At 68.5% G+C, this 55,346-nt stretch carries 57 protein-coding genes and 1 other RNA gene (2 of these 58 cut by a window edge); 36 read left to right on the plus strand and 22 right to left on the minus strand.

What is annotated here, in order from left to right; translation table 11 throughout:
* Together ACFXIV_RS33940 and ACFXIV_RS33945 are read left to right on the plus strand one after the other, a co-directional pair.
* Positions 1 to 263 carry the final stretch of a saccharopine dehydrogenase family protein gene (locus tag ACFXIV_RS33940; protein ID WP_379399905.1) on the plus strand. 832 nt of this gene lie to the left of the window's left edge, so the window shows 263 of its 1,095 coding nt (coding positions 833-1,095); its start codon lies off the left edge, out of view; its stop codon occupies positions 261 to 263.
* A 32-nt stretch (positions 264 to 295) separates the two neighbouring features.
* Entirely contained in the window at positions 296 to 559 is a 264-nt protein-coding gene (locus tag ACFXIV_RS33945) for a hypothetical protein (protein ID WP_379399904.1), read from the plus strand.
* Between the two features lie 117 nt (positions 560 to 676).
* Here the strand turns inward: ACFXIV_RS33945 and ACFXIV_RS33950 are convergent, their stop codons facing one another.
* Complete coding sequence (locus ACFXIV_RS33950) at positions 677 to 1,453, minus strand: GTP-binding protein (protein WP_379399903.1); 777 nt, start codon at positions 1,451 to 1,453, stop codon at positions 677 to 679.
* Between the two features lie 156 nt (positions 1,454 to 1,609).
* Between ACFXIV_RS33950 and ACFXIV_RS33955 the strand changes: the two genes are divergently transcribed.
* The 3 genes from ACFXIV_RS33955 to ACFXIV_RS33965 all read left to right on the plus strand — a co-directional run bounded on the left by ACFXIV_RS33955 (position 1,610) and on the right by ACFXIV_RS33965 (position 3,873).
* Positions 1,610 to 2,032 carry a Zn-ribbon domain-containing OB-fold protein gene (locus tag ACFXIV_RS33955; protein ID WP_379399902.1) on the plus strand — a complete coding sequence of 141 codons (423 nt, stop codon included), beginning with the start codon at positions 1,610 to 1,612 and terminating at the stop codon, positions 2,030 to 2,032.
* Positions 2,025 to 3,227 (plus strand): lipid-transfer protein, encoded by a 1,203-nt coding sequence (locus tag ACFXIV_RS33960; protein WP_364615718.1) that lies wholly within the window; start codon positions 2,025 to 2,027, stop codon positions 3,225 to 3,227. The genes ACFXIV_RS33955 and ACFXIV_RS33960 overlap by 8 nt, the downstream gene beginning before the upstream one ends.
* Before the next feature lie 193 nt (positions 3,228 to 3,420).
* Positions 3,421 to 3,873 carry a nuclear transport factor 2 family protein gene (locus ACFXIV_RS33965; protein ID WP_379399901.1) on the plus strand — a complete coding sequence of 151 codons (453 nt, stop codon included), beginning with the start codon at positions 3,421 to 3,423 and terminating at the stop codon, positions 3,871 to 3,873.
* Between the two features lie 115 nt (positions 3,874 to 3,988).
* On the opposite strand, the gene ACFXIV_RS33970 is transcribed toward ACFXIV_RS33965, so the two are convergent.
* Together ACFXIV_RS33970 and ACFXIV_RS33975 are read right to left on the minus strand one after the other, a co-directional pair.
* A complete protein-coding gene (locus ACFXIV_RS33970) occupies positions 3,989 to 4,243 on the minus strand; it encodes a GNAT family N-acetyltransferase (protein WP_379399900.1) in 255 nt (84 codons plus the stop codon).
* A 237-nt stretch (positions 4,244 to 4,480) separates the two neighbouring features.
* Positions 4,481 to 5,437: a hypothetical protein gene (locus tag ACFXIV_RS33975; protein WP_379399899.1), complete on the minus strand. Its 957-nt coding sequence runs from the start codon at positions 5,435 to 5,437 to the stop codon at positions 4,481 to 4,483.
* 336 nt (positions 5,438 to 5,773) lie between these two features.
* On the opposite strand from ACFXIV_RS33975, the gene ACFXIV_RS33980 reads away from it, so the two are divergent.
* The 3 genes from ACFXIV_RS33980 (at position 5,774) to ACFXIV_RS33990 (ending at position 8,304) form a co-directional block, all read left to right on the plus strand.
* The gene (locus ACFXIV_RS33980) at positions 5,774 to 7,369 is read left to right on the plus strand and encodes a DUF222 domain-containing protein (protein ID WP_379399898.1); all 1,596 of its coding nucleotides are present in this window, start codon (positions 5,774 to 5,776) and stop codon (positions 7,367 to 7,369) included.
* Positions 7,370 to 7,413: 44 nt separating this feature from the next.
* Positions 7,414 to 7,737: a hypothetical protein gene (locus ACFXIV_RS33985; RefSeq protein WP_379399897.1), complete on the plus strand. Its 324-nt coding sequence runs from the start codon at positions 7,414 to 7,416 to the stop codon at positions 7,735 to 7,737.
* Positions 7,738 to 7,836: 99 nt separating this feature from the next.
* Entirely contained in the window at positions 7,837 to 8,304 is a 468-nt protein-coding gene (locus ACFXIV_RS33990) for a hypothetical protein (protein WP_379399896.1), read from the plus strand.
* Between the two features lie 172 nt (positions 8,305 to 8,476).
* Here ACFXIV_RS33990 and ACFXIV_RS33995 read toward each other — a convergent pair whose 3' ends face one another.
* Positions 8,477 to 9,064 carry a TetR/AcrR family transcriptional regulator gene (locus tag ACFXIV_RS33995; protein ID WP_379399895.1) on the minus strand — a complete coding sequence of 196 codons (588 nt, stop codon included), beginning with the start codon at positions 9,062 to 9,064 and terminating at the stop codon, positions 8,477 to 8,479.
* A 113-nt stretch (positions 9,065 to 9,177) separates the two neighbouring features.
* Between ACFXIV_RS33995 and ACFXIV_RS34000 the strand changes: the two genes are divergently transcribed.
* Complete coding sequence (locus tag ACFXIV_RS34000) at positions 9,178 to 10,257, plus strand: Gfo/Idh/MocA family protein (protein ID WP_379399894.1); 1,080 nt, start codon at positions 9,178 to 9,180, stop codon at positions 10,255 to 10,257.
* A 75-nt stretch (positions 10,258 to 10,332) separates the two neighbouring features.
* Entirely contained in the window at positions 10,333 to 10,749 is a 417-nt protein-coding gene (locus tag ACFXIV_RS34005) for a VOC family protein (RefSeq protein ID WP_379399893.1), read from the plus strand.
* Between the two features lie 275 nt (positions 10,750 to 11,024).
* Here ACFXIV_RS34005 and ACFXIV_RS34010 read toward each other — a convergent pair whose 3' ends face one another.
* Entirely contained in the window at positions 11,025 to 11,636 is a 612-nt protein-coding gene (locus tag ACFXIV_RS34010) for a hypothetical protein (protein ID WP_379399892.1), read from the minus strand.
* Positions 11,637 to 12,002: 366 nt separating this feature from the next.
* On the opposite strand from ACFXIV_RS34010, the gene ACFXIV_RS34015 reads away from it, so the two are divergent.
* Together ACFXIV_RS34015 and ACFXIV_RS34020 are read left to right on the plus strand one after the other, a co-directional pair.
* The gene (locus ACFXIV_RS34015) at positions 12,003 to 12,245 is read left to right on the plus strand and encodes a hypothetical protein (RefSeq protein WP_379399891.1); all 243 of its coding nucleotides are present in this window, start codon (positions 12,003 to 12,005) and stop codon (positions 12,243 to 12,245) included.
* A 390-nt stretch (positions 12,246 to 12,635) separates the two neighbouring features.
* Positions 12,636 to 14,117 carry a glyceraldehyde-3-phosphate dehydrogenase gene (locus tag ACFXIV_RS34020; RefSeq protein WP_379399890.1) on the plus strand — a complete coding sequence of 494 codons (1,482 nt, stop codon included), beginning with the start codon at positions 12,636 to 12,638 and terminating at the stop codon, positions 14,115 to 14,117.
* Positions 14,118 to 14,182: 65 nt separating this feature from the next.
* Here the strand turns inward: ACFXIV_RS34020 and ACFXIV_RS34025 are convergent, their stop codons facing one another.
* Together ACFXIV_RS34025 and ACFXIV_RS34030 are read right to left on the minus strand one after the other, a co-directional pair.
* Positions 14,183 to 14,893 (minus strand): hypothetical protein, encoded by a 711-nt coding sequence (locus tag ACFXIV_RS34025; protein ID WP_379399889.1) that lies wholly within the window; start codon positions 14,891 to 14,893, stop codon positions 14,183 to 14,185.
* A gap of 200 nt (positions 14,894 to 15,093) precedes the next feature.
* Positions 15,094 to 16,032, minus strand: a complete 939-nt coding sequence (locus tag ACFXIV_RS34030) for a cutinase family protein (protein ID WP_379399888.1) — start codon at positions 16,030 to 16,032, stop codon at positions 15,094 to 15,096.
* A 451-nt stretch (positions 16,033 to 16,483) separates the two neighbouring features.
* Here ACFXIV_RS34030 and ACFXIV_RS34035 point away from each other — a divergent pair, with 451 nt between their 5' ends.
* Positions 16,484 to 17,266: a helix-turn-helix domain-containing protein gene (locus ACFXIV_RS34035; protein ID WP_379399887.1), complete on the plus strand. Its 783-nt coding sequence runs from the start codon at positions 16,484 to 16,486 to the stop codon at positions 17,264 to 17,266.
* 13 nt (positions 17,267 to 17,279) lie between these two features.
* Here ACFXIV_RS34035 and ACFXIV_RS34040 read toward each other — a convergent pair whose 3' ends face one another.
* Complete coding sequence (locus ACFXIV_RS34040) at positions 17,280 to 17,765, minus strand: nitroreductase family deazaflavin-dependent oxidoreductase (protein ID WP_379399886.1); 486 nt, start codon at positions 17,763 to 17,765, stop codon at positions 17,280 to 17,282.
* A 537-nt stretch (positions 17,766 to 18,302) separates the two neighbouring features.
* Between ACFXIV_RS34040 and ACFXIV_RS34045 the strand changes: the two genes are divergently transcribed.
* Together ACFXIV_RS34045 and ACFXIV_RS34050 are read left to right on the plus strand one after the other, a co-directional pair.
* Positions 18,303 to 18,860 carry a TetR/AcrR family transcriptional regulator gene (locus ACFXIV_RS34045; protein WP_379399884.1) on the plus strand — a complete coding sequence of 186 codons (558 nt, stop codon included), beginning with the start codon at positions 18,303 to 18,305 and terminating at the stop codon, positions 18,858 to 18,860.
* A 71-nt stretch (positions 18,861 to 18,931) separates the two neighbouring features.
* Positions 18,932 to 20,617 (plus strand): alpha/beta fold hydrolase, encoded by a 1,686-nt coding sequence (locus tag ACFXIV_RS34050; protein ID WP_379399883.1) that lies wholly within the window; start codon positions 18,932 to 18,934, stop codon positions 20,615 to 20,617.
* A gap of 24 nt (positions 20,618 to 20,641) precedes the next feature.
* On the opposite strand, the gene ACFXIV_RS34055 is transcribed toward ACFXIV_RS34050, so the two are convergent.
* Positions 20,642 to 21,373, minus strand: coding sequence for a hypothetical protein (locus ACFXIV_RS34055; RefSeq protein WP_379399882.1), 732 nt, complete (start codon positions 21,371 to 21,373; stop codon positions 20,642 to 20,644).
* Between the two features lie 106 nt (positions 21,374 to 21,479).
* Positions 21,480 to 22,256 carry a C1 family peptidase gene (locus ACFXIV_RS34060; RefSeq protein ID WP_379399881.1) on the minus strand — a complete coding sequence of 259 codons (777 nt, stop codon included), beginning with the start codon at positions 22,254 to 22,256 and terminating at the stop codon, positions 21,480 to 21,482.
* A gap of 269 nt (positions 22,257 to 22,525) precedes the next feature.
* Here ACFXIV_RS34060 and ACFXIV_RS34065 point away from each other — a divergent pair, with 269 nt between their 5' ends.
* Positions 22,526 to 23,470 carry a LysR substrate-binding domain-containing protein gene (locus ACFXIV_RS34065; RefSeq protein ID WP_379399880.1) on the plus strand — a complete coding sequence of 315 codons (945 nt, stop codon included), beginning with the start codon at positions 22,526 to 22,528 and terminating at the stop codon, positions 23,468 to 23,470.
* A 143-nt stretch (positions 23,471 to 23,613) separates the two neighbouring features.
* Positions 23,614 to 25,056 carry an NADP-dependent phosphogluconate dehydrogenase gene (gndA, locus tag ACFXIV_RS34070; RefSeq protein ID WP_379399879.1) on the plus strand — a complete coding sequence of 481 codons (1,443 nt, stop codon included), beginning with the start codon at positions 23,614 to 23,616 and terminating at the stop codon, positions 25,054 to 25,056.
* A gap of 83 nt (positions 25,057 to 25,139) precedes the next feature.
* On the opposite strand, the gene ACFXIV_RS34075 is transcribed toward gndA, so the two are convergent.
* The 6 genes from ACFXIV_RS34075 to ACFXIV_RS34100 form a co-directional block, all read right to left on the minus strand.
* Entirely contained in the window at positions 25,140 to 25,382 is a 243-nt protein-coding gene (locus ACFXIV_RS34075) for a hypothetical protein (protein WP_379399878.1), read from the minus strand.
* Between the two features lie 40 nt (positions 25,383 to 25,422).
* Positions 25,423 to 27,057, minus strand: a complete 1,635-nt coding sequence (locus ACFXIV_RS34080; RefSeq protein ID WP_379399877.1) for a CocE/NonD family hydrolase — start codon at positions 27,055 to 27,057, stop codon at positions 25,423 to 25,425.
* Positions 27,058 to 27,743: 686 nt separating this feature from the next.
* Complete coding sequence (locus tag ACFXIV_RS34085; RefSeq protein ID WP_379399876.1) at positions 27,744 to 28,376, minus strand: TetR/AcrR family transcriptional regulator; 633 nt, start codon at positions 28,374 to 28,376, stop codon at positions 27,744 to 27,746.
* Between the two features lie 143 nt (positions 28,377 to 28,519).
* A complete protein-coding gene (locus ACFXIV_RS34090; RefSeq protein ID WP_354838293.1) occupies positions 28,520 to 28,693 on the minus strand; it encodes a hypothetical protein in 174 nt (57 codons plus the stop codon).
* A gap of 141 nt (positions 28,694 to 28,834) precedes the next feature.
* Positions 28,835 to 29,350 carry a gamma carbonic anhydrase family protein gene (locus ACFXIV_RS34095; RefSeq protein ID WP_379399875.1) on the minus strand — a complete coding sequence of 172 codons (516 nt, stop codon included), beginning with the start codon at positions 29,348 to 29,350 and terminating at the stop codon, positions 28,835 to 28,837.
* A gap of 68 nt (positions 29,351 to 29,418) precedes the next feature.
* Positions 29,419 to 30,408 (minus strand): GlxA family transcriptional regulator, encoded by a 990-nt coding sequence (locus tag ACFXIV_RS34100; RefSeq protein WP_379399874.1) that lies wholly within the window; start codon positions 30,406 to 30,408, stop codon positions 29,419 to 29,421.
* Between the two features lie 71 nt (positions 30,409 to 30,479).
* On the opposite strand from ACFXIV_RS34100, the gene ACFXIV_RS34105 reads away from it, so the two are divergent.
* The gene (locus ACFXIV_RS34105) at positions 30,480 to 31,274 is read left to right on the plus strand and encodes an MBL fold metallo-hydrolase (protein ID WP_379399873.1); all 795 of its coding nucleotides are present in this window, start codon (positions 30,480 to 30,482) and stop codon (positions 31,272 to 31,274) included.
* Positions 31,275 to 31,328: 54 nt separating this feature from the next.
* Positions 31,329 to 32,438 carry an alanine dehydrogenase gene (ald, locus tag ACFXIV_RS34110; RefSeq protein WP_379399872.1) on the plus strand — a complete coding sequence of 370 codons (1,110 nt, stop codon included), beginning with the start codon at positions 31,329 to 31,331 and terminating at the stop codon, positions 32,436 to 32,438.
* A 59-nt stretch (positions 32,439 to 32,497) separates the two neighbouring features.
* Here ald and sigJ read toward each other — a convergent pair whose 3' ends face one another.
* From sigJ to ACFXIV_RS34130, 4 genes are all read right to left on the minus strand, one after another.
* Complete coding sequence (gene sigJ, locus ACFXIV_RS34115) at positions 32,498 to 33,463, minus strand: RNA polymerase sigma factor SigJ (RefSeq protein WP_379399871.1); 966 nt, start codon at positions 33,461 to 33,463, stop codon at positions 32,498 to 32,500.
* A gap of 141 nt (positions 33,464 to 33,604) precedes the next feature.
* Positions 33,605 to 34,546 (minus strand): cobalamin biosynthesis protein, encoded by a 942-nt coding sequence (locus ACFXIV_RS34120; RefSeq protein ID WP_379399870.1) that lies wholly within the window; start codon positions 34,544 to 34,546, stop codon positions 33,605 to 33,607.
* 60 nt (positions 34,547 to 34,606) lie between these two features.
* Positions 34,607 to 35,566 (minus strand): SURF1 family cytochrome oxidase biogenesis protein, encoded by a 960-nt coding sequence (locus ACFXIV_RS34125; protein ID WP_379400044.1) that lies wholly within the window; start codon positions 35,564 to 35,566, stop codon positions 34,607 to 34,609.
* Positions 35,567 to 35,583: 17 nt separating this feature from the next.
* On the minus strand, positions 35,584 to 36,069 hold the full coding sequence (locus tag ACFXIV_RS34130) for a low molecular weight protein-tyrosine-phosphatase (protein WP_379399869.1): 486 nt from the start codon (positions 36,067 to 36,069) through the stop codon (positions 35,584 to 35,586).
* A 44-nt stretch (positions 36,070 to 36,113) separates the two neighbouring features.
* Here ACFXIV_RS34130 and cobC point away from each other — a divergent pair, with 44 nt between their 5' ends.
* The 4 genes from cobC to ACFXIV_RS34150 all read left to right on the plus strand — a co-directional run bounded on the left by cobC (position 36,114) and on the right by ACFXIV_RS34150 (position 40,762).
* Entirely contained in the window at positions 36,114 to 37,178 is a 1,065-nt protein-coding gene (gene cobC, locus ACFXIV_RS34135; protein WP_379399868.1) for an Rv2231c family pyridoxal phosphate-dependent protein CobC, read from the plus strand.
* Positions 37,179 to 37,241: 63 nt separating this feature from the next.
* Positions 37,242 to 38,372, plus strand: coding sequence for a Nif3-like dinuclear metal center hexameric protein (locus ACFXIV_RS34140; protein ID WP_379400043.1), 1,131 nt, complete (start codon positions 37,242 to 37,244; stop codon positions 38,370 to 38,372).
* 199 nt (positions 38,373 to 38,571) lie between these two features.
* Positions 38,572 to 39,309, plus strand: a complete 738-nt coding sequence (locus tag ACFXIV_RS34145; RefSeq protein ID WP_379399867.1) for a zinc ribbon domain-containing protein — start codon at positions 38,572 to 38,574, stop codon at positions 39,307 to 39,309.
* A gap of 253 nt (positions 39,310 to 39,562) precedes the next feature.
* Entirely contained in the window at positions 39,563 to 40,762 is a 1,200-nt protein-coding gene (locus ACFXIV_RS34150; protein WP_379399866.1) for a bifunctional RNase H/acid phosphatase, read from the plus strand.
* A gap of 21 nt (positions 40,763 to 40,783) precedes the next feature.
* On the opposite strand, the gene ACFXIV_RS34155 is transcribed toward ACFXIV_RS34150, so the two are convergent.
* Positions 40,784 to 41,671, minus strand: coding sequence for an alpha/beta hydrolase (locus ACFXIV_RS34155; protein WP_379399865.1), 888 nt, complete (start codon positions 41,669 to 41,671; stop codon positions 40,784 to 40,786).
* 30 nt (positions 41,672 to 41,701) lie between these two features.
* On the opposite strand from ACFXIV_RS34155, the gene rnpB reads away from it, so the two are divergent.
* From rnpB to ACFXIV_RS34180, 5 genes are all read left to right on the plus strand, one after another.
* Positions 41,702 to 42,132: RNase P RNA component class A (rnpB, locus tag ACFXIV_RS34160), an RNA gene on the plus strand.
* Between the two features lie 238 nt (positions 42,133 to 42,370).
* On the plus strand, positions 42,371 to 43,357 hold the full coding sequence (locus ACFXIV_RS34165) for a slipin family protein (protein ID WP_379399863.1): 987 nt from the start codon (positions 42,371 to 42,373) through the stop codon (positions 43,355 to 43,357).
* Positions 43,358 to 43,789: 432 nt separating this feature from the next.
* Positions 43,790 to 44,116, plus strand: coding sequence for a hypothetical protein (locus tag ACFXIV_RS34170; protein ID WP_354838327.1), 327 nt, complete (start codon positions 43,790 to 43,792; stop codon positions 44,114 to 44,116).
* A gap of 14 nt (positions 44,117 to 44,130) precedes the next feature.
* Complete coding sequence (locus ACFXIV_RS34175) at positions 44,131 to 45,621, plus strand: RNB domain-containing ribonuclease (protein ID WP_379399862.1); 1,491 nt, start codon at positions 44,131 to 44,133, stop codon at positions 45,619 to 45,621.
* Positions 45,618 to 46,196 (plus strand): Uma2 family endonuclease, encoded by a 579-nt coding sequence (locus ACFXIV_RS34180; RefSeq protein ID WP_379399861.1) that lies wholly within the window; start codon positions 45,618 to 45,620, stop codon positions 46,194 to 46,196. The genes ACFXIV_RS34175 and ACFXIV_RS34180 overlap by 4 nt, the downstream gene beginning before the upstream one ends.
* A gap of 53 nt (positions 46,197 to 46,249) precedes the next feature.
* Here the strand turns inward: ACFXIV_RS34180 and ACFXIV_RS34185 are convergent, their stop codons facing one another.
* Positions 46,250 to 47,497: an ROK family protein gene (locus tag ACFXIV_RS34185; RefSeq protein WP_379399860.1), complete on the minus strand. Its 1,248-nt coding sequence runs from the start codon at positions 47,495 to 47,497 to the stop codon at positions 46,250 to 46,252.
* Between the two features lie 155 nt (positions 47,498 to 47,652).
* Between ACFXIV_RS34185 and ACFXIV_RS34190 the strand changes: the two genes are divergently transcribed.
* The 8 genes in view from ACFXIV_RS34190 to dgoD are tightly spaced (at most 17 nt apart) and all read left to right on the plus strand, a layout consistent with a single transcriptional unit that may run on beyond the window.
* Complete coding sequence (locus tag ACFXIV_RS34190; RefSeq protein ID WP_379399859.1) at positions 47,653 to 48,702, plus strand: substrate-binding domain-containing protein; 1,050 nt, start codon at positions 47,653 to 47,655, stop codon at positions 48,700 to 48,702.
* Positions 48,693 to 50,204: a sugar ABC transporter ATP-binding protein gene (locus ACFXIV_RS34195; RefSeq protein ID WP_379399858.1), complete on the plus strand. Its 1,512-nt coding sequence runs from the start codon at positions 48,693 to 48,695 to the stop codon at positions 50,202 to 50,204. The genes ACFXIV_RS34190 and ACFXIV_RS34195 overlap by 10 nt, the downstream gene beginning before the upstream one ends.
* 6 nt (positions 50,205 to 50,210) lie before the next feature.
* On the plus strand, positions 50,211 to 51,278 hold the full coding sequence (locus tag ACFXIV_RS34200; RefSeq protein WP_379378350.1) for an ABC transporter permease: 1,068 nt from the start codon (positions 50,211 to 50,213) through the stop codon (positions 51,276 to 51,278).
* 16 nt (positions 51,279 to 51,294) lie between these two features.
* On the plus strand, positions 51,295 to 52,197 hold the full coding sequence (locus tag ACFXIV_RS34205; RefSeq protein WP_379399857.1) for an SMP-30/gluconolactonase/LRE family protein: 903 nt from the start codon (positions 51,295 to 51,297) through the stop codon (positions 52,195 to 52,197).
* On the plus strand, positions 52,187 to 52,828 hold the full coding sequence (locus tag ACFXIV_RS34210) for a bifunctional 4-hydroxy-2-oxoglutarate aldolase/2-dehydro-3-deoxy-phosphogluconate aldolase (protein WP_379399856.1): 642 nt from the start codon (positions 52,187 to 52,189) through the stop codon (positions 52,826 to 52,828). The genes ACFXIV_RS34205 and ACFXIV_RS34210 overlap by 11 nt, the downstream gene beginning before the upstream one ends.
* Positions 52,825 to 53,811, plus strand: a complete 987-nt coding sequence (locus ACFXIV_RS34215) for a sugar kinase (RefSeq protein ID WP_379399855.1) — start codon at positions 52,825 to 52,827, stop codon at positions 53,809 to 53,811. The genes ACFXIV_RS34210 and ACFXIV_RS34215 overlap by 4 nt, the downstream gene beginning before the upstream one ends.
* A 17-nt stretch (positions 53,812 to 53,828) precedes the next feature.
* Positions 53,829 to 54,584 (plus strand): SDR family NAD(P)-dependent oxidoreductase, encoded by a 756-nt coding sequence (locus ACFXIV_RS34220; RefSeq protein WP_379399854.1) that lies wholly within the window; start codon positions 53,829 to 53,831, stop codon positions 54,582 to 54,584.
* Positions 54,581 to 55,346, plus strand: partial view of a galactonate dehydratase gene (gene dgoD / locus ACFXIV_RS34225; protein WP_379399853.1) — the 5' portion only. It continues 380 nt past the right edge of the window; only the first 766 of its 1,146 coding nucleotides appear in the window; the start codon lies at positions 54,581 to 54,583; its stop codon lies off the right edge, out of view. Before ACFXIV_RS34220 ends, dgoD begins: the two co-directional genes overlap by 4 nt.

The raw sequence follows: 55,346 nt of genomic DNA on the forward strand, positions 1-55,346 counted from the left end.
CGGCCGGTGGCCCCGACACCGCCGAACGCGCCCGCACCCTCACCCACGTGGTCGCCGTCGCCTCCGACGTGACCGGCGCCCTGGCCGAGGTCCACCTCGAGGGCCCCAGCATCTACACCCTCACCGGCGAGCTCATCGCCTGGGGCGCAGCGCAACTCCTCACCGGCCCACGGCTGACCACGGGCGTCGTCGGCCCCATCGAAGCCTTCGGCCGGGAGGCCCTGCTCCAGGGCTGCGCCGAGATCGGCCTCATCGCGATCTGACCACCATCCCACCGAGAGACAATCGCTTCTCCATGAACAGCGACGAACAGCAGCTGATCGACTTCGCCCTCACCTGGCAGCCTTTCGGCGGCCCGCCCAGCGAGGAAGTCCTCACCACCTTCGGCATCAGCCTCCCGATGTTCCGCCACCGCGTCCGTCGCATCCTCATCTCCCAGGGCCCGGTGGGCACCGAACCGTTCCGTCGTCATGCACGGTCCGTCCTGGCCTCCTACCTGACCCTGCGAGAACGAGCCCAACCACGCCCGCCCCGGACGAGGGTCGGCTGGGCCGGTTAGGACAGGCCCGCCTCACTCGGATTTCTGTCCTGAAATTCGTTCTGTGCCAACAGATCAGAGGAATGATCAAGGAGGCGCGCAAAGCGCTGCGCTGATTCGCGGCGAGGGCGGCGTCCGTCAATAGTCGAGGGCGTGTTCTGGTTGGCAGACGTCCAATGGGGACGGGAGGTAGCGGACTATGGCGTCCAGGAGTGGGGTGAGGGCGTCGGAGTTGCAGAGGATGGGGATTGTGTCGCCTATGCGGGTTGCGTGGCGGATTCGGTGATGTAGCTGGTCGCGGGGGAGTTCTGGCTGGGTGATGGGGGTAGCAGAACTGGCGCGTTGGGTTGTCACCGTTGTCGCGAGATTGCGGTGCCAGGGTTCGGCGAGTTTCCAGTGGTTGCCATAGATTTCGGCGGCCAGGGGTTCGAGGGACCAGAGGGCGATCAGGTCGATGAGGCCCTCGAGGTCGGGGCCGGGGGTGATGGGGATCTGGAGCGGGAGGGGGGCTGCGCCGCGGGTGTCGGCGATGGTGCGGACGCAGCGGTCGAAGTCGGCGTCGGGGTGGTCGAGGCCGGTGATGAGGCAGAGGCGGGCGACCTGGTGGTCGTCGGCTACGCGGAGCATGGTTTCGAGGCGGGGGGCGAGGCTTGTGGCGGCGTCGACCACTGCGATCACGCCGTCGGCTACTCGGATGGAGCGCTGCAGGGCTGCGATGGGGGCTTGGGTCGATAGTTCGGCGAGGCGGATGATGTGCTCGACGCCGTCTGTTGCCCAGTGGAGCGTGGTCGCGGGGCTGGAGGTGGGGTTGCCGGAACCGCGGCGCAGGTGGTGGGCCACTCGGGCCGTGTCGGCGGGGTCGCCGAGGAGGGTGACGTTGCGGATCGACTGCGGGTCAATGGCTTTGGTGCCCATCGCGTTGTGGTACTCCAGATCGACTCGAGGGTGCCGGGGCATCCTCCATCTGGAGTCACCGTACCTCCGGGCGCGGATCCGCGGAGTGGAATTCGGCCCCAAAGTAGAACGTGTTCCTATACCGTCGGGGTTGTGCAGAAAGAACAACGCCCCGCTGTGGCTGACTGGTTCACTGCGGACGACGGTGTGGTGCGGCTCAAGGGGAGCCGGTGCAAGGATTGCGGCACACCGTATTTCCCGCGGAACACGCTGGCCTGTCGCAACCCGCGCTGTGCCGGTGCGAAGGACGGCTCCGAGCTGGCCGAATACCTGTTTTCCACGCGTGGCCGGATCTGGTCGTACGCGGACGCCCGGTACAAGCCGCCCGCGCCCTATGTCTCGGCGGATCCGTTCGAGCCGTATGTCGTTGCGGCGGTGGAGCTCGAGGTCGAGCAGATGGTGATTCTCGGACAGGTGGTGCGCGGGTTCACCGTGGACGATCTGGCCGTGGGCATGCCGGTGGAATTGGCCGTGGGCACGCTGTACGAGGACGACGAGGCAGAGCACACGGTGTGGATGTGGAGGCCGGTCAATGACTGACACGAACGATCGGGACATCGCCGTCCTCGGCGCGGGGATGCACCCGTGGGGCAAGTGGGGGCGGAACTTCGTCGAGTACGGGCTGGTCGCGGCGCGGGCGGCGCTGGCCGATGCCGGGGTGGACCACCTCGATGTCGGGTACATCGCCGGCGCGGACACCATCCGCAACGGGTACCCCGGCTTCGTCGCGGGCGCGACTTTCGCTCAGGCATTGGGCTGGTCGGGTGCGCGGATCTCGAGCAGTTACGCCGCCTGCGCCTCGGGTGCGCAGGCCATTGCCAATGCGCGTGCGCAGATCCTGGCCGGACTGACCGATGTGGCGCTGGTGATCGGCGCCGACACCACCCCGAAGGGCTTCTTCCAGCCGGTCGGCGGTGAACGCCGCGATGATCCGGACTGGCTGCGCTTCCACCTGCTCGGCGCGACCAACCCGATCTACTTCGCGCTCTACGCCCGCCGCCGGATGGCGCTGCACGGTGCCACGCTCGAGGATTTCGCCGCCGTCAAGGTGAAGAACGCCCGCCACGGCCTGAACAACCCGTATGCCCGGTATCGCAAGGAGGTGGCGGCCGAGGAGGTCGCGGCCTCGGCGATCGTGTCGGATCCCCTGCGGCTGCTCGACATTTGCGCGACCAGTGACGGCGGCGCCGCGCTGGTGCTGACGTCGATGGACTACGCGCGCCGGCACGGCATCGCCGACCCGGTCCGCATCCGGGCGCTGTCGACGGTCACGCCGACCTTCCCGAAGACCGTCATCGATCTGCCGGATTTCGCCACCGATTCCGCGGTGGCCGTCGAGGCCCCGCCGCACGCGTTCCGCTCCGCCATCGCGCAGGCCGCGTACGAGGAGGCCGGGCTCGGGCCGGACGAACTGTCCTTCGCGGAGGTCTACGACCTGTCCACCGCGCTGGAGCTGGACTGGTACGAGGACATCGGGCTCTGCGAAACGGGCGGCGCCGAGGCGCTGTTGCGTAGTGGCGCAACCACATTGGGCGGCCGGGTCCCGGTGAACCCCAGTGGCGGCCTGGCCTGTTTCGGCGAGGCGATTCCAGCGCAGGCCATCGCCCAGATCTGCGAGCTCACCTGGCAGTTGCGTGGCCAGGCCGACGGTCGCCAGGTCGAGAATGCCCGCGCCGGAATCGCGGTGAACCAGGGTCTCTTCGGTCACGGCTCGGCGATCATCGCCACCCGCTGAGCCTCGGAGGCACCCGAGTCCACTCGTCGCACCCGGCGCTGAACCGGCAGGTACCGTACGGTATCTGCCGGTTCTTTGTTCGAGGGCCGCCGCCTGGGTCCTTATCTGGGCGTCCGTCGCTGGCAACCGATGCCAGCGTTCTGCCAGCGACCGGACGCAGACTGCGGATCCCCTCTTCGAAAGGAATCACGCGGTGACACAGCAGGACCCGAAGATCCAGGCGATCAGCGACTTCTTCGAGGCATATGCGCGCTACGACTTGGACGGCATGAGGGCGGTACTCACCGACGACATCGCATGGACTATTCCCGGGCACCACGCGCTCTCCGGAACCAAACACGGACTCGACGAGGTCCTGGCCTTCTTCGCCCAGCTGGCCAAGGCGGGCATGAAGGCCGAGACATTCTTCCTCGAAGCCAACGCGGAATACGTCGTCGATATCCACCGCGGCTATTCGACCGAAGGCGAAGGCCAGGTCGACACCCTGTGGGCGCTGGTGTGGCACTTCAACTCCGACGGCAAAGTGGACCGCGTCGACAACCTGACCCTGGACCAGCACCAGATGGACACTACATCTGGAAGAACTTCTCCCTCGCTCCACTGCCCACCCGCCTCGCGACCGACTGAGGTGGGGCGTTCTACCTGAAGGCGATCGTGAGCGAGCGGTGGATCAGTCGTCCCAAAGCTCCTGCCACCGCATCGGGAGCAGCTCCCCAAGCGTGACGAGCGCGCCGTCGAGGACCACGACGGTGTGCAGGTTCTCACAACAGCCTCGAACCGATTCCACGGCCCGCAAAGTCCCCGTCCACCGCGATCCCGTCCACCACGATCCCGGTTCCGGAGCCCGGAGACGCGAAACATACGCCGACCACCTGCCCGCGCACCAGTGCCGACACCACCAGGTCCGGACGCCAGGCCCAGCACCGGTCGACCCCCTCGGCACCGAGCAGATACTCGACAGCCAGTCGCCGCGCAGCGGCCAACCCCGCCTCCGCAAGCCGCCCACAGACAATCATGATCACCTCCCTGCGGAGTGTCACCGATCCCGGCCGGGATGCCCTGTTGCCCAGAGATATTCGGCAACAGCATGACGCCACCTCCGAGCATCCGACATCACACGAAAGTCCGCAATACGAATATCCTGGGCCGCAGTCGGTCTCGCCGCCAGATGCGTCGCGCCGGCCACCTCGGACCGCGCGGGTTGCGGCATAGGCGGACGCCTGGCGGCATGCGTGCGAAGGAGTGGGCGGGCGTCAGTTGACGGTGCCCATCCCGGGGTAGTAGATCTCGGCGGCTTCGACGAAGGCGGAGCCGGTCAGTTCGGCCAGGGCCAAGGCTTCGTCGAACTTGCGGAGGGCCTTGCGGACGTAGGGGCGATCGTCCCATTGGTCGCCCACCGCGGCGAGCGCTTCGACATTCTGGGACAGCCAGTTTCGCAAGGGCTGGATGTTCGAGGGTGCGGCGTAGCCGCCGATCGCGTAGTTGGAGGGGATGGTCCAGTTGGATTCCCAATTCAGCGACGGGAATTCGGCCGGGAAGGAACCGAACAACGGGGTGTTGTCGGACAGTGGCGGATAGCCGTTGGTTGTGGCTTGTTCGGCCAGTTCGGTGGGCCATACCCGGCCGCGCTCGATCCAGCCGGGAAGCAGCGCGGCGAGGAATTCGATCAGGACGAATTGAATATTGCCGGTCAGTGCGTCCGCGGCGGAGATCTCGTCGCCATCGCCATTGCGGATGGTCGGGCGGCCGGCGCGGACTGCGGACGTCGCTTCCCGCAGCAGGTCGAGCTTCCAGCGGAAGCCCTTGGCCAGGTTATGGTCGGCGGGCAGGGTGCCTGCCATGTCGGGCTCGACGTGTTTCGACAGGGCCGGATCGAGCAGGTCGATCTGACTGCGGGCCAGGTCGTCGACCTCGTCGAGAGCGGAATTGCAATAGCGCACAACGGTTTCGGCGACGGTCGCGGGATCGTCGGCGGTGACGAAGAACGGCCGACCCCAGAGGTAGAGGCCGCTATCGAAATCCCCGCTGCCGGATGCCTTCAGAACGCCCAGTCCCCACGCGTTCGCACGAAACCGAACCTTCGCCTGTCGCACGGCGTCGGCGATCAGATCGTCCAGATCATCGTCGCTGCCCCGACCGGCCAGAAACGGTATGACCCGTTCCTCGACCAGGCGCATGTCCACTGGATGAAAGCTGATGTCATAACCCATATTTGGCCCCCATGAGCGATTGTGTACCGATCACCGTAACGGCCGGGTCGGACAGGTTTGCGGTTCAGATTTGCGGTTCAGACCTCCCGCTCGGCTGCAAGCGCACGAAAATCGGCAGTATGCGCGTTGCCAACGGCTGGGCTCGCCTCGAGATGGGCTGAGGCCCGGTACTGTCCGGGCTGCCGTGTCGGTGCGTCGAACCGCGCGGGTCGCGACCTGTCGGGACGCTCGATTAGTGCGCACTGGCAACCAAATCTTCTGTTAGCCAACGATTTACCGCGCGTGTTGTGGTGATCTTGCTGTCGTGTCGGGTGATTCGAAACTATGATCGATTACATGGTCGAGTCTGCTGATGACATGCTTGCTGCCGCCGAGGTGGTGGAGCGGCTTCAGGTCGTGCACTCGATGATTGCCACAGCCCAAGCCGAGGAGATCGGCCTGATGACACGGCTGTATCAGTTGCGCCGCGCGCAGCAGCTCGCGCTCGGGGTTGGAGCCCGGTACGCGGGGGAAGATGCGGCCACCGAGATCGGGATCGCCCTGCGGGTGTCACAGCGCTCGGCCGACGGGTTGATCGGAGTGGGGCTGGGGTTGGCACACCGGTATCCGGTGACCCGGGCCGGTTTCGAAGCCGGGCGCCTGGACCTGGCGCGGGTGCGCGCGATCGGTGACGTTCTCACCAACGCCTCCGACGATCTGGTCGCGGCGTTGGAGCCACGTATTGCGGCGTACGCGGAAACCGCTGAGCCGCAGCGGGTGCGGCGCACCCTGCGTCGCTGGCTGCTCGAGGCCGACCCGGCCGGGCAAGCCGCCCGCCGCAAGGCCGCCGAAGCCGACCGATACGTGAAGGTCACCGCCGCCGACGACGGCACCGCACAGGTGGAGGCGGTGCTGCCCGCCGCCGGAGGGCAAGCCCTCTACGAGCGATTGCGAGAGATGGCCGTCACCCAGTGCTGCGGCCGTGATCCGCGCACCACCAGCCAGCGCCGAGCCGATGCCTTGGTGGCCTTGGCCGACGGCAGCGGCCAACTCACCTGTCGGTGCGGGCACTCCGACTGCCCCCGCGCGGCGACCGCCGACCCACTGCGCTTGGCACGTAAAGCGTTGGTGCAGGTGGGTGTTTCGGCTGAAACCCTGGCCGGTCTTCGCGACAACCCGGCACTGTTGGCCGGGTTCGGGGCTATCGACGCGGACCTGGCACGCCAGATCGCCCGCCACGCCCGCTTCACCATCATCACCGACACGGATAACGCCGCCACTGGCGCAAACTCCGCCACCGGCACAGGCTCCGGTGCGGACACCAGCGCCGTCACAGGTGCTGACGCTCCCGTCGACCCGGCCACAATCGTCGAAAACCCCAGCGCCGATAGCGAACTGCGGTACCGCCCTGGTGCGCGTATCGCCGCCCGAGTGCGGGCCCTGGACGGTGGCTGCCGCGCGCCCGGTTGCGCCGTGCCCGCCGCCGCCACCGATCTCGACCACCAAGACCGATTCGACCACGCGAACCCCGAAAACGGCGGCCGCACAGTCGAAGCCAATCTGGGTTGCCGGTGCCGCCGCCACCATCGGCTCAAGACCCTGGCCGACAATGGGGTCAATGGCTGGCAGGTCGTCCATCACCCCGACCGGACTGTCGAATGGCGCACGCCCACAGGCGGATCGGTGACCACCACGCCCGAGGGTGCGAACTTCCTCTTCCCGCGCCTGCCGGTGCCACCGCTCAGCACCGCCGGCGTCCCCGACGCCGAACCCGTACAGCCGTTGATCGATCCGGGCCCGGTGGCCAACGCGATGACCGAACTGGTGCACGTCTATTGCACACCTACCCAGCGACGGAAAGCGCGAGCTCGCATCCGCGCCCGGCGCACAGCCACCGTCATCTCCTCGCTCACCCTCGGGGCTACCGCGCTCGATGACGATCCGCCCTTCTGACCCGCATGGGCTGTAGCTGGAGCTGCTAGGTCACCGCGATCGCGGTGATCACATGGACAACGCACGCAAACAAAGGTCCGGCAACCATTTGCACTTCTCTACGCCCTGCGCCGATCACCGCATCTCCCGCCTGGGCGAGCGCCGCGGCAGCGCTCGTCACGGATCATGTGATGCCCGAACGTATCGTGGCCGCCGCGGGCATCAGCGTTCCCACCGATGAAGACCACCGTTTGGCCCGTCTGCTCGAGCAGTGCGTCTACGGCATCCTCACCTGGACCATCGCCGGCCGCCTCGCCACCGACGAGGCCCTTGCCGACGTCCAGCGCGCCTGCGAACTCCTCCTGGCCCCGTGGCGGTCGACCCCCTGAAAGTCGGGGCACACCCAAATACTGAAATCGTCACGTTTCACTCATTCCGAACGGTAGCGTTCGGCGACCCCGGACCTCGGGACCCGAACCAGCAGAACGATGACCACGCATACCCATCTCGGCCGCCGAATCGGCTGGGGCATAACCGGGCTGGCCGCGACGGTGGCCGTCATCACGACCGGCGCGCCCGCCGCATCCGCCGATATGATCGGTTTCCATATCGATTCCGCTGATCAAACCTATTACGTCGGAACCAATTACGGCATCAGCGTAACGATCATCAATTCCACCGTGACGAATTTCGTGAGCTTCTACGACAACAGCCAGTGCATCGGGGGCAGTCGCGCGTACGGCAATCCGGAGATCCCGCTCGCCCCGGTCGCGAGTGTGAACTGGATCCCGTCGACGGCCGGCCGCCACGTCATCACAGCCAATGACGGCAAGACCACGCAGACGCTCACGCTGGACATCCAGCCCGCCCCTGCCGGATCCACACCGGCCAAACCGGTACCCCCGCCCGCGGGCTGCAGCCAGTTGGATCGGCTGCTCAACGCCGGCAGCTCCTAGGCCACTAGTTGCGTTTCGCAACGCTCGGCTATCACGCGCGTGCCGGGCTCTCGGGCCGGCGCCTAGCCTTCAGCGTGTGCGATTCCCTCGGCAAAGCCGGATCCAGTCGAGCTCGACAACACATCGCAGGTTGCTTCGCTGAATCATTGTGGAGCGCCGAACTTTTGGCGGTCTAGGTGGCTTCGTCCAGCAGTGCGCGCAATGCCGAGTCGCCGATCTGTCGCAGCTCGTCGTGGCCGCGCCCCGCCGCGGCCTGGACGGCGATGCCGTCGGAGATCGTGTGGACGAGTGCGGCCAGGGTGGCCGGTTCATGGCTCGACGGCAGGTCGGTGGCCTGCTCGAGCCGCCTGCGCAGCGCGGCCTCGGCGGCTTTTCGTACGGTGGTGGCCTCCTGGCGTACGGCGTGTGCGTCGGGTCCTGAGGCTTGAACGGTCTTGACGCACAGGCAACCATGGGGCGTGTTCTCGCCTGCGGTCAGGTCGACGGCCCCGTGGATCAGCCGCTCGATCACCTCGCGGCCGGTGGGCGCGTCCAGCGCGTCGGCGGCGTAGGCGCCGGGGCCGTCGAGGTAGCGGGCGAGAACCTTGCCGAACAGTTCTTCCTTGTTGCCGAAGGTGGCATAGAGGCTGGGCTTGTTGATGCCCATCGCGGCGGTCAGGTCGGCCAGCGAGGTGCCCTCGTAACCGTTCCGCCAGAACACTTCCAGCGCGCGGTCGAGTGCGGTGTCTGCGTCGAATGCGCGTGGGCGTCCGCCGGGCATGCCGTCCTCCGTGCTCTCTCCCGTGTTTTTTACCTATCGGTACATTACCGCTTGCGCGTGCGCGCCGTGCCACTTAGTTTCTTACCGAAAGGTACATAACTAAGGAGTGGGACATGATCCGAGTCGGAGTTGTCGGGGCCGGCGGGTGGGCGGACAGCTCACACCTACCCGCGCTCGCAGCGCTCGAGGAGTTCGACGTGACCGCGGTCGCGACCACCAACCAGGCCAGCGCGGACCGGGCGGCTGCCGCCCACGGCGCACGGCTCGCCTTCGCCGACGCACGTGAACTCGCCGCGCACCCCGAGGTCGACCTGGTCGTCGTCTCGGTGAAGGCCTCCGGCCATGCCGCCGTGATCAGGGCGGCACTCGACGCGGGCAAACACGTTGTGTCCGAGTGGCCATTGGGCGTCGACGCCGACGAAGCGCGCGAGTTGACCGAGGCCGCCACGACAGCCGGCGTCGTTCACGCGGTTGTCCTGCAGGGCCACCATTCCCCGAGCGCCCGCTTCGCCGCAGACCTGTTGGCAGACGGCCGGATCGGCACACTCGAATCGGTCGCGCTGCTGGCGGAAGGGGCTCCCTTCGGCGGCAGTCGAATATGGCCGAATCTGGTGTTCGGCCTGGATCCTTCGACGGGAACCAACATCCTGACCATCATGGCCGGTCATTTCCTGGCCGCACTCGAACGGGTCGCGGGCCCGCTGACCGAGGTCACGGCTCGACTCCCTCGCACGCACGACCGCGTTCTCATCGCGGGGACGGATCGAACCGTACCCAACGCCACGCCCAGCCACGTCCTGCTACACGGACTGCTGGCCGGCGGCGCCACCGCCTCCGTCGCCGTGCACGGCGGGAATGGGCCCGCCCGAGAAGGCTTCCACCTCGGGCTCGTCGGCAGCGACGGCACGTTGACCGCCACCCCAGCCCAGCCCGGGACATTCATCCACTGGGGCGACTGGAACATCCGGATCGACGACGAAGTGTTGCCCGTGCCCGACACCTATCGCACTGTCCCCGCCAGCGTCCGGTCCGGCCCACCGGCCAACATCGCAGCCCTCTACCAGGAAGTCGCCCGAGCCATAGCCGAAGCCCGCCAACCACATCCCAGCTTCGAGTCAGCCCTGCGCCACCACCGGCTCCTCGCCGCCATCGAACAGTCCGCAGCCGATGGAATCGTCCGGCACATCTCGTAGCCGACACGCCGTCCGAGTACTTCCGCTGACGCATTTCACCCGAACGCCCGCCTGGGGACGCCCTAGGCTCACGGAGTGCATCTGGAACTGATCACGATCATCGTCGAGGAGTACGACTCCGCCATCGAGTTCTTCGTCGAGACACTTGGTTTCGATCTGATCGAGGACTCCCCGTCGCTCACCAATGATGGACGTCCCAAACGGTGGGTCGTTGTTCGCCCACCCGCCGCGACTACCGGAATCCTGCTTGCGCAAGCGGACGGGGACAGGCAGCGCGGCGCTGTCGGAGATCAGGTCGCTGGGCGAGTCGGGTTCTTTCTCCGGGTCGTCGACTTCGCGGGGACGTATCGCCGGATGGTCGGTGCCGGTGTGAAGTTCGTGACCGAGCCGCGCACCGAACCCTACGGTCAGGTTGCCGTCTTCCTCGACATCTCCGGAAACCGATGGGACCTGCTCGGGCCACCCGAACCCGACCGCGCGGATCGCGGCTGAGCAGGCGAAAGGATCGCGGCGCTCAACCCTCGAACAGTTCTTCCACCGCGGCGGCGATGGTATTCGGTTCCAGCGCATCGACTATCGCGTCCGGTGAGTGCTCGGGGCGTCGCCGATGTCCACCACGCGGGCGGGATCGAGCGCCTCGCCGTATGCATTCGGACGTCCCAGACGATCAGTCCCGTGCGCTCCACGCTCATGCGATGGAGCGGTGACAGTGGTGGAGGCGGACTATCCGGTGGTCGGGGCCGGTGCCGCAGGGATGGCGGACCGGGTCAGGGGAGGACGTTCGGGATCAGTTGCGGGGCCTGCTCGGCCACCCAGGATCCGATGAAAGAGCCTGCGTAGTAGCCGATGTAGGTGCCCGCCACGCCGCCGATGATGCCGCCGCCGATCGCGCCGATGGGCAGGGCCACGCCGGCGGTGAGGGCGGTGGCGAGGGCGCTGCCCGCGGTGCCGCCGAGGATCGCGCCGGAGATGCCACCGAGGATCTGGCCCGCTGTCTGGCCGATGTAGGTGCCGTTCTCGATGGGGCTCGCGATCGGAGCCGCCGTGGCGATCGGGGCGGCGGACGGAATGGGCTGGGGTGCAACGGGTTCGAGGGCATCGACGACCGGGGCGGAGGTGGCGGCGTCGGGGACGAAGGCCACCGGCGCGGACGGCTGGGTGGCCGCGGCGAGCGCGATCGGCTCGGCGGCCGGGCTGTCGGTTGCCACGTCCGCGGCGGTGTTCACCATCGCGGTGGGCTCGATGACCCGAGGGGCGGCGGGCTCGGCCGCGGCCGTCCCGATCCCGGCGACGCCGACCGCGGCGGGGACGACCACGGCTACCGGAAGTCCGCGCAGCACTCTGCTGGGCTTGCTCACCGCACGATGCCGACCTGCCATGTCTATCCGCCTTTCCAATCGTCCGCTGTCACACCCCCATCGTCGGCAGCTGGCAGGGCACAACACGAATGTGACCGGCTTCCCAAAATGCGCTGGCGGCTATGGGTATTCGTCGAGGGCAACGACTCCGCGTCAGGGGCGTGCCGCCGGAACCACGGTCTTCACGGCTCGGAATCGCAGGGCACGCGCCTCGGCGATCTATTCGCAAATCAGTGTTATCCACGCGGGCCGATCGAGCGTCGGGCGAGGTCGGCATACCAAACGGTCCAAAACGCTCATCTGAATTGCCAATATTTCATATGCTCTGGCGCGCGGAGCAGGGGAAGACTGCACCTGCTTCGCGACGTGGATAAGAGGAACAGCTTCATGAAACGAACCATTCTTGTGAGTGCGGTGGCCTGCGCTCTGTTCGGAGCGGGCATCGGGACGGCCGCGGCGGACGGGCTTCCGCTGACGGATGTCGACATCACGCCGGGCTCGGCAGCCGATCTGGGCAATGCCGTCGGCGCCGGGTCGGTCGATGTCGGTAGTGCGGCGGCGGCGCTCGGCAGCGCCTTCGGCGGCGGCTACGCGGGCGGGGTGCTCAGCAGCCTCTCCGCACAGCGCTGAGGCGCCCAGCGCAACGGCGAATCGGGCAGCGGGCGGTCGTCGTCGTGGCGACCGCCTCCCGTTCGGAACCCGGCCGCAGTGGATTGTCGGTCCGGGCCGATTGGATCCGGGGGTGCTGAATTCGATTGGTGTAGCCGCAGAATGATGAAGAGGCGCTTGCCGTTTCGCTCGGGGGTTCCTGTACTGCTCGGATCAGGTGCATCAGGGCGTGGGGACGCTGGACGAACTGAAGCCGCACGCGGCCGCGCCACTGTGGTGGTTCTGGTGGGACTGACCTCGCGGGCTCCCGGCGCGACCTGGATCTCACATGCGGGTAGCCGCGGTTTGTGATACCGCGGGGCTGGCTAGCATCGGTGCACGTACGCATCGAGGCAACCCCGAGGATTTGTGTTGACTACCGACCATCTTGACCGCTGGAACGCTCACGAGGCTGCCGCGGAGGCGATGATTCCGATTATCGGCAGGCTGTATCGCGACAAGGGGGTGACGATCCTCCTGCACAGTCGGTCGCTGGTGAACAAATCGGTGATCAGCATCCTGCGGACGCACCGGTTCGCGCGGCAGATCGAGGGCGAGGAACTGTCGATCGACGAGACGCTGCCCTTCCTCGAGGTGCTCAGCGAGCTGGATCTGGGACCGAGCAAGATCGACCTCGGCCGCCTGGTCCACGCCTACCGCGGCGACGACCGCGGGCTGTCGATTCCCGAGTTCACCGCGACGGTGCTGGCGGAGGTGCTCGACGGGAACAAGGCCGAGGCGCCGGGGCCGCGGGACGTGGTGCTGTACGGCTTCGGCCGGATCGGCCGCCTGGTGGCCCGGTTGCTCATCGAGAAGGCCGGCTCCGGAAACGGGCTGAACCTGCGGGCCGTGGTAGTGCGTAAGGGTGGCGAGGAAGACCTGGTCAAGCGCGCGTCGCTGCTGCGCCGGGACTCGGTGCACGGGCAGTTCAACGGCACCATCAAGGTCGATGCCGAGAACAACACGATCATCGCCAACGGCAACGTGATCCGGTTCATCTACAGCGACTCCCCGGCGCAGATCGACTACACCGAGTACGGGATCAACGACGCGATCCTGATCGACAACACCGGCAAGTGGCGCGACCGCGCGGGCCTCGAGCAGCACCTGCGTCCCGGTATCGCGAAGGTCGTGCTGACCGCGCCCGGCAAGGGCGACGTGCCGAACATCGTGCACGGCGTCAACCACCGCGACCAGGACGTGTCGCAGCAGATCTTCTCCTGTGCCTCCTGCACCACGAACGCGATCGTGCCGCCGCTGAAGGCGATGGACGACGAGTTCGGCATCGTGCGCGGGCACGTGGAGACGGTGCACTCGTTCACCAATGACCAGAACCTGCTGGACAACTTCCACAAGTCGGATCGCCGTGGCCGGTCCGCGCCGTTCAACCTGGTGCTGACCGAGACCGGCGCGCAGTCGGCGGTGAAGAAGGCCATGCCCGACTTCCAGGCCAAGATCACCGGCAGCTCGATTCGCGTTCCCACGCCGGATGTTTCGGTCGCGATCCTGAACCTGCAGCTGAAGCGGGAGACCACGAAGACCGAGGTGCTCGAGTACCTGCGGCAGGTGTCGCTGTCGGGTCCGCTGAGCCGCAATCTCGATTTCACCGCGGCCACCGATGTGGTGTCGAGTGACTTCATCGGGTCGCGGGCGGCGTCGATCGTGGATGCCAATGCCGCCATCGTGGATGGTGACACCGCGATCCTCTACCTCTGGTACGACAACGAATTCGGCTATTCGTGCCAGGTCGTGCGGACGGTGCAGTACATCTCGGGCATCGAGTACCCGACGTACCCGCGGCTGGGCGAGCAGGACCTCACCGAGGGTGTGCCCGTTGTGGCCGCGGCGGTGTAATTCCCGGTTGACGATGTGAACGGGGCCGGGCAGTCACACTGCCCGGCCCCGTTCACTTTACGGGTCTAGCTCGATTTGACCGGCTGCCAGCACACCACGCGAGCGGGTTGCGGCGTGACGGTCGCCCCGGCGGGGATGGCGCACTGGTTGGGGTCGGTGGTGCCGTCGAAGCGGCCGCCGATCTGGACCGTGACGCCGGGCCCGGCCTTGCTGGCGCAGTCGACCGGGGTGATCTGGTTGACGTCGGCCTGCATCGAATAGCAGTCGCCCACCTTGACATTGGGGGCGAAGCACAGCGAGTGGTTGCCGTCGGTCAGCACGAAGTAGCCCGCGTCCCGGAGTTTGCCGTCCGGGCAGGTGGCGCCGTTGGTGACCGAGGCGGCCAGCTCGTAGACGGCGGTGTGATCGTCACACGGGGTGGCGTGGATCTTGCCGATCTGGGCGCCGCGGTAGTCGCTGGCGGTCACGCAGTTGCCCACGGCGAGTTCGGGATCGTGGGTGGCGGTCGTGCCGGCGCCCTTGGTGACGGTGGCGAGGATGCCGAGCGCCAGGATCAGCACGCCCGCGACGGCGACGACGGTGCCGGTGTGTTTGGGTAGCCCGGCCGAGGCGGCCGCGTCGGCCGCGGGCCGCTTCGACCGATTGCGCAGGACGAGGCCCACCACCAGCAGGACCACGCCGGCCGCCGGGATCAGCAGGGTGCCGGCGGAGACGCCGGAGGAGTCGGCCGAGTCGGCCGCAAGGATCGCGGTCGACCCGATTTGACCAATGAACACTGTCTTTCAATTCCTTCCGGTCCGCTGACGGACACGGGCAGGAAGGTACCCCGAGGCGAGGACCGGTCGGGCTGTTTTGAAATGAACTCGTTCCGGAAATTTGTGTAGGCCCCCGCCAGACGAACCCGATGGGGGTGTGACGACACGGGCCGCGTCACCCGGTAGGTCGGGGTGACGCGGCCCGTGTGGGTTTCGTGTCGTCAGGGCTTCTGGTCGGCGGTGTCGGCGAGCCAGTTGTGGAGCCAGGCGGTGGCCGTGGTGCCGTCGGTGTCGACGACGTAGTGCGGGTAGGACTGGTGGACGCCGGAGGCCAGGAAATCCTGGACCTGGCGGAGCCATTGCTCGCTCGCGGGGTCGTCGGCCGGGGCGGACAGGATGGCGGCGCCGCCCTGCCAGAGGGCCTCGTTCAGAATGGATTGCAGGGTCATCGCGTAACTCGGGATCTGGACCGGATCCTGCGATGTCAGCTGGGTGAGCAGGCCGGCCGAGCGCCCGGCCAGATCGTCGTTGGGGACCGAGCAGTAGAGATCGCCCGCGGCGCAGAAGGTGCGGACCTTCGGGCTGAGCCAGCCGAAGCCGCCGGCGCGCGCTCCGCCCGCGCCGGTGCCGGGGACCTGCGGGCCGATCAGCGCATCGGTGGGGGAGCGGCGCGGGTCGGAGATCAGCCCGACCGCGGCCACCCGATCGGGCGGGACCACTCCCAGTCCGGTGCCGATCTCCGCGGCCAGGTCGCCCGCGGCGTCGGCGCCCTGGCTGTAGCCGATGAGCGCGAAACGCGTTGCGGCGCAGCGTGCCGCGGTCCCGGCGACCAGCGCCCGTGCGGCATTCACGGCGTCCCGTTTGGAGCTGCCGTAGACCTCGCCGTCCCAGGGGAAGGCGGTGGCGGGATAACTGACGTAGTCGGAGTGCACGGTGCTGGGCAGCCCGCGGGTGACCTGCGAGAGCATGCCCTGCTTCGGATCCTCGATGGAGGTCTCCCAGGTGCCGGGGACGGCTATGACGGAGAGGCTCGGGCAGTCGGCGGGCGCGGCCTGCCCGCTGGGCGCGCCGGTGACCGTCAGGATTCCGGTCGCGGCCGCCACGACGGCCGCGAGGGCGCCGCCGGCCACCCGGAATGTTCGCAGTGCTCGAAAGGACAAGGCCCACACCCTTTGTTCGAATCGTTCGGACGACTTTTCCACCGCAGGGTCGTGCTCGGTGCAACATACCAAAGGAACTCGTTGGTCCAGCCGCTGATCGCGCGGGAAACGCCGGTAACCGGACGGATCGGATATCTCGGACTTACCTTCGGGGAACCCCGGTTCGGCGTTGTTGCGCTCGAATTCGATTGCGCCGTATCAAGTTCGATGACGGCAATTCCTGGAATTGTGGAGACCGGCAGCACTGATATCGAAACCTGCCGGTGTGACACGTCGATCTCGAAATGCCATGGTTTTGCCGATTCGGGCCTTGCCCTCAGCGGATTGCCGGTGTTGTTGCGGGACACGGCGGTGGAAATTGTGGCAGCATTCCGTGCTGGGCGTTGCCCCGGCCGCAATCTCGGAGTGTTGTCCGACGATACGGCGGGGGCGGGAAGGAAGCCGGGCGGCTATGACGGGCCGTGTAGGAAGTATCGACGAGAGGCAGGCGCTCGCGCTTCCCTCGTTCGGTGAACTGCTGCGCCGGTTGCGCGACGATCGGGGCGTTTCCCGGGAACGCCTGGCATTCGCGGCCGGAGTGAGCGCGAGCTATATCACGCAGCTGGAGAAGGGTGGGAAAGCCAAGCCGACCCGGGCGGTGGTGGACGCGCTGGTGCGGTGCCTGGAGTCGTGGAATCCATTGTCGGCCACGGAGCTTCGCTATCTCCACGATCTGGCGGGACTGGAGATCGGCGGTCATCCGACGGTCGCGGAGTTGCGGAAGTCGATCGACGCCGACGCCCTGCGCGTGCTCGCGATGCATCGGCCGAACCTGGCCGCGCTGTACGACACCCGCGGGAATGTGCTGGCCGGGAACGAAGATTGGGCGCAGGCGTTTCCCGGATTGCGCGAGGTCGGGAATCTCTACCGGTGGATGTTCGCCGATCCCATGGCCCGGGAGGTGATGGTCGATTGGGAATCCGATGTCCGGCAGTCGGTCGGCTGGCTGCGGGGGACCGTGGGGTCGGCCGCGGATCCCGGCGGATTCGCCGGGATTATGCGGGAGCTCGGCGCCTTTCCGGATTTCCGGCGATTCTGGGCCGCGGGCGACGTAGGATTCGCGCCGCCCGTGCACACCATGCGGCTGCGCGATCGGAGCACGGGCGCGGTGCGGAGCTTCCGGGTGCAGGTCGGCGTGCTGAACACCGAGCTCTATCCGGGCCACATCGTCGCGACGGTCGGGCTGGCCGTCTGAGGCGGCGCGGCGACTAGCCGGCCGGCCGGAGAATAACGACCGGAATCTCCCGTTCGGTCCAGGCCTGATAGGTGTCGAAATCGGCGTACGCCTCGACGAGCCGGGGCCACAGCCGGGCGCGCTGTTGCGGATCGGCGGTGACGGCGTGCACCGGGAACCGGTCGGCGCGGATCTGGATGTGGGTGTCCGGATCGGCGCACAGATTGCGGTACCACTGCGGGTGTTTGGGGAGCCCGCCCTGCGAGGCCACCACGATGGTGTCGGGCCCGTCGGTGATGTAGAGCAACGGGACGGTGTAGACGGCGCCCGTCTTGCGCCCGCGGTGTTCGAGCAGCAGGGTCGGCACCGGTTTGCGGAAACCGGCTCCGATGCGCCACTTTCCGCCGATGCGGCCGCCGGTGCGCCGGTAGATCCAGACCTGGGCCCGGCCGACACGCTTGAAGATCTTGGGCAGGACAGGGGAGTCGAGCTGCGGGGGCCGGGGCGGGGTGGTGGTCATGGGCTTCCTTTCGCGTCCACTGACCGTACAACCGCGGCGGTTCCACGCGAATACACCTCTACGAGGGGTAGCGGGATGGGAAACCCCGGGGCCTAGCCTGCCCCGGGGTTTCGGTGTCCGCCCATTTGCGGCACGCCGACACGTTTAAGAACGGGTTGAGTCTGAAGTTAACGTGACGCTCTGCGATTGAGCTACGGCCCATTGGTGGCTGAGCCGGCGGGAGTTGAACCCGCAACCTTCACGCTGACAATCCGTTCCCTCGATTCGGCGTTCGGCGGCGAATGCTGAAACTGGAGCGAGAGTGTGAGTTTGAGGGCGCGGTGCCTCTGCCAATTGGGCTATCCCGCCGTGGATGGCGGGAGGAGGACTCGAACCTCCACTGGGCCGCTGTGCCCGTCACAGGGAACTTCGGTTTCAGCTTGCGCTCCTTGCGCACTGCCGACTGTAGACGGCGCCGCGGCGGTCGGCCAAGCGATTATCCGCTCGCCGAGCGGGCCGGGGTTGACAGAAATATGTAGACCGGTCTAGTTTTTCTGCATGGGACAGAAGGGCGCCGAGACGCGAGACCGGCTGCTGGACGCTACGCAGGAGCTGGTCGAGGCCGGAGGGTACTTCGGCGCGGGGCTCAACCAGGTGATCGCGCTCAGTGGTGCGCCGCGCGGTTCGCTGTACTTCCACTTCCCCGGCGGTAAGGACCAGCTGGTGGGGGAGTCCGTGCGGCGGGCCGGCGGGGTGATCGGCGATTCCCTTGGGGCGCTTGCCGATTCCGAGTTGCCGGTGGCCGAATTCGTCGACCTGGTATTACAGCAACTGGGGGACAGGCTGGAAACGTCGGAGTGGCGGAAGGGGTGTCCGGTCGCCACCGTGGCGCTCGAGACGGCCGCCGCCAATGACTCTATGCAGCAGGCGTGCTCGGCGGTCTACTCCTCGTGGGAAGAGACCCTGCGTGCGCGGCTGGCCGGGCAGCCCGGTGCTGATGACCTGGCAACCGCGATTCTCGCCCTGATCGAGGGTGCGCTGCTGCTGGCCAGGGCGCATCGCAGCAGGGAGCCGCTGAATCGGGTCGGCAGGCAGATCGCCGTCTGGCTGCGGTGAATGCGGGCCGGCGTGATCGCCGGCTCTCTTTTTGGCTCGAGAATATATAGACCGGTCTATTAAGAGTGGACATGGACGCAATCGTCTTCGGCGCAACCGGATTCATCGGCCGTTCGCTGGTCGCCGAGTTGCTCGGCAGGGGGCAACAGGTGGCGGCGGCGGTGCGGAACGACACCCTCACCCCGTGGCTCGTCGCCGAGGGTGTCGACATCGGTGGGCTGACGGTCGTCACCGCCGACATCACCGCACCGCTCACGGGGTTGCCCGAGGTGCGCGACGTGTACAACGCCGCGGCGCGGTACGCGTTCGGGCTCGACGTGCGAGAGGCGCGGGCTACCAATGTGATCGGGGCGATCAATGTGCTCGACTGGGCCGCGACCCTGCCCGGGCTGCGGCGGCTGGTGCATGTGAGCGGGTACCGGGTGAGCGCGCCGGACGGTGTGCCCGACTACGCCGGGCTGGGGGCGTACGAGGCATCGAAATTCGAGGGCGATCTCGCGGTCCGGAACCGGGCACGCGAGCGCGGCGTGCCGCTGACCATTGCCAACCCGAGCACCGTGATCGGGCCGGGGCAACATCTCGGGCTGGCCGGTCTGGTCCGGGATCTGTGGGAGGGGCGGCTGCCCGCGGTCCCGGGTGGTCCGGAGGTTTTCGTGCCGATCGTCACGATCGACTACTTCGTTCGGTTCTTGGCGTGTGTTCCTGAATCGCCTGCGGGCGAACACTATTGGGTGCTCGACGACGCCACGCCGCGACTGCCCGAACTGGTGAGTACGGTCGCCGACCAGATGGGGGTGCGGGCGCCGCGGCGCAGCGTTCCCGTCGGTCTGCTCCGGCGCCTGCCACGCAGGCTCACCGGAGCAGATCCCGAGACCCTGTCCTTCCTCTCGACCGACCGATATCCGACCGCTTCCGCCCGATCCTTCGCCGCCGCAACGGGTCTGGAGATGCCCTTCGCGGACGATGCGCTGCGGACGTGGGCCGACGACCTGGTCGCCGAACGCTTCGGCGCCACATCACCCTGGTTGCGCCCCTGTGGTTTCCATGCCGTAGCGGGCAGCCGGACCTGGATCGCCGGAGACAGGCACACCCCCGATCACGTGCTGCTGCACGGGTTTCCGATGAATGCCGATCTGTGGGTTCCGCTCGCCGCTCGGCTGCACGGTTCGGTCCTCGCGCCTGATCTGCCGGGTCTGGGCCGCTCGGCCGCCTCCGGCCGGCCGGTGGAGGTGTGGCTGGGGGAGGTGCTGAGCCAGGTCCGGACCCGGCCGGTGCTCGTCGCGCACTCGCTGGCGTGTGGGCCCGCACTGCGCTATGCCGTCGAGCATCCGGACCGCATCAGCAGGCTCGTTCTGATCTCACCGCCGTTCCTGCAGGCTCCCGGCCCGAAGTCGGCCCGCTCACCGCTGGCGGCGTCGGTCCTGCGGCGCATGTCCACCGACCGGCTCGCCGAGATGCTGGGGCTTCCCCCGGGTCCCGAGATCGACAGTGCCGCAGCGGATTTGCGCCGTCCCGGAGTCGCGCGGCGGGTAGTCGGGGCAATGCGGACCGTGCACGCCGAGCGGGCGCGGTCCCGGGAGCTGCTGGATCGGGTGAGTGTCCCGGTCGAGATCATCGTCGGGTCGGCCGATCCGCTGGTCGTGCCCGTCGACCATCCGGTGACCGAACTGCCCGGCGCCGGACACTATCCGCAGCTCACCCACCCGGCCCAGCTTGCCGGCCATCTCGAACCGGTCCCCGGCCCACTCCGCCGGTGACTCCGGCCGTGGACGGTGCGGGGATCAGCCGAACAGATATCCGAAGATCTCAGCGCCCGGCTTGCGCTGGGTGATCTCGGCATTGTTGGCCTCCTCGCGCGCGAACTTGACTGCGTGCTGGAGCTTTTCGACGCGCTCGGTGAGTTCGTTGACGCGCTTGGCGGGCAGCGCGCCGGAGAACCTGATGGTGCGCCAGTAGCCGATCACCACATCCTCGTGATACACCTCGACCTGCGCCGGATGCTTCTCCGTCGCTTCGGCTTTCACGTGGTTGCGCGGAATCTTCTTGGTGCGCACCGTCTGTACCGGCTCGGTGGCGTAGCAGTCCGCGGCGGCATCGTATTCCCACGACTCCGCGGCATCCAGCACCGGCAGTTTGCGCACGAAGGTGTGCAGGTCCACCAGCTGCTTCTCCAGGAACAGCAGGTAGGTGATGGGCGCGCCCTGCACCAGGGTGCGGCCGTCCACCACCACATCGGCGGTGGCGGTGCAGTTCGCCCAGTCCTTGGTGGCCACCACGTCGAACAGTTTGGTCAGGATCTCCGCCGTGGTCTGCAGGACCTCCTCGGATCTCACCTGGACGCGCGTCGACTCGGGCGGCAGCTGCTCGCCCTCCTCGTCCTTGGGGCGGTAGGTGCGCGAAATACCGCTCAGCAGCGGGTTCTTGGCCAATTTGTGATGGGCCTCGGTGAGGTCGGAGAAGGTCCGGGACTTGATCCCTTTCTCGACGGCGACAATCTGATTCAAACGTGTCATTCCGGCACTGTATCGGTGCGCACGCGGCAGCGACCACCGGTTTTCGGCGGTCGCTGCCGTGGGTATCCGGCTTGGCGGACAAGCGGTTTCGGCTTGTCCGTGGCGGCTAGCCGGTGACAGTGCGGATGGTCCAGAGGTCGGACGCGTTGACCGAGAGCATGTACGCGTAGGGCAGGGTGCCGTATCCGTTCCGGCCCCAGGCGGTACCCCAGGAATTGCGGATCCGGAATACCGACCGGGAGTCGTCGTATCCGACCGCGACCACGCAATGTCCGCCCACCACCTGCTCATTGGCGGCGGGCAGGGGGATGTCGCCGGTCTTCTCGACTTCCGGGCTGAAGATGCTCTCGTAGACGGTGAAGCCGAAGACGAACGGATATCCGTCGGCCAGGCACCCCTGCATCTGGGAGAGCGTGCGCGCCACCCGGGAATACTGGATGGCCCGATGCTCGGCCGCATCGGTGAAGCACTTTTTCGGCGGTTCGGTCGCGAATTCCGAAATATCGTAGGGCCATTCGGATTCCGGGCAGGCGCCCACGGTGGCCACGCTCTTGATGCCGTCGCGGATCATCGCGCCCGCGTCCTGACCGACCGTGCCCTCCATGACGCGTTCGTTGTAGTAGATGAACAGCCGGGACGGCACGGATTCGTCGGCCAGTTGCTCTTTCATGGCGTCGAACTGCAGTGCCCCTGCAATGCCGTTGCCGGTGCAGGAGCCGAGCTTGCCCTGGTCGTAGACGGCGGCGAACTTCGAGGTCAGGTCCACGGACGGCGGCAGCTGGGCGATCGTCGCGGCCGGCGCGGCATAGAGGTGATCGCGCTGGTCGGGCAGGTCCGGAATCCAGCCGAGCCCTTTGTTCTGCTTGATGCTGATTGTTTTCATGACGGGCGGTCCTTCGAGGGAAACGGTGAATCCGCCCGGCGGGGCGAGTTCTGATGCCCTCCAGTGCAGCCCGGGCCGCCGCGATCGGAAACCAGCGAAGTCCGAAAACATCTTCACTCGAACCGATCGGGGTATGCCCCCGAAAATCGGGTAGCCCACCACTCGTTACCCGGACGGCCGCGCGCGCGATATTCGATGGGCACGCGAAGGAGAAACTGCCGACGGCAACCGGTCATCGACCGGTGCCGAACGGCGCGAGGGGGTCGGTCGTGGAGCTGCGGCAACTGCGTTACTTCGTGACGTTGTCGGAGGAACTGCACTTCGGGCGCGCCGCGGCGCGCGAGCACATCGTCCAGTCGGCGCTGAGTCAGCAGATTCAGCGGCTGGAACGCGAACTACGGGTCCTGCTGGTGGAGCGCAGCACCCACCACGTGCGCCTCACCGCGGCGGGCACGCTGCTGCTGGGCGAGGCCCGGCTGATCCTCAGCCACGTCGACCGGGCCGCGGCCGCGGCGCGCACCATGACCGGGACCGATGCCGTCCTGCGGGTTGCGCAGGGGGACGCCAGTTTCGACACCATGCCGGTGGTGCTGGCCGCGGTCCGGCTTCATCATCCGGAACTGGTCGAGGTGCATCAGGTCGAGGCCGGGGTGCCCGAGCAGTGCCGGTTGCTCGCCCAGGGGCGGCTCGATGTCGGCATCGGGCGCGCGACACAGCTGCCGGACGGGGTGGCGTCGGAGGTCATCCGGTGGGATCGACTCGGTGTGCTGGTCGCCGCGGAGCATCCCTGGGCGCACCGGCACGCGGTGCCGCTCGCCGAACTGGCCGGGGAGACGCTGGTGTTCGCCGACGAATCACGTGCGCCGGAATTCAACGAGTACATCCGGGAGCTGTGCCGCACAGCGGGATTCGCGGCCAAGCCCTACCCGGGCACGGTGCACAGCGTGCTGGGCGCGGGCCGGCTGGTCCGCGACGGTCACGCGCTGGTGTGCGTGCCCCGGTCCTGCGCGCCGCTGCCCGGTCTGCGCTGGATCGCGATCGCTGAGCCCGCCTACTACCCGTGGTCGCTGCTGTGGCGCGCGAGCGGCGAAACCGAGGCCGTGCGCTCCATCCGCTGCTGTGCACGGGTACTGGGCGAGCGGCTCGGCTGGACGTTCCGCCGCGAACCCGAGGCGGCCGCGATCCCGCCCGTCACCGGCCGCCTGGCGGGCTGAGCCCGGCCGCCTGGCCGGGGTCCCTCGGTGCGGCGCAGGCCGGACCGGGTAGAAAAGGTATGGCGTCGTGGAGCGCATCCGTCGATGCCGCCGCCGAGGAGACTTCGTGCGGTCATCACATCTTCGAACGGAGAGGCTGTTTCATGGCGACCTCGGAAGCGCGCGCTCAGATCGGCGTGACCGGCCTGGCGGTCATGGGTAGCAACATCGCCCGCAACTTCGCACGGCACGGGTACACCGTGGCCTTGCACAACCGCAGCATCGGCAAGACCGACGCGCTGCTCGAGGCGCACGGCAGCGAGGGTGATTTCGTGCGCACCGAGACCGTCGAGGAGTTCGTGGCCGCGCTGGAGAAGCCGCGCCGCGTGCTCATCATGGTCAAGGCCGGTGACGCCACCGACGCCGTGATCGAGGAGCTGGCCGCGGCCATGGAGCCCGGCGACATCATCATCGACGGCGGCAACGCCCTCTACACCGACACCATCCGCCGCGAGGCGGCCATGAAGGCGCGTGGCCTGAACTTCGTCGGCGCGGGCATCTCCGGCGGTGAGGAGGGCGCGCTGAACGGGCCCGCCATCATGCCGGGCGGCCCGAAGGAGTCCTACGAGTCGCTGGGTCCGCTGCTGGAATCCATTGCGGCGCAGGTCGACGGCACCCCCTGCTGCACCCACATCGGCCCCGACGGGTCCGGCCACTTCGTGAAGATGGTGCACAACGGCATCGAGTACGCCGACATGCAGCTCATCGGCGAGGCCTACAACCTGTTCCGGGACGCGCTGGGCTTCGACGCCAAGCAGATCGCGGACGTGTTCACCCAGTGGAACTCCGGTGAGCTGGAGAGCTACCTGGTGGAGATCACCGCCGAGGTGCTCGAGCAGGTCGATGCCAAGACCGGCAAGCCGCTCGTCGACGTGATCGTCGACGCCGCCGAGCAGAAGGGCACCGGCCGCTGGACCGTCAAGTCCGCCCTCGATCTGGGCATCCCGGTGACGGGAATCGCCGAGGCCGTCTTCGCCCGCGCCCTGTCCGGCTCCCGCACCCAGCGCGCCGCCGCCAAGGGCCTCGCCTCCGGCGCCCTCGGCGAAAAGCCCACGGATGTCGCCCAATTCACCGAGGACATCCGCCAGGCCCTCTATGCCTCCAAGATCGTCGCCTACGCCCAGGGCTTCGACCAGATCGCCGCCGGCTCCGCCGAATACAACTGGGATCTGCACCCAGGCGACCTGGCCACCATCTGGCGCGGCGGCTGCATCATCCGCGCCCGCTTCCTCAACCGCATCAAGGAGGCGTACGAAGCGGACCCGGCCCTGCCGAGCCTGATCCTCGCCCCGTACTTCCGCGAGGCCATCGAGAACGCCGTCGACAGCTGGCGTCGTGTCGTCGTGGCCGCCACCCAGCTCGGCATCCCGGTCCCGGCCTTCGCCTCCTCGCTCTCCTACTACGACGCCCTGCGCGCCGAGCGTCTCCCGGCCGCGTTGACCCAGGGCCAGCGCGACTTCTTCGGCGCCCACACCTACGAGCGCATCGACGCCGAAGGCAAGTACCACACGCTGTGGAGCGGCGACCGCAGCGAAGTCCCCGCGTAATTTCCGGTAGGACAAGAAGTTCTACGAGCGGAGTTCGTGCCGAATCGGCACGAACTCCGCTGCTGTTTCAGGACCGGATCGAATCACAGTGGCAGGCACAGCAACAGGGTTATTCGGTCGGGGTACGTTTCGTTGTGGACCGGGCCGGCTTGGACGCTGTATTCGCGGATTTCGCCGGAGCCGGGGTCGCGGAGGCGTTGGGTGCGCACGGGTGGGGTGAAGTCGACGCCGCCCTCGGACCAGAAGCGGTGGAAGTCGGGGAAGCGGGCCAGGTCGGCGACGAAGGTGGTGAAGACGGGGTCGTCGGGGGCGCGGCCGACCGTCATGCGCAGCCATTGGACGACGGCCGCCCGCGAGTCGGTCCGGTCAGGGCACCATCGGAAGATCGATGTAGCAGGGCCCGTGATCGCTGGACAGGGTGATGACGCTCCCGGGTTCGGTCTCGTCACCGTAGAAGTGGTCGTTCGTGTCGACGATCAGCACGACCCGATGGCCGCCGGGGACCCGATAGTCGGTGGCCTGCAGGGGAACTCGTATGGTCGTGGTCTGCTCCGGGCCGCGGTTGGAGATGGTCGCCGCGGCATGGGTGATGATCCGCAGCGCCCCGGTCACCGGGTTGTGGTCGAACAGATACGTGATCAGCGTGGCCGTCGTGCTGGACGGGGTGACGGTCAGCGCGATCTCGGGGATGCCCGCGATGTGGCGGGGCCGGAGGAAGACCCGCGTGTGCCAGACCGCCGCCCGGGTGCGGTCCACCTCGGCCAGCGGCTGGCGGTTGGGCATCAGCAGGCGTTCGCGGAAGCCGTCCATCACCAGTTCGGTGGCCGCCCGGACCTGTTCGGTGCCGGCCTGGAAGCTCTGGCTCATGTTCGCCGGCTGATCCGTGACCAGGGTGCCGTCGGGGGACGCGCCGGACGGCGCGGCGAGGTGGTAGCGGCGCACGGGATTCGACCACGCGGACAGGTCGTTCGACGAGGTCATCGTGAAGCTGTACATGGTCTCGGTGTGCACGACCCCGTCGCTGTCGATGCCGTTGTCGACGCCCAGCAGATAGTGGTCGAACCAGTCGTAGGCCGCCTCGGTGGTGCGGGTGTAGACGCCCAGCAACAAGCCGGGAATCTCCACCGCGCCATGGTCGCCGATCGCCAGATCCAGTCGCTTCGGCCCGGGGAAGCGGTCGAAGTAATCGATCAGCTGATTCTGCGGGAAGATGGTCTCGTGCCAGAAGCTGGTGAAGAACGTTGGCACCGGGCGGATCTGGTCGGCCTCGGCGGGGGAGCGGGGTCGGGCGTAGTCGAGCACCTTGTCGATATCCGAATTGGCCCGGAAGGACTCGAGCACTTTCTGCAAGTCCTCGCTGGGACGGTCGCTGATGCCGGCGAGGGCTTCGGCGGCCATGATGTGCCGGGTTCCGTTGTCGTAGAGGGCCTTACCCAGATCCGCCCAGGTGCTCAGCGCGACGACGGCCTTGACCGCCGGGTGGGCATTGGCGACCAGCTGGCTGATGCCCGAGCCGTAGGAGATGCCCGCCATCCCGATCTTCTCCCGATCGGCGTGCAGCTCATCATGGTTCAACGCCCACTCGATCACCGCGCATCCGTCGGCCACGTCCTCGGGACCGGCGACCGTCAGCTCGCCCCCGGATCCGGGCAGCCCGCGCTCGGTGTAGGCGACCACGGCGTAACCGCGCAAGAGCAGTCGGACGACCGCGCCGGAGTACATCTTCCAGCCGGTCTTGTCGAGGCCCGCCGGCAGGACGATGAGCGGGTGCGGGCCCTCCGCATGCGGCCAGGCGATGAGCGCGTCGAGCTCGACGCCGCCCGCGCCGGGAATCTGCACCTGGCGGATGCCGGACCGGCTGCGCACGGCCGCGATGTCCTCGGCGAGGTATTCGGGCACTCCGGTGGCATTGCCGGTGAGCAGGTCGTCGACGACCGCGAGAACATCGGATTCCTGGTTCGGGGCCAAAAGGCGCAGTTGACCCGGGTGAGCTTGCGACATGACAAATCCCTTCGATCCTCGGTATTCCGAACAACTTTCGAGGGCAGCGTGCGATAGACCTCCCGGAGTGGAAATTCGGCCGACGCGAGTCGTCGCCGTGCAACGGTCCAGGGAATTCGCGAATCATTCAGGGCTGGAAGGCCTTTGCCAATCCCGAATACCGTCGATGCTACGCCGGTCGCAGAGTCGCTGTGAACGGTTTGGAAGTCGTGAGTTCCATTGTGTACCAGGCGATTTGGAATAACGACTCGTCGGTATCGGGTGGTCGGTCGCCGTGCCGCGGGTTCGCGCCCGGCATATCACACCGCAACCGGATAGTGAACTGTGAGGGTGCTGGGTGTCGCCATGGAGTCCGCCCAGAGTTCGGGTTCGGCTCTCGTCCAGGGGTATTGAGCGGCAGTAACTTTCCATGCGTCTTCGAAGTACACAGTCGAAAGGTCATGAAATGGTTGCTCTGATCCTTGCCGCCGTCGGTCTCATGTCGGGCAGCGCGGTCGCCGCGGGCGCGGCGGGTAGTGCGGGCGCGTTCGCCGGAAATATCTAGGCCCGCGAGGATAGTCGGGCACAGAGAAGCGGGCGGCCGACCGGATACGACCGCCGGAACCCCCTGACCCGGGTGCGGGGCAGGGGGTTCGCCGTATCCGGGCTACCGGGCCATGGTGCGCGGAGTGCGTTTCCGGGGCGGGTCAGGCCGGCTGCACGCCGATCATGGGCAGCACGGTGCGGCGGGCGAACTCCCGTGCGGCCGTCTCGTCGGTCAGCGGGATCAGGCCCTCCGGGGTCAGCACCAGCGACTGACCCAGGCGGGCAAGCACTTCCGCGACCAGGTCGGCATCGAAGGCGGGCACGTCGGCGGAAGCCTGCAGCACGCGCAGCTTCTCGGCCAGGTAGGTGCGCCCGAGTGCGAGAATGGGCCCGGCCTCGGTGGTCAGGCGCGGCAGGATGGTGTCGGGCTCGGTGCGCAGCAGCCGTTGCAGCAGTTTGTTGCTCGCCAGCTGGGTGATGAACGCGACGAAGACCTCGACCAGTTGATCGTCCCCGGATTCGCCGGTGGCCGTGGCCTCCTGCACCCGCTTGTCGATCTCGGCGATGAACAGCTGCGCCTCGCGCACGCCCACCGCTTCGACCAGATCGTTCTTGGATTCGAAGCGCCGGTACAGGGTGGCCGGGCTGATGCCGGCGCGACGCGCGATCTCCCCCATGCTGGTTCGCTTGATCCCGAAGTCGAGGAATGCCGACAGCGCGCTCTCCAGCAGCTGTTCGCCTTCGGCCCGCGGCTTCTCCAGGATGCGTTGCAGGATGGTGGGCACGGACGGCATCGAGTCTCCAGTCGATCGGTTGGCGACCGCGACATTGCGGTGAACGGCCATGGCGCGCAGTGGCGCACAGGTCGAGCCGCATTATCGCATCGCCGGAGGGTTGCGGTCGCAACCCCCGTCCGATCAGCGAACGCCGCGCCCGATCAGCGGACGTCGAGCGCGGCCATTTCGCTCTCTATCGCATTGGCGGCGAAATCGATCCCATTGGAACGTAGTTCGTGCACCCGGCGCTGGAGCGCCTCGATTCCCCCTGGCTGCGCGGCGATATCGGCCACGCTGATGCGCTGTCGGTGCATACCGTCGTGCTCGTACGACACCGTTGAAACCTCCTGCTAGCCCCGAGCGCGCAACCGGCTGGCGACGGCACAGCCCGGGCCGCCGGGAACGCTTCGCACGATGCTAACAGCGGCATTTATGGTCACTTGTTCAGTGTGGGGATTCTCACATGCCCCCTTCAGTCACGCCTCTTGACCCTGGCGGTGCACCACCGTGTTGTGCAGGTAGGCGGTCGCATTCAGGCGAATGTGATCACGCTCGGCCTCGCTCAGCTCCCGGCGCACCTTGCCCGGAACTCCCGCCACCAGCGAGCCCGGCGGAATCTGGGCACCCTCCGGAACCAGCGCGTTGGCCGCGATCAGGCTGCCCGCCCCGATGACAGCGCCGTTCAGCACCGTCGCGCCCATGCCGATCAGCACATCGTCGCCGACCGTGCAGCCGTGCAGAATCGCATTGTGCCCCACCGAGACTCCCTCGCCCACCGTGCACGGGAAGCCCGGATCGGCGTGCAGCACACAGCCGTCCTGAATATTGCTGCGCGCACCGACGGTGATCTGATCCATGTCACCGCGCAGCACCGCCGAATACCAGACGCTCACTTCGGCTTCCAGCCGCACCCGCCCGGCCACGGTGGCGTTCGGCGCGACCCACGCGCTCTCGTCGATCTGCGGCACGTGCTCACCCAGCTGAATCCTCATAGCCCCGAACTTAGCCCCCGCCGGGTACCGGGCCGCCGTGGGGAGCCGAGCCGGCGGACTCGACTCGGTCAAACCCGGCGGAAGAGGGCTCGATGGGCGGCGGGAGTGGTGCCGAGCAGTCGGTGGAAGTGATGGCGGAGATTGACGCCGGTGCCCAGCCCGGAATCGGCGGCAATGCGGTCCATGGTGTCGTCGGTGGATTCCAGCAGCAGCCGGGCATGGTCCACGCGCTGCTGCAGCAGCCACTGCTGCGGACTGGTGCCGGTGCGATCACGGAAGCGGCGGGTGAACGTGCGCCGCGACATGAGAGCGGTCCGGGCCCAGCCATCCAGATCCACCGGCTGGTCGAGATGTGTTCTGGCCCAGACCATTGCATGCTCGATCGGGTCCTGGTCGGCCGCCTCGGGCACGGCGACCGGGATGTACTGGGCCTGTGAGCCGCTGCGGTGCGGGGCCAGCACCAGCCGGCGGGCCAGCTCGGCGGCGACCCGGCTGCCGTGGTCGGTGCGCACCAGGTGCAGACAGCAGTCGAGGGCCGCGGCGGTGCCGGCGGAGGTGATGAGGTCGCCGTCGTCGGACCACAGGGTGTCCGCGCGCACCCGGACCGCCGGATACGCGCGAGCCAGCTCGACCGCTGCCGACCAGTGCGTGGTGATCTCCCGTCCGTCGGCCAGGCCGCTCGCCGCCACCGCCCACGCGCCCAGGCACAGGCCGACAATGCGGGCGCCGCGGGCGTGGGCCCGGTGCAGGGCGTCCCGGATGGGTTCGGGCAGTGGGAGACCGCGCTCCCAGCTGGGGATGACCAGGGTGTCGGCGGTCTCGGTCGCCTCCAGGCCGTGGGCGACGACGATATCGAAACCCGCTGGGGTGGCGATGGTTCCGGGGCGTTCGGCGCACACCACCACGCGGTAGGGGCTGCCGGCGGGACCGCCCGCGCCGATGCGGCCGAACACCAGGGTCGGCACCGCCAGATGGAACGGGCTGATCCCGTCGTACACCACGATGGCCACCGTGTGCAGGGGCTCAGCGGCGTCGGCTTCGCGGGATCCAGCAGTCATGGCCCGATTTTATCGAGGCGCGGCCTTCGGGCCACTGTCGCGACCCACGGTCCGCGACGAGACTCGATGCCATGACGAACACGATCGACACCGCAGCGGCCACCTCCACCCTCGAGCTCCTCCACATCGGCGGCCCCACAGTGCGATTCGGCTACGGCGACCTGGTCTGGCTGACCGACCCCACCTTCGACGAGCCGGGTGAGTACCCGGGTGGTGTCACCCTCTACAAGCTGAGCGGGCCGGCTGTGCCCGCCGCCGAGATCGGGCGGGTCGATGTGGTGCTGCTCTCGCACGATCAGCACGCGGACAATCTCGACCGGTCCGGGCGGGAATTCGTGGCGGGGGTCGAAACGGTGCTGTCCACGCCGGACGCCGCCGGGCGCATGGAAGGTGTTCGCGGACTGGCAGAGTGGGAGTCGGTGCAGATTGGAGCGGTGACCGTCACCGCGGTGCCCGCACTGCACGGACCCGAGGGTTGCGAGCCGTTCACCGGAGTGGTCACCGGATTCGTGCTGCAGGCCGACGGGCTGCCGACCGTCTACGTCTCCGGGGACAACGCCTCGGTCGACTACGTCCGGCGGATCGCAGAACGCTTCGGGCGCATCGATATCGCCGTCCTCAATGTGGGCGCGGCCAATACCGACCGCTTCGGCGATCACGACCTGACCCTCAACGGCCGCACCGCGGTCCACGCCTCGGAGGCGCTGGGTGACGCGGTGATCGTGCCGGTCCACGCAGAGGGCTGGGCGCACTTCTCCGAACACCTCGACTACCTGACCCACCGCTTCACCGTCGCCGGCCGCGCGGACCGGCTGCGCATTCCGACCCCCGGCGAGGTCTTGGCCGTCGCCGCGATCGCCTCCTGAAATCGGGCCGTGGCGCTCATGGCGGCGCGGCCCCAGCGGGTGAACGATGGCGGTATGAGAATCGGGGTACCGCGGGAGGTCAAGGAACAGGAGTATCGCGTCGCCCTCACCCCGGCCGGCGCCGGGGAACTGGTGCGGCACGGGCACGAGGCGCTGGTCGAGGCCGGGGCGGGGGTGGGGTCCGGGTTCGCCGACGCCGACTACATCGCGGCGGGCGCGCGGGTGCTGCCGGGCCCGGACGAGGTCTGGGGCGGGGCGGAACTGGTGCTCAAGGTGAAAGAGCCCATCGCCGAGGAATATTCGCGCATGCGGGAGGGACAGGTGCTGTTCACCTTCCTGCACCTCGCCGCTTCGCGCGACTGCACGGACGCGATCCTGCACTCCGGCATCACCGCCATCGCCTACGAGACCGTCCGGGCCGCCGACGGGTCGCTGCCGCTGCTCGCGCCCATGAGCGAGGTGGCGGGCAAGCTGGCCAGCCAGGTCGGGGCCTATCACCTGATGTCGCCGCAGGGCGGGGCGGGCCTGCTGCTCGGCGGAGTGCCGGGGGTGCCTCCGGCGGACGTGACAGTCCTCGGGGGCGGGGTGGCCGGTGGCAATGCGGCGGTCGTCGCGGTCGGCATGGGGGCGCGAGTCACCGTGCTGGACACCAATATCGCGCGACTGCGGGAACTCGACGCCCGGTTCGGCGGGCGCGTCACCACGATCGGCTCCAATGCGGCCGAGGTCGAGAAGGCGGTGCTGGCGGCGGACCTGGTGATCGGCTCGGTCCTGGTGCCGGGCGCGCGGGCTCCGAAACTGGTGCCCGACAGTCTGGTCGCCCACATGCGCCCGGGCTCGGTGCTGGTCGATATCGCCATCGATCAGGGCGGGTGCTTCCAGAGCTCGCATCCCACCACGCACGCGAAACCGACGTTCCAGGTGGCGGATTCGCTGTTCTACTGCGTGACCAATATGCCGGGCGCGGTTCCGCACACCTCCACCGTGGCGCTCACCAATGTCACCCTGCCGTATGTCGGAGCCATCGCGAATCTCGGCTGGTCCGGCGCCTGCGCCACCGATCCCGGCCTGGCCCAGGGGCTCACGGCCGACGCCGGCCGGCTCTACTCGCCTGAGGTGGCCGCCGCGCACGGGCTCGGGCCGGTGACACGGGTCGCGTCCTGACGGACCACGACGGGCCCGCCGCCGGATGAATCCGGTTGCGGGCCCGTGGTTTCCGCGGTTCAGTCGTCGCTGTCTGCGCCGGTGTCGCCGAGCGGCCAGTCGGGCTCCGCGCCCTCGGCCGGGATGCCGTGCAGCTTGTCCGGGTTGCGGACCACGTCGATCTTGGTGATCCGGCCGTCGTCGATGGTGAACGCGAAGACGCCGGTGTACTTGCCGTCGAAGACGACCAGGCCCGGGCGGCCGTTGACCAGCACCGAACGGCCCCACGCGCCACCGACCTTCGATGCGAAGTCCAGGAAGCCGAGCAGCGTCTTGGCGACCTTCTCCGCGCCGTGCATGGGATGCAGGAACGCCTGCACCTTGCCGCCGCCGTCGGAGGTGAAGGTGACATTGGAATCCAGCACGCCGAGCAGGGCGCTCAGATCACCGGAACGCCAGGCCACCGCGAACGCCGAGACCACCTTCTCGTGCTCGTCCGCACTGGCGGGGAAGCGGGGCGTGCCGTCCTCCACGTGTTTACGGGCGCGCGAGGCCAATTGGCGCACGGCGGCGGGGGTGCGGCCGACCACCTCGGCGACCTCGGGGCCGGACATGCCGAAGACGTCCTGCAGGACGAAGGCGGTGCGCTCGGCGGGTGAGAGGGATTCCAGCACCACCAGCAGGGCGGTGGTGACGCGCTCGTCCTGCGAGATGCGGTCGGCCGGATCGTCCCAGGTGGTGATCTCCGGCTCCGGAAGCCATTCGCCCACATACTGTTCGCGCCGGGACCGCGCCGAACCCAGGTGATCGAGGGCCAGGCGGCCGGTGACGGTGGTCAGCCAGGCGCGCAGGTTTTCGATATCCGCGCCCTCGGGGCTGGTCTCGTAATAGCGCACCAGCCGCAGCCACGCCTCCTGCACCACATCGTCGGCGTCGCTGAGACTGCCGAGCGTGCTGTACGCGACCCGCCGCAGATAGCCCCGATGCTCCTCGAACCGTCGCGCCAGCTCGACCTGATCGGGCCCGTCCGGCCGTCCGTCACTCATCGCACCCTCGCCCTTCACTCACGTCCGCCCCGGTGGGGCGAACCGTCCACAGCATCGACGAAACAGGTCGGCGGACTGTGACATTCCTTCCGGAAAATCTAGCGAAGACGACCGAACGGTTCGTGAATTCGCGCGGCCGGATCAGCGTCGCCGCAGGTAGGCGGCCGTCGCGGCGGCGACCACGGTGGCCACCTGCACCGCTTCCGAGAGCCGCACCGCCCGGCGCAGATCACGCACCCGGGGGATCGGACCGTCGCCGAGCGTCGGCCGCAGCTCGGTGCCGTGCCGATATTCGGTGCGGCCGCCGAGGGTTACGCCCAGCGCGCCCGCCATGGACGCCTCCGCCACACCGGCATTCGGGCTCGGATGCTTGGCCGCATCGCGCCGCCATGCCCGCCACGCATCGGCCGGGCGACCGCCGACGACCGGAGCCAGCGCGGTGGTGATGAGACCGCTGACGCGGGCGGGTGCGAGATTCGCGACATCGTCCGTGCGGGCCGCCGCCCAGCCGAAGTTGCGGTAGCGGTCATTGCGGTAGCCGACCATGGCGTCGAGAGTGTTGATCGCCCGATACGCCAGCAAGCCGGGAACACCCGCCACCGCACCCCAGAACAGCGGCGCCACAGTCGCATCGGAGGTGTTCTCCGCAATGGATTCGAGTGCCGCCCGCGCCAGCCCGTCCGCGTCGAGCACCTCGGGATCCCGCCCGCACAGCGACGGCAGCAGTGCTCGCGCCCCGCCGATATCGCCGGATTCGAGCCGATCCGCCATCTCCCGCCCGGTCCGTGCCAAGCTCGTCCCGCCCAGCACCGTCCAGGTCGCGGCAGCCGTGAGCACCGCCTCACCGAGCGCCCGTCCGATCACGGCTCGCCGCAATCCGATCCCCAGCCCCGAAACCGCACCGACCAGCACGATCTCGTGCACAACCCCCGCCACGCGGTTGTCCCGATAGGTGAGCCGTTCCACCTTCATTGCGGCCGAACCGAATCCGGCCACCGGATGCCCGCGCCGCGGATCCCCCAGCGCCCGGTCCAACCCGAACCCGAGCAGCAGTCCCGCCGCAGTGGCAATTCCCGTTCGCACCCGGCGAGGTTAGCGGAGGCGACGGGCCCGGCAGACTTCAGCCGCGGCGTGTAACCGGGCTCAGCGGCGGGTGCCGCCGTAGCGGTCGGCGAGGCGAGCTTCATTTGTCGTGGGTTTCGGTTTGGGGGCCGGGTCGTTGGGTTTCGCCGCGCGTGCGGCAGTGGTCGATTCGGGTGTAGCCGCACCGGTCGGCTCGGGGGTGTCGGTTGGCATGGCAGGGGTGGCGGGCTCGCCGGTGGTGGTCGGCTGGGCTGCGGCTTCGAACTTTTCGCGGCGGCGGGCGCGGATCTCGGCCCAGACGAAGTAGCCGAGGCCGAGGGGAGCCATGACGCCGAAGGCCAGCCACTGCAGGCCGTAGGACAGGTAGGGGCCCGAGTCCAGCTGGGGGAGCGGGTCGGGGGTGAAGGCGCCGGGCTGGCCGGACTCGAGCTGGAGGTAGCCGCCCAGGCCGTCGGTAGGGATGGGGGTCAGGGGGATGCCGAGGACCGTGGCTTCCTGCTGGGTGTCGGTCGTATAGACCTGGCGGTAGCCGTCTTCGGTGGTCGGGGGCTTCTTCTCGATCACGCCCTCGGAGGCGCGGATGCGGGCCGCCAGCTGCAGGGTGCCGGCGGGCGGGGCGGCGACGACCGGCGGATGGGTGCCGCCCTCGGCCGCCGCCACCTGGCCGCGGTCCACCAGCAGGGTGCGGCCGTCGTCGAGGCGGAAGGCGGCCAGCACCGTGTAGGCGGGCTGGCCGTCGAGGTGGCGCAGCCGCACCAGCACGGTCGAATCCGGCACGTAGACGCCGTTCGCGGTGACCCGCCGCCACTCGGTGTTCTTGCCGCTGCCCGACAGCATGCCGGTGATGTCGACCGGGTCGGCGTGCACCGAATTCGCGATGCGGTCGTTGCGTTCGGAGGTGCGGGTGTTCTTGCCCAGCTGCCAGGGGGCCAGCACGGTGAAGCACAGGTAGGCGAAACCGGCGACCACCACGGCGAGAATCAGCCAGCTGGGCCGCAGCAGGAAGGTGAAGCGGCGCAGCAGCGCGGTTACCGATCTCATGCGACCTCACCCAACTGTTCGCGCACCCAGTCCAGCAGGCCCGGCACCGCCGCCTCGATCTGTTCGCGGACCAGCGCGAAATCGGACTGATCGCCGTAGTACGGATCCGGCACCGATCGCCCGTCGGCGTGCGGATCGAAACTCCGCAGCAGCCGCCGCTGATCCGACGGCACCCCCAGCCGGGCCAGCTCCCGCTCGTGCCCGGTGTCGAGCGCCACCAGCAGATCGGCCGCCCGATGATCCGGCCCGATCAGCGCGGCCCGATGCCCGATCGGATACCGGTGCGCCTCCAGCTCCCGATTCGTCCGGTAATCGGCTTCGTCCCCCACGTGCCAGCTGCCGGTCCCGGCGCTGCTAACCCGCACCCGATCCGCCAGCCCCGCACGTTCCAGGTGCGCGGCGAAAATCTTCTCGGCCATCGGGGACCGGCAGATATTGCCGGTGCAGATGAAGGTCACATGCAGCTCGCCCACGACAGCCATTCTGTCCGGTGCGCGTGGGAGGCGGCCACGTAGGGTGGACGGCTGTGCCGGACGACACGGAGTTTCCCGATTTCGACCATGCCAGGCTGCGGCACCACGGGGACGTGGATGCGCGGCCGGGCATGGTCGATTTCGCGGTGAACGTCCAGGGGAGTGCGCCGCCGGAATGGTTGCGTGAGCGGCTGGCGGGACGGCTGGGAGGGCTCGGGCGGTATCCGGGCGGGGCGGACGAGCGGGCGGCGCGCGCCGCGGTGGCCGCCCGGCACGGGCGGGCGATCGACGATGTGCTGCTGCTGGCCGGGGTGGCCGAAGGGTTCGCCATGCTGCCGCGGCTGGGGTCGCGGCTCGCGGCGGTGATCCATCCCTCGTTCACCGAACCGGAGCTGGCGCTGCGGGAGGCGGGGGTATCGGTCGCCCGGGTGATGCTCGCGCCGCCGTACACCCTCGACGGCGCCGTGGTGCCGGAGGACGCGGATCTGGTGGTGGTGGGCAATCCCACCAATCCGACCTCGGTGCTGCATCCGGCGGACAGTATCCACGCGCTGCGGCGGCCGGGCCGCATCGTGGTGGTGGACGAGGCATTCGCCGACGCGGTGCCGGGGGAGCCGGAATCGCTTGCCGGAGAGAGCTATCCGGATGTGCTCGTATTCCGGAGCCTCACCAAGACCTGGGCGCTGGCCGGGCTGCGCTGCGGCTATGTGCTCGGTGCGCCGCCGGTGCTGGCGCGGCTGAATCACGGGCGCCCGCACTGGCCGCTGGGCACTCTGCAGCTGGAAGCCATTGCGGCGGTGAGCGAACCGGCCGCGGTGGCCGAGGCGCAGCGCCGGGCCGAGACCGTCGCGGCCGACCGGGCCGCCATGATTCCGCGGTTGCGGGAACTCGGCGTGGAGGTGCACGAGCCCGCGCACGGGCCGTTTCTGCTGCTCCGGGTGCCGGATGCGGAATTGTTGCGAAAGAAGCTCGCGGACAAGGGAATCGCGGTGCGCCGGGGTGATACGTTCCCGGGGCTGGCGGGGCCTTCGGCAAACGGGGGTTTCCTGCGAGTCGCGGTGCGGCCCGCCGCCGAGGTGGATCGGCTGGTCGCGGCCATTCGTGACGTGGGTCTGTGAGCAGGACGCAGTGGGTTTGCGAGTGAGGCGCAGGATGGTGAGCGAACAGGAGGTTCGGTTGTGGTGACGACGGTGCGGCTGGCGGATCTCATGGCGGCGCTGGATGCGGCGTACCCGCCCGGGCTGGCCGAATCCTGGGATTCGGTGGGGCTGGTGGCCGGTGATCCGGATGAGCCGGTGTCGCGCGTGCTGTTCGCGGTCGACGCCACCGGCGCGGTCGTGGACGAGGCGATCGAATGGGGTGCACAGGCGCTGGTCGTGCACCATCCGCTGCTGCTGCGCGGCGTGGACACCGTCGCGGCCAGTACACCGAAAGGCGCGCTGCTGCACCGGCTCATCCGCTCCGGATGCGCGCTGTTCACCGCCCACACCAATGCCGACTCCGCCGACCCGGGGGTCTCGGACGCGCTGGCGCACGCCATCGGGCTGACCGTGACCGGTCCGCTGGATCCGAAACCCTGGACCGCCCTGGACAAGTGGGTGGTGGCGGTGCCCGTCACGCACCGCGACGAAGTGCTCGACGCCCTGTTCGCCGCGGGCGCGGGCAGCAGCGGGACCTACTCCGACGCCGCGTGGACGGTCGCCGGCACCGGACAGTTCCGGCCCCTCGACGGCGCGAATCCGGCCCTGGGTGCCGTCGGTGAGCTGCACGAGGTCACCGAGGACCGCCTCGAGGTGGTCGCCCCGCCGTCCCGTCGTGCCGCCATGCTCGCCGCCCTCCGGGCCGCGCATCCGTACGAGGAACCCTTCTATCACGTGACCGAGCGCGCCGCGCTGCCCTCCGGCCTGGGCATCGGCCGCGTCGGCGAGCTGCCCGCCCCGGAAACCCTGCGCGCGTTCACCGCTCGCGTCCGCGCCGGCCTGCCCGCCACCACCTGGGGTGTGCGCGCCGCGGGGGACCCGGACCGCGTCATCCGCACCGTCGCGGTGTGCGGCGGCGCGGGAGATTCGTTCCTGGGCAAGGTTTCTCGCCTCGGCGTCGATGCCTACGTGACCTCCGACCTGCGCCACCACCCGGCCGACGAGCACCTGCGCGCGGGCGGCCCGGCCCTGATCGACGCCGCCCACTGGGCCACCGAGTTCCCCTGGTGCGCGCAGGCGGAAGGTGTGGTGCGCGCCGCGCTGCCCGGCCTCGAGACCCGCGTCTCGACGCTGCGCACCGACCCGTGGACCCTCGGCGCGGCCGGCTGCTGATCAGGCACTTTCGGGTTCGCGGCCGTCTCGATTCTGGACTGCGGCTTGATAGACCTCTGCCTTGGAGCGGGGGAGCGAAGCGGAGGAGGGAAGAATCGAGACATCGGGGCCGCGAACCAGCCCGGAGCGGAGCGTAGGGCAAATTAGACACGGTACGGTGGGAGTCTTACTCGTCCATAGCGTTCAGGAGACCTTTGCGTTGAATGCCGAACCATCGATCCAGGCCAAGCTGCTCGACCTCGCCGCTGTCGACGCCGAGCTGACACGGATCGAGCATCGCCGCAAGGTGCTGCCCGAGCAGCAGGAGGTGGCGCGGCTGGAAGGGGAGCGCACCACCCGCAAGGACGCGGCGGTGAAGGTCGAGATTCTCATCGATGACCTGGACCGCGACATCCGCAAGCTGGAGGGCGAGATCGAGGCCGTCCGCAAGCGCGAGGACCGCGACCGCGGCATGCTCACCGCCGGGTCGGTCGGGGCCAAGCAGCTCTCCGAACTGCAGCACGAACTGGGCAGCCTGGAACGCCGCCGCACGGTCCTCGAGGACGACCTCATCGAGGTGATGGAGCGCCGCGAGGCCGCCGCCGCCGACCACGACCACGCCGGCGCCAACCTGGACCAGGCCGAGGCCGACCTGGTCGACGCCGAGCGCCGCCGCGACGACGCGGTCGCCGACCTGGACGTCGCCCAGCAGCGCTGCGACTCCGACCGCGCCGCCCTCGTCAACTCCTTCCCCGCCGAGCTGCTCACCGTCTACGACAAGCAGCGCACCACCTACGGCGTCGGCGCCGCCCTGCTCCAGGCCCGCCGCTGCGGCGCCTGCCGCATCGAACTCGACCGCGGCGAGATCTCCCGCATCTCCCAGACCGCCCCCGACGTGGTGGTCCGCTGCCCCGAATGCGGCGCGATCCTGGTGCGCACCAAGCAGTCCGGCCTGTGACAACCCGCCGCGCGCCGCTGATCGGCGCGCGCGGCAATGCCGGAATGCCTCGACGGCGTTCCGCCGACCTGATGTGATGAGCTCGATCGGCGCCCGCAAGGATTCATTGTGCGGCAGTTCGTCGAGGTCGGCGGCCGCAACCGGCGCGGGTGCGGCAGCTGGCACCGGCTGAGCCGGGCCCGCTGTGGACGAGTGGCCGCGGGTAGCACGCGGCGAGCGGGATGACGGACGATATGAAGGGTGAGAAGCGTTGGTGGACTTGGTGATCGTCGAGGCCGACGGCGGTTCGCGTGGGAATCCCGGGCCTGCCGGTTACGGCGCGGTGGTGTGGGATGCCGAGCGGGTGCGGGTGCTGGCCGAGCGCAAGGAGTTCCTCGGGGTCACCACCAACAATGTCGCCGAATATCGCGGGCTGATAGCGGGTTTGGAGGCCGCGGCGGAACTCGGCGCGCGTGAGGTTTCCGTGCGGATGGACTCCAAGCTGGTCGTGGAGCAGATGTCCGGGCGGTGGAAGGTCAAGCACGAGGCCATGATTCCGCTGGCCGATCGGGCGCGGCGGCTGGTCGCCGGGTTCGATCGGGTGAGCTTCACCTGGATTCCGCGCAAGGAGAACTCGCAAGCCGACCGCCTGGCCAATGAGGCCATGGACGACGCCGATACGGTCGCCGAAGTCCGCACCGCGCTGGCGAACGATCGGGCCGCCGGTCCCGCGTCGGTCGAAAGCGGTTCGGCGGTAGGGGAGATCGCCGCGGCGGTCGCGGGCGGTGTCGTCGAAGTACCGGAAACCGCGGGGTCTGCCGCGGGGAGCACTGCGCACTCGCCCGGATGGACCGGCGCCGTGGGACGGCCGACGCGGCTGTTGCTGCTCCGGCACGGGCAGACGGAACTCTCTGTGCAGCGGCGGTATTCGGGGCGGGGGAATCCGCCGCTGACCGAGCTCGGGCAGGAGCAGGCGGCCAACGCGGCGGCCATGCTGGCGCGCAAGGGCGGGATCGAGGCGATCGTGTGCTCCCCGCTGGGGCGGGCCAAGGAGACTGCCGAGGCGGCGGGCCGGGCGCTCGGACTGCCGGTGCGGGTGCTGGACGGGTTGACCGAGACGGATTTCGGTGCGTGGGAAGGGATGACCTTCCCGGAGGCCCGCGAGCGGGATCCTGAGCTGCACGGCCGCTGGCTGGGGGATCCGTCGATTCCGGCGCCCGGCGGCGAGAGCTTCGACCAGGTGCGGGAGCGGGTCGAGGCGGTGCGGCGGGATCTGGTGGCGCTGTATCCGGGCGCGAATGTGCTTGTGGTCAGCCATGTCACGCCGATCAAGACACTGCTGCAGCTGGCGCTCGGGGTGGGGCCCTCGCTGCTGTACCGGCTGCACCTGGATCTGGCGTCGCTGTCCATCGCCGAGTTCTATCCGGACGGCGGTTCCTCGGTGCGCCTGGTCAACGACACCTCGTACCTCTGAACCCCTGGGCCCCACCGGGGTTCAGGGACGCAGCGTGGCCATCAGGAACTCGGTCTGGTCGTAGACGGCCTTCTCGAACCAGTCGTCGAAGTAGATCTCGAAATGCCCGATGGGGTAACGCTTCACGGTGGCGTGCTTGGTGCGCTCGGCGGCCTTGAGTGTCGGGCCGGCCGGGGCCACCGAGTCGTTGTCGCAGATCGCGTACAGCACCGGCGCTTTGATGTCCTTGACGTGCCGGATGGGATTGTCGAACAGCGTCGACAGGGCGACGCGGGCCGCCACCTTCGGCCGGTACTGCCCGCTCTCCTCGGCCAGGCGGCCGAAACCGGCGGGCACGTCGGCGGCGCTCATCAGCGCCGCGGAATGCTTCTTGCCCGCCAGCCGGGCATTGATCGGGCGCCGGATGATCGGTCCCACAACCTGATCCGTGACCGCCAGCGTGCCGGTCTTGATCAGGCTGATCGGCCCCTTCGCCAGCGCCGAGGACCGGCCGCTGGTGAACGGGCACTGCGCCACCACGGCCGCGATGTAGTGATCGTCGGGCGCGACCGCCAGCACGTGACCGCCACCGAATGAACTGCCCCACAGTGCGATTCGCGTGGCGTCGATCCCCCGGACGGTGCGCGCGAAGGCGATGGCCGCATGCCAGTCCGCGCGCTGCCGGGCGATACTGATCATCTGCCGGGGTTCACCGCCGCTGGCCCCGAAATGCCGATAGTCGAAGGCCAGGGCCGCGATTCCCGCCGACGCGAACCGCCGGGCATACCGGTCCAACCCCATTTCCCGGTCCGCCCCCAGCCCGTGACCCATGACCACCAGCGGGCGCGGTTTGGGCGGTCCATCCGGGAGATACAGCCATGCGGCGCACTGCTCGCCACCCGAAGGGAACCCCACCTCCACACGCTCCATGGGGCCCTACCGTACCCTGGTGGCCGCGGACGAGTCGGTCGGGCGGCCGCGGCGAAGGGAACGGGCACGCATGTGCCGCCGCCCTTCGCCGAGGAAAGTCCGGACTCCGGAGAGCAGGGCGGTTGTTAACGGCAACCCGGGGCAACCCGCGGGACAGTGCCACAGAAAACAGACCGCCGGTGGGCCGCACTTCGCGAGAAGTGCACCGCCGGTAAGGGTGAAACGGTGCGGTAAGAGCGCACCAGCGCGCCGGGTGACCGGCGCGGCTAGGTAAACCCCGCCCGGAGCAAGGTCGAAGGCCGCACTCGCGAGAGTGCGGCTGCGCAGGTGTTCGAGGGCTGCTCGCCCGAGCCTGCGGGTGGACCGCTCGAGGCACCCGGCAACGGTGTGTCCAGATGGATGGTCGCCACCCGGTGGGAAACCGCCGGGGACAGGATCCGGCTTACAGACCGACTCGTCCGCCCGTATTTTTGGCCTCCGCTTCGCTCCGGCGGGTTCGCGGCCCTGCAAGCTCGATTCTTCCCTCCTCCGCTCCTCCGCTTCGCTCCCCCGCTCCGTCAGTCCAGAATCGAGCCGGGCCGCGAACCTTGGGTGGCTCATGTGGTGAGTTTTTGCGTCGCGTGGGCGATCTTCCGGTGCGATGATGGAGGCACGCCATCGGATTTCCGGTGGAGCGGAAATAGTTTCGCGGAGCGAACAATGGATGTTCTGTATCTGTTGGTGGGGTGGCTCGCCGCCTTTGCGGTGATTGCCGGTATCGGGCTCGCGGCCGGGGTGCGGGTGGTCGCGCAGTACGAAAAGGGGGTGGTATTTCGGCTGGGGCGGGTGCGCGAGGTACGGGAGCCGGGATTACGGCTGCTGATTCCGGGCGTGGACAAGATGCAGAAGATCTCCATGCAGGTGATCACCATGCCGGTGCCCGCGCAGGAGGGAATCACGCGGGACAATGTGACCGTCCGGGTGGACGCGGTCGTGTACTTCCGGGTCATCGATCCCAGGCGTGCCCTCGTCGAGGTGCAGGACTACCTGTTCGCCGTCGCCCAGGTGGCGCAGACCTCGCTGCGGTCCATCATCGGCAAGAGCGAGCTCGACGATCTGCTGTCGAATCGGGAGCAGCTCAACAAGGGCCTGGAGCTCATGATCGACAGCCCGGCCATCAACTGGGGCGTGCACATCGATCGCGTCGAGATCAAGGACGTCGCGCTCCCGGATGCGTTGAAGCGCTCCATGTCTCGCCAGGCCGAGGCCGAACGTGAACGCCGTGCCCGCATCATCTCCGCGGAGGGCGAGCTCCAGGCGTCGCACAAGCTCGCCGAGGCCGCCGCCAATATGTCGAAGGCCCCGGCCGCTCTGCAGCTGCGTTTCCTGGAGACTGTGGTTCAGGTTGCGGCGGAAAAGAATTCGACGCTGGTGCTCCCATTCCCGGTGGAGTTGCTGCGATTCCTCGAGCGCAGCGGACGGCCGCCGGCGGCGGCAATGCCCGAACCCGAGGAGGCGACGCCGGCCGCCGAGCAGCCGGCCCTGGGCCCCGCGGCCGTCGGTGAGCTGATGGCGGCGCTGGCCCAGCCCGGTATCCGGGAGGCGCTGGCTGCGCTGGATCGGCCTGGTGCGCCGCTGGAAGAGCCCGATGCACAGGAAAACACGAACGCGGCCGGCGAACTCGGCGGCGGCAAGGAGTCGGCGTAGCGCGGGCACCGGGTCCGGGCGCGACCGGCGGTAAGAAGATGAGGAAGTAAGTCATGTCGGGTCTGATTCAGCCGGCGGCCATCGTGGTGCTGTTCGGTATCGCATACGGATTCAAACTCTTCAGCGCCAAGTTCCCGGACGGTCTGCGCGGAAGGTAGACCCCGCAACCGCGGGCGGAGAAATGGCCGGACGGGAGAGCGGCGTGAGCGACGCCGCTCTCCCTTCCGCGTGCGCGGATCGACGGGTTGGATGAGAATTGCGACGCGCCACACGGCGTGTAGCGGCGCGGCTCGGCGTGTCGAGCGGGTTATCTGCTCCGAACTGGCACCGAACGTGATCGACGTCATAAAGTGTTGCGCGTTGGAAAGTTCCCGTTGCGGTCCGCAACGGGGCGAAGGGCTCAACAAAAGTCGGAAAGCAGGTCTCGTCTACATGCGAATTGCTCGCAAACTGGCAGTCGGTGCGCTTCTCGCTGCCGCCGCTACCGCTGTGCTGGGTGCCGGTTCCGCCTCGGCGGCCACCGTGACACCGCTGCCGGGTGGGGTGCAGGTCGATCTCACCCCCGCGGACACGGTGTGGGTGGCGCAGACCCACATCGGGCAGGCGATCGCGGGCCTGCCGCATCCCTCGGCCGCGTCCTTCGGGGAGGCTCTGGACTCGGCGGCCGCGATGTCGTCCCAGTACCCGGATGGTCGCGTGGTGTTCACCGTGTACGGTCCGTTCAACGAGCTGAACGGCACCATGCTGGCCCTGCAGTAGGGACAGTCTCCGCAGTGGAACTGCATCAGCGGATCGTGTCGGCGCCGGTGGACTTCGGCGTCGTCCGAGCTGAGTTCGGATTGGCCTCGGACTACCCGTCCGGGGCCGTCTCGGAGGCCCGCGACGCGGTGGACGCGTTCGCGGGTGCCCGGGTCGATCGGCGGGAGATTCCGCTGGTCACCATTGATCCCCCCGGCGCCATGGATCTGGACCAGGCGCTGTATCTGGAGCGCACCCCGGCCGGCGGATTCCTGCTCTACTACGCCATCGCCGATGTGGCCGCGATGGTCGTTCCCGGCGGGCAACTGGCCCGCGTATCCCTGGCCCGCGGCCAGACCTTCTACTTTCCCGACGGCACCGTCCCGCTGCACCCGCCGGTGCTGTCCGAGGGCCGTGCCAGCCTGCTGCCCGGCGTGGACCGCCCGGTCGCGCTGTGGACCATCGAATGCGACGCGCACGCCGAGCCCGTGCGCTACACGGTGACGCGCGCCCTGGTGCGCTCCCGCGTCCGCCTCGACTATCAGGGTGTGCAGGCCGATGCCGACGCCGGCCGCCTGCACCCCTCCCTCGCGGCGCTGCCCGAGTTCGGCCGCCTGCGCATCGACGCCGGAATCGAGCGCGGCGCGATCACCCTGCGGCTGCCCGCGCAGATCGTGGTGCGCGACGGCGAGCAAACCGGAATCGACCATTGGCAGCTCGCCGTCGAACCGCGCACCGCCGTCGACGATTGGAACGAACAGGTCTCCCTGCTGGCCGGCATGTGCGCGGCCCGAATCATGCTCGATGGCTATCAATCGAACGGGTCCGGCAACCCCGATCACGTGGGTTTGCTGCGCACCATGCCACCGCCCGCCCCGGCCGCCATCGAGTCGATGCGCCACACCGCCGCCGCGGTCGGGGTGTCCTGGCCGCGGGACGAGTCCGCGGGCCGCATGCTGGCCACACTCGACTGCAATACTCCCGCCGCCCTGGTGCTCATGTCCGAGGCCACCGGCCTGCTGCGCGGCGCGTCCTACACCATCCTGAACGGCCAGGCCCCGGAAGCCCTGCAGCACAGCGCGATCGGCGCACCCTACGCCCACGTGACCGCCCCCCTGCGCCGCCTGGGCGACCGCTACGCCACCGAGATCTGCCTGGCCCACTGCGCGAAAACCGAAGTCCCGCACTGGGTCCGCGACGACCTCACCGCCGTCGCCGACACCATGCGCCGCACCGACGCCATGGCCGGCAAGGTCGAACGCGCCTGCGTAGACCTCACCGAGGCCACCGTCCTGTCCCCCCGCCTCGGCACCGACTTCGACGCCGTGGTCCTCCGCGAAGCCAACGGCACCCGCCCCGCCGAAATCTTCATCGCCGACCCACCCGTCCTCGCCAAGTGCACCGGCACACCCCCGGAAGGCGGGACGGTGCGAGTGCGACTCGCCGAGGTCGACCCCACGACCCGCACGGTCATGTTCGGCTACCCCGCCGGACCAGCGCCTTCGATGCCATACTCGAAAACATGACCGTCGAACCGTTTCCGCAGTGGTTGCGCCCGCCGCCGGGCGGATTCGTCGCTGAGGATCTGGACCGCTTGCCCGACCTGCCGCCGCGCACCGAGTTGATCGACGGGAGCCTCGTCTTCGTGAGCCCGCAAGCGAAGTTCCACCGCTTGGCGAATATCCTTCTCGACGCAGGGCTGCGCCGGAACGTCCCAGCTGATATGCGGGTCCGAGGTGAGATGACCGTGACCCTGGACCGAGACCAACGCCCTGAGCCGGACGTGATCGTCGTACACGCAGATCGCGACGGCGATCACGGCCTCACCGGATACCAGGCCGACGATGTGGTGCTGGTCGTCGAAATCGTCTCGCCGGACTCGCGAACACGAGATCGAGAGCGCAAACCTCAGCTGTATGCCAGAGCAGGGATATCGCATTTCTGGCGCGTCGAAAATGTCGACGGGCGCCCGGTGGTGTACGTCTATGAGCTCGATCCGGCCACAAGTACGTACGCGCTCACCGGAATTCATCACGATCGGCTTCAGCTGACCGTGCCGTTCGAGATCGACATCGATCTCACCGAGATCGACCATCTCTGACCGCACCTCGACCTGAGGCATGAGGCTGTAACCAACGGCGGGTGTGGTCGCGGTCAGGCCGGGGTCAGGGGTGGGGTGTCGGTGCGGCGGGCTCGGCGGGTGGCTATGGAGGTGAAAGTTTCTCGGTCGGCCAGGAATCCCTCGAGGGCGAAGGTTGCTGCGCCGAGGCTGGACGGGTTGTGGGGGAGGGTGTCGAGTTCGAGGGTGACTGCTGCGAAGGGGTCGGACATGGCGTGGTGGGCGGCGGCGCGGCGGGTTGCTTCCAGCAGCGGGGTGCCGAGCTGGCGGGCGACCAGGTCGCCGAAGACCATGCGGCGGGGGTTGAAGAGGTTGACCAGGTTGGCTATGGCCACGCCCAGGTAGTGGCCGGTCTTTTCGATTACGGCGTGGGCGGTTTCGTCGCCGCGGGCGGCGGCTGCGGCCACGGCCGCGACGGTGGTGGCGGCGTTGTCCGCGAGAAGGTCACTTGCGGAATCGATTTCGCGGAGGGTCGCGGCGATTCCGGGGGCGCTCACATAGGCTTCGACGCAGCCGTTGCGGCCGCAGGTGCAGGATCGGCCATCGAGGACCAGGTTGGTGTGGCCCCATTCGCCGGCGCTGTTGGTGACGCCGCGGTAGAGCATGCCGTCGATGACGACGCCGATGCCGACACCCGCACGGAGGGTGACGACGATGAGGTCGTCGACATCGCGGCCGGCGCCGAACCAGAGTTGTGCTGCGGTACTGGCTTTGAGCGGATTGTCCAGGTAGAGGGGATAGGGTAGCCGCTGTTCGAGCAGGGTTTTGAGGGGGACGTCGTGCCAGTGCCAGTACGGTGAGAACACCGACTTCCCGGTCTCTGGTTCGACCAGGCCGGGCACGCTCAAGCCGATGCCGAGCACCTTGTCGGCATCGCCCGCGATGACCTCGTCGATGCCCTGCACGATGAGCTCCACAATCTCGTCCGGCGTGGTCGCGGCGGGATCGACGGGGATCTCGCTCGACCGCAGCACCGACATCGCGAGGTCGAAAACGTCCACGTGGATGCTGGTTTCGGCGATATCGACGCCGATCAGCCTGCCGCGGTCGGGATTGATGGCGAGCTGGGCGCGCGGCCGGCCGATTCCCGCTGCCTCGTAGCCGAGTTCGGCGAGCACCCCCACCTCGAGCAGTTCGGCGATCATATTGCCGACCGTCGCGAACGACAGCCCGGTGGCTCGCGCGATCTCCTGCCGGCTGGTGTGCCCCGCCGCGGCGTACACCGCCTGCAGCACGCAGAACCTGTTGCGGCGCCTGATATCCCGCGCGGTCAACTGGTACACGGCCTCGCCCGCTCCTTTCGCTGCTGCCCGCGAAGATACCCGAGCTGTGCGCGAGACTACTTCTGCCAACAGTATTTACAACAGTTATCCGAAGTCCTACTGTAACCGGCATCACTACCGATGCCTACTGTGTGGCAGATCACCTAGGAGTGCTCATGTCCTGGACCCACCGACGCCGATGGACCAGCGCGCTGGTCTGCGGAGCCGCTCTGGCCATGGCCGCGACCGCCTGCTCGTCGGGCAAGGATTCCGGCTCGAACGACGCAGGCCCGCAGCACACTTCGGGCACGATCAACCTCGTCTACGCCCAGAAGCAAGGCGACCAGGAGTACTTCATCGGCGAGGCCGACGGCGCCAAGGCCAAGGCCAAGGAACTCGGCGTCGACCTGAAGGTGGTCAACCTCGGCAATGACGCCAACAAGGCGGTCACCGAGGTGCAGAACGCGGTGAACCAGAAGGCCAATGGCGTCATCGTGGTCGTCCCGGATCCCTCGGTCGGCCCGCAGGTCGCGCAGCTGGCCAAGTCGGGCGGCGTCGCCCTGCTCACCTCCGACGATCAGGTCTGCACCAATGGCCCGGATCCGGCCTCCTGCAACAAGGACAATCTGGTCCCGCGCGTCGGATTCAGTGGCACGCAAATGGGAACCGAGGTCGGCACCCGCGCGGGCGAGGACTTCAAGAAGGCGGGCTGGAAGGCGGAGGACACCGCGATCGTCGACCTCTGGAAGCAGGACGTGACGGTCTGCACCGATCGGGTGAAGGCGAATCAGAAGGCCTTCAAGGATGCTTCGGGCACCGACGTCAAGGTGATCGAGGTCGGCACCGACAACACGCCGTCGGACGCGCAGAACAAGATCTCCGCCACCGTCGCGGGCAACCGGTCGGTCAAGAACTGGATCGTCATGGGCTGCAACGACGAGAACGTCAGCGGCGGTGTCGCCGCCATCCAGAACGCGGGCTACTCCGCCGACAATGTGCTCGGCGTCGGCCTCGGCGCGTATCTGGCCTGCAAGGAATGGCGCGGCGGCAAGCCCACCGGTTTCAAGGCGGCCCTGTTCATCAATGGCAAGGACGTCGGCGCGCTGGCCGTGCAGACCATGTACGACTACCTGAAGAACGGAAAGTCCATGCCCGCCGAGGCCTTCGCCCCGACCAAGATGGTGGACGCCACCAACTGGCAGCAGGCAGGCGTCACGTGCAGCTGACGGGACTGCGGGTCTCCGGGCTCACCAAGGGCTTCGCGGGCGTGCCCGCGCTGCGCGAGGTGAGCCTGGACTTCCCGGCCGGAATGGTGACCGCGCTGATGGGGGAGAACGGCGCGGGGAAATCCACGCTCATCAAGATCCTCGGCGGTGACCATCGTCCCGACAGCGGCACTCTCGAACTCGACGGTGTGCCACTGGAATTGGCGAGTCCCGCGGCAGCGCGCGCCGCGGGCATCCGGGTGATCGGCCAGGAACCGGAGATCGTGCCGCATGTCTCGGTCGCCGAGAACGTCTATCTCGGCGCGCTGCCGCGCCGCGCGGGCCGGCTGCTGGATCGCGCGGCACTGCGGGCCCGCGTGCGCGCCGATCTCGGCCGGCTCGGCTTCGACCGGGATCTGGATCCGGATACCCTCGGATCGAAACTGACCGCGGCGCAACGGCAGCTGGTGGAGATCATGCGGGCGCTGACCACCGACGCCAAGGTCATCGCCTTCGACGAACCGACCTCCTCGTTGTCCGATCACGAGACCGAATCACTGTTCGCGCTGATCGGCCGCCTGCGCGACCGCGGCCTCGCGGTGATCTACGTATCGCACCGGATGCGGGAGATCTTCCAGCTGGCCGACCGGGTGGCGGTGCTGCGGGACGGCGCGCTGGTCGGCGTGCGCGACACCGCCGACACCGACGATCAGGAGATCGTGCGGATGATGGTCGGCCGCGATCTGTCGACGGTGTTCGCGCGCAAGCATTCCGAACTCGGGCGGGTGCTGCTCGAGGTGGACCATGTGACCACCGACGATGTGCGTGACGTGAGCCTGCGGGTGCGCGCGGGTGAGGTGGTGGCGCTGGCCGGGCTGGTCGGCGCGGGTCGCTCCGAGCTGGCGGGCGCGCTGGCCGGGGACCTCCCGATCCGGTCCGGGGAGGTGCGGATCGATGGCACCCGGGTGCGGCTGCGCCAGCCGCGCGACGCGGTGCGGGCCGGCATGGGATACGCGCCCGAGGAACGCAAGGCGCAGGCACTGCTGCTGCATCGCGGTGTGCGCGACAATATTTCGCTCGCCATGCTGGATCGCCTGCGGCACTGGCGTTTCGTGCGCCGCGGTGCGGAACGCGCGCTGGCTCTCCGGTACGTCGAGTCACTGCGGGTCCGGACGCCCTCGATCGAGCAGGAGGTGCGCAAGCTCTCCGGCGGCAATCAGCAGAAGGTGGTGCTGGCGCGCTGGCTGGCCCGCAAACCCAGCGTGCTCATCCTGGACGAACCCACGCGCGGCGTCGATGTGGGCGCGAAGATCGAGATCTACCACATCATCGAGGAACTGGCCGAGTCCGGTGTAGCGGTGCTGGTCATCTCCTCGGAACTCCCCGAAGTCCTCGGCCTCGCCGACCGCATCGTCGTCATGCAGCAGGGCCGCGTCACCGGCGAACTGGACCGCGCCGACGCCAGCGAGGAGGCCATCCTCGCCCTGGCTATGGCTGACGACCTGACCGCGCAGCGACCTTAGGAAATCATGACCGACCAACGAATCGACATGAATACGGAGACAGCGGTTTCCGCGCCGACACCCGTATTCGCCCGCTACCTCGGCGGTTTGACCGCTCTCACCCCGCGCCGGGTGATCAGGTTCATCGGCACCGGCAATCTCAGCCTGATCGGCGCGCTGGTCGTGGTCGTGGCGATCTTCGCCTGGCTCAACGACGGCTACCTGGATCCGCGCAATATCGCCGGAATCGGTGACGCGGTCACGGTTTTCGGGCTGCTCGCCGTCGTGCAGACCGTGGTGATCATCTGCGGCGCCCTGGACATCTCGGTCGGCTCTCAGGCGGGTGTCGCCTCGGTCGTCAGCGCCATGGCCTTCACCTCGGCAGGGAGCAACGCCTTCGCCGGGATCCTCGCCGCGATCGGTGTCGGACTGGTGCTGGGTCTGGCGAACGGCATCATCATCGTCTACGGCCGGGTCAACCCCGTGATCGCGACGTTGGCCACGCTGGCCGCGTACAAGGGTCTGGCCCAGTTGATTTCGGGCGGCAAGGCGCAGGGTTTCGTCCTCGACAACGATGTGTTCATCTTCCTGGCACGCGGCAAGATCCTCGGGCTGCCGGTGCCGGTGATCGTCCTCGGCCTGGTCGCGCTGGGCGTGCACGTGCTGCTGAAATACACCGACATCGGACGCAATATCTACGCTATCGGCGGAAACGACACGGCCGCACGACTTTCCGGCATCAACATCAACAAGTACCTCATCGCGGTGTACATGCTGGCGGGCGTGGTCGCGGCCATCGCGGGCATCATCCTGACCGCCCGCACCGGATCCGGCCAGCCGGTCTCCGGTAGCGAGGGCCTCGAACTCAAGGCGATCACCGCGGCGGCGCTGGGCGGCTGCGCCCTCAAGGGCGGCAAGGGCACGGTCGGCGGCACGCTGCTCGCCGTCATCCTGCTCGGCGCGCTGGACAACGGGCTGAACGTGGTGGGCGTCAATACCTTCTGGCAGAACGTCGCCCAGGGCTCGCTGCTGGTCGCGGCCGTGGTGATCCAACAGCGGCGCAGCGGCGAACGCGCCGTCGGACTGCCCACATAGCGGGACGGAGCTCACCGTGAACACTCTCAGGGCACACGTGTGCGCACCGCCGCCCGGCCGCCTGTGTGAAGGGCCCGTCTGGGACCCGCGCACCGGGGAACTGCTGTGGGTGGACATCCGCGGCGGCCACATCCACCGCGCCACCCTGACCGGCAGCACCCCCGACCTCGTTCTCTCCGCAACGATCAGCCTCGGCCCACCGGTCAGCGCGGTGCTGCCGTGCACCTCCGGAGGGCTGCTGGCGGCGGTGGGAGACACCATCTTCCGCGTCGCCCAGCCGCTCGGCCCGGTCGTCACCCTGCCGCTGCCGGACGACGGGATACGCCGTCGCCTGAACGATGCCAAGGTCGATCCGCGCGGCCGACTGCTCGCGGGCACCATGGCCGAATCCGACGACGGGGTGGGCAGCGCCGGCCTCTATCGCCTCGACTCGGACGGCACTCTGGTCACCCTCCGCACGGGCGTGACCATCTCCAACGGCCTCGGTTGGAGCCCCGACGGCCGCACCCTCTACTACGCGGACAGTCCCACCCACCGCGTGGACGTCTTCGACTACGACCTCGACACCGGAACCCTCAGCGGGGGCAGGCCATTCGCGCACTTCCCCGACGGCGAACCGGACGGCCTGACTGTGGATGCCGAGGGCAACGTCTGGATCGCGGTCTGGGGCGCGGGCCAAGTCCGGGCCTTCGACCCCTCCGGCAACCTCCACACCACAGTCGAAGTCGGCCCCTCCCAAGTCTCGAGCTGCGCCTTCGCCGGACCCGACCTGGACGTTCTGGTGATAACCACCGCGGCCGAGGGTGGAGCCGCACGAGAACCCGGCGCGGGCCGGCTGTTCGCCTGTGTCCCCGGAGTGATCGGCCTGCCTTCGACGCCGTTCGCAGACGAGAGGCTGGTCTCCGCCGATGGCCGATGACACACCGCGTGCGGATCCGGCATCCGTCGACCCGTTGCGTCCGGAGATTCCGGTCATCGCGATACTGCGTGCGCCGACCGCCGACAGGTTCGCCGAGGTGACCGCCGTGCTGCACGAATCCGGTATCACCGCAGTGGAATTCACGCTGACGTCCGCCGGAGCGTTGGAAGCTGTCCGTGAATGCGCGGGGCTCGCGCATCCGATCGGAGTGGGCACCGTGCTCACCGCGAAGGATGCGGCGCTCGCGGTCGAGGCGGGGGCTGCGTACCTGATCACCCCGGCGGTGATCGAGGAAGTGATCGTCGAGGGCCGCCGGCTCGGTGTGCCGGTGGTCTCGGGTGCGTTCACGCCCACCGAGATTCATCGGGCCTGGACGGCGGGAAGCTCCATGGTCAAGGTGTTTCCGGCCGCCGTCGGCGGACCGGGATACATCAAAGCTGTTCGTGCGCCGTTGCCCGATATCCCGCTGGTGCCCACCGGTGGGATCGGGCTCGGTGCGGTCCGCGCGTACCTGGATGCGGGGGCCGCGGCACTGGGGATCGGATCGCCGCTCATCGGGGACGCCTGTGCCGGTGGCGATCTCGACGCGCTGCGGGAGCGCGTGCTCCTCGTTCGGGACCAGCTGTCATGAGGGGCGGACTGGTAACGCTCGGGGAGGCGCTCGGCGTGGTGGCGGCGACCGACCCTGGTCCGCTGGCCCCCGGCGCGGCCATGCGGCTGGAGTTCGCCGGGGCGGAGGCCACCGTCGCCATCGGCGTGCGGCGGCTGGGGCACGAGAGCGCCTGGATCGGCAGTGTCGGCGCGGACACTGTGGGCCGGATGATCCTGGAACGGTTGCGGGCCGAGCAGGTCGACGTGTCACACTGCCGCATCGATCCGGAACTACCCACCGCACTGATGCTGCGCGAACGCCGCACGGCCGACCGGACCCGGGTCACCTACTACCGGCGCGGGCTGGCGGGTTCCCACTTGTCGGTGGACGAGGTCGACACCGCCCGGATCGCCGGTGCGGGCGTCCTGCACATCACAGGAATCACTCCCGCCCTCAGTGATTCGGCGCGTGCCGCGGTGGATTCGGCCGTCGACATCGCGGTCGATGCGGGCGTGCCGGTGTCCCTGGATGTCAACTATCGCCGTGCGCTGTGGACGCCCGCCCGGGCCGCCACGGAGCTGGCCGGGCTGGTATCGCGGGCCGACATCCTCTTCGCTGGACTGGACGAGGCGGCCCTGCTCGTCCCGTTGAGCGCACGAACCACGTCGCCGCCGGGCCCGGAGATGGCCTCGAAAGACCTGGTGTCCACGGCCGAATCGCTTGCGGCCCACGGCCCCTCGGAGATCGTGCTCAAGCTCGGGGCCGACGGGGCGGTGGCCTGGGCCGGCGGGACGTTTCTCCGCGAGGGTGCGGTGCCGGTGACCGCGGTCGATCCCATCGGCGCCGGGGACGCGTTCGTCGCCGGGTATCTGGCCGGGCTGCTGGACGGCGGATCTGTGTCGGAGCGTTTGCGATTGGCGTCCATCTGCGGCGCGTTCGCGGTGTCGGTGCCGGGGGATTGGGCGGGGCTGCCCTATCGGGACGAGCTCGGGCTGCTCGATGGGGCCGATGTTCAGCGATGAGGACGAAGGGGAAGAGCATGTGTCGTCTGACGGACCGGGTCGCGGTCGTCACCGGGGCGGCCTCCGGGATCGGGGCGGCCACGGCGCAGCGGCTGGCGGCCGAGGGAGCGGCGGTCGTCGTCGCCGATATCGATCAGGTCGGTGGGCGTGAGGTGGCGGAGAAGATTCGGGCGATGGGATCGCAGGCCGAATTCCAGTGGTGCGATGTGACGCTCGAGGAGTCGTGGGACGCGTTGCGGGCGCGGGTGAACGATCGGTTCGGGCCCCTGGATTTCCTGTGCAGCAATGCGTCTCGGCAGGCGATCGTGCCGGCGCACGAATTGAGCAGGCGGCAGTGGGACGACGGGCTCGCGGTCAATCTGACGCCGCTGTTCCTGGGCGTGCGGGCATTCATCGACGACCTGCGTGCCCGGCGCGGCAATGTGGTCGCGGTGTCCAGCGTGCACGCCCAGTTCGGGCTGCCGGGATATCCGGTCTATGCCGCGGCCAAGGGCGGGCTGACCGCCCTGGTGCGGCAGCTGGCGGTCGAGTACGGGCAGGACCGGGTGCGGGTGAATGCCGTGCTGCCCGGACCCATCCTGACGCCCGTGTGGGACGACGTGGATGCCGAGGGGCGCGAATTGTCCGCTCGGGCAACGGTGCTGGACCGGCTGGGTGCGCCGGAGGAGGTGGCGGCCGCGGTCGCCTTCCTCGCCTCCGACGACGCCTCCTTCATCACCGGCGCGAACCTGGTTGTCGACGGTGGCTGGAGCGTGCGAAAGGAATCCCGGTGAAGATCACCGCACTCACCACCTACCTGGTCGCGCCGCGCTGGTGCTTCCTGCGCATCGACACCGACGAAGGCATCACCGGCTGGGGCGAGCCCGTGATCGAGGGCCGCGCGCACACCGTGGCCGCCGCCGTCGAAGAACTGTCCGATTACCTCGTCGGCAAGGACCCGATGAGCATCGAGGCACATTGGCAGACCCTCACCAAGGGCGGCTTCTACCGCGGCGGACCCATCCTGTCGAGCGCGGTCGCGGGCATCGACCAGGCCCTGTGGGACATCACCGGCAAGGCGCTCGGCGTACCGGTGTGGCAGCTGCTCGGCGGTGCGGTGCGCGACCGGATCCGCGTCTACAGCTGGATCGGCGGCGACCGCCCCGACGATGTCGCGGCCACCGCGCTGGAGCGAAAGGCCCAGGGCTTCACCGCGATCAAGATGAACGCCTCGGCCGAATTGGAGCCGATCGACACGCCCCGCGCGACCCTGGACATCGTCGACCGGGTGGCCGCCGTGCGGGAGGCGACCGGCGACGACTTCGATATCGCCGTCGACTTCCACGGCCGCCTGTCCGTCGCCATGGCACGGCGCGTACTGCCCCTGTTGGAGCCATACCTGCCGTTCTTCGTCGAGGAACCGCTGGTGCCGGAGGCCGGTGACCGCCTCGGCGAGATCACCAGCGGCACCAGCATTCCCATCGCGACCGGCGAGCGGCTGTACTCGCGGTGGGACTTCCTCCCGGTGCTGGATCGCGGTGTGGCCGTGGTGCAGC

The organism is Nocardia sp. NPDC059236 (assembly GCF_042754085.1).
In the GTDB taxonomy this organism is placed as follows: Bacteria; Actinomycetota; Actinomycetes; order Mycobacteriales; family Mycobacteriaceae; genus Nocardia.

Excerpts from the sequence above, each read along its gene's own strand:
- ACFXIV_RS33945 (WP_379399904.1), top strand. The coding sequence starts at position 296 with ATGAACAGCGACGAACAGCAGCTGATCGACTTCGCCCTCACCTGGCAG.
- ACFXIV_RS33950 (WP_379399903.1), bottom strand. The coding sequence starts at position 1,453 with ATGGGCACCAAAGCCATTGACCCGCAGTCGATCCGCAACGTCACCCTC.
- ACFXIV_RS33960 (WP_364615718.1), top strand. The coding sequence starts at position 2,025 with ATGACTGACACGAACGATCGGGACATCGCCGTCCTCGGCGCGGGGATG.
- ACFXIV_RS33970 (WP_379399900.1), bottom strand. The coding sequence starts at position 4,243 with ATGATTGTCTGTGGGCGGCTTGCGGAGGCGGGGTTGGCCGCTGCGCGG.
- ACFXIV_RS33975 (WP_379399899.1), bottom strand. The coding sequence starts at position 5,437 with ATGGGTTATGACATCAGCTTTCATCCAGTGGACATGCGCCTGGTCGAG.
- ACFXIV_RS33980 (WP_379399898.1), top strand. The coding sequence starts at position 5,774 with ATGGTCGAGTCTGCTGATGACATGCTTGCTGCCGCCGAGGTGGTGGAG.
- ACFXIV_RS33990 (WP_379399896.1), top strand. The coding sequence starts at position 7,837 with ATGACCACGCATACCCATCTCGGCCGCCGAATCGGCTGGGGCATAACC.
- ACFXIV_RS33995 (WP_379399895.1), bottom strand. The coding sequence starts at position 9,064 with ATGCCCGGCGGACGCCCACGCGCATTCGACGCAGACACCGCACTCGAC.
- ACFXIV_RS34000 (WP_379399894.1), top strand. The coding sequence starts at position 9,178 with ATGATCCGAGTCGGAGTTGTCGGGGCCGGCGGGTGGGCGGACAGCTCA.
- ACFXIV_RS34010 (WP_379399892.1), bottom strand. The coding sequence starts at position 11,636 with ATGGCAGGTCGGCATCGTGCGGTGAGCAAGCCCAGCAGAGTGCTGCGC.
- ACFXIV_RS34015 (WP_379399891.1), top strand. The coding sequence starts at position 12,003 with ATGAAACGAACCATTCTTGTGAGTGCGGTGGCCTGCGCTCTGTTCGGA.
- ACFXIV_RS34035 (WP_379399887.1), top strand. The coding sequence starts at position 16,484 with ATGACGGGCCGTGTAGGAAGTATCGACGAGAGGCAGGCGCTCGCGCTT.
- ACFXIV_RS34040 (WP_379399886.1), bottom strand. The coding sequence starts at position 17,765 with ATGACCACCACCCCGCCCCGGCCCCCGCAGCTCGACTCCCCTGTCCTG.
- ACFXIV_RS34045 (WP_379399884.1), top strand. The coding sequence starts at position 18,303 with ATGGGACAGAAGGGCGCCGAGACGCGAGACCGGCTGCTGGACGCTACG.
- ACFXIV_RS34050 (WP_379399883.1), top strand. The coding sequence starts at position 18,932 with ATGGACGCAATCGTCTTCGGCGCAACCGGATTCATCGGCCGTTCGCTG.
- ACFXIV_RS34055 (WP_379399882.1), bottom strand. The coding sequence starts at position 21,373 with ATGACACGTTTGAATCAGATTGTCGCCGTCGAGAAAGGGATCAAGTCC.
- ACFXIV_RS34060 (WP_379399881.1), bottom strand. The coding sequence starts at position 22,256 with ATGAAAACAATCAGCATCAAGCAGAACAAAGGGCTCGGCTGGATTCCG.
- gndA (WP_379399879.1), top strand. The coding sequence starts at position 23,614 with ATGGCGACCTCGGAAGCGCGCGCTCAGATCGGCGTGACCGGCCTGGCG.
- ACFXIV_RS34075 (WP_379399878.1), bottom strand. The coding sequence starts at position 25,382 with ATGACGGTCGGCCGCGCCCCCGACGACCCCGTCTTCACCACCTTCGTC.
- ACFXIV_RS34080 (WP_379399877.1), bottom strand. The coding sequence starts at position 27,057 with ATGTCGCAAGCTCACCCGGGTCAACTGCGCCTTTTGGCCCCGAACCAG.
- ACFXIV_RS34085 (WP_379399876.1), bottom strand. The coding sequence starts at position 28,376 with ATGCCGTCCGTGCCCACCATCCTGCAACGCATCCTGGAGAAGCCGCGG.
- ACFXIV_RS34095 (WP_379399875.1), bottom strand. The coding sequence starts at position 29,350 with ATGAGGATTCAGCTGGGTGAGCACGTGCCGCAGATCGACGAGAGCGCG.
- ACFXIV_RS34100 (WP_379399874.1), bottom strand. The coding sequence starts at position 30,408 with ATGACTGCTGGATCCCGCGAAGCCGACGCCGCTGAGCCCCTGCACACG.
- ACFXIV_RS34105 (WP_379399873.1), top strand. The coding sequence starts at position 30,480 with ATGACGAACACGATCGACACCGCAGCGGCCACCTCCACCCTCGAGCTC.
- ald (WP_379399872.1), top strand. The coding sequence starts at position 31,329 with ATGAGAATCGGGGTACCGCGGGAGGTCAAGGAACAGGAGTATCGCGTC.
- sigJ (WP_379399871.1), bottom strand. The coding sequence starts at position 33,463 with ATGAGTGACGGACGGCCGGACGGGCCCGATCAGGTCGAGCTGGCGCGA.
- ACFXIV_RS34130 (WP_379399869.1), bottom strand. The coding sequence starts at position 36,069 with ATGGCTGTCGTGGGCGAGCTGCATGTGACCTTCATCTGCACCGGCAAT.
- ACFXIV_RS34155 (WP_379399865.1), bottom strand. The coding sequence starts at position 41,671 with ATGGAGCGTGTGGAGGTGGGGTTCCCTTCGGGTGGCGAGCAGTGCGCC.
- ACFXIV_RS34165 (WP_379399863.1), top strand. The coding sequence starts at position 42,371 with ATGGATGTTCTGTATCTGTTGGTGGGGTGGCTCGCCGCCTTTGCGGTG.
- ACFXIV_RS34170 (WP_354838327.1), top strand. The coding sequence starts at position 43,790 with ATGCGAATTGCTCGCAAACTGGCAGTCGGTGCGCTTCTCGCTGCCGCC.
- ACFXIV_RS34180 (WP_379399861.1), top strand. The coding sequence starts at position 45,618 with ATGACCGTCGAACCGTTTCCGCAGTGGTTGCGCCCGCCGCCGGGCGGA.
- ACFXIV_RS34190 (WP_379399859.1), top strand. The coding sequence starts at position 47,653 with ATGTCCTGGACCCACCGACGCCGATGGACCAGCGCGCTGGTCTGCGGA.
- ACFXIV_RS34200 (WP_379378350.1), top strand. The coding sequence starts at position 50,211 with ATGACCGACCAACGAATCGACATGAATACGGAGACAGCGGTTTCCGCG.
- ACFXIV_RS34210 (WP_379399856.1), top strand. The coding sequence starts at position 52,187 with ATGGCCGATGACACACCGCGTGCGGATCCGGCATCCGTCGACCCGTTG.
- ACFXIV_RS34215 (WP_379399855.1), top strand. The coding sequence starts at position 52,825 with ATGAGGGGCGGACTGGTAACGCTCGGGGAGGCGCTCGGCGTGGTGGCG.
- ACFXIV_RS34220 (WP_379399854.1), top strand. The coding sequence starts at position 53,829 with ATGTGTCGTCTGACGGACCGGGTCGCGGTCGTCACCGGGGCGGCCTCC.